This is a genomic window from Bradyrhizobium sp. SRL28 (assembly GCF_018596315.1).
In the GTDB taxonomy this organism is placed as follows: domain Bacteria; phylum Pseudomonadota; class Alphaproteobacteria; order Rhizobiales; family Xanthobacteraceae; genus Bradyrhizobium.
The window spans coordinates 396,361-453,606 of sequence record NZ_JAHEAG010000002.1 but is presented as its reverse complement, the minus strand read 5'-3'; the positions used below and the strand labels follow the sequence as shown (position 1 = coordinate 453,606).

Here is a 57,246-nt window from a genome sequence, read left to right as displayed (position 1 = left end):
CGTGACGGCGCGCGACCTCGCGGAACGCGCAACGCGCCTCGCCGAGGACCGGCAGCGAGATGGCTTCGATCAGTTCGTCGTCCGCGCGCGCGGTCAGCATCATGCCGGCAAAGAAGTCCCTTGCCGGCATGCGGCGCCGACGCGTGGCGCTGCGCAGATGCACCTCGCCGCCGAGCGCGACCAGCGCCAGCGGCATCTCGGCGCTGGGATCGGCATGCGCGAGCGAGCCGCAGATCGTACCGCGGCTGCGGGTTTGCGCGTGCCCAACCCATGGCAGCGCCAGCGCCACCAGCGGCAGCGCTTCGGCAAGACCCGGCCAGGCCAATAGTTCGGCCTGGCGCACGCCGGCTCCAATGACGACGGCGCCCGCCTTGCGTTCGATTTGACGCAGCTCCTTGATGTGCATGATGTCGATCAACAGCTTCGGTTTGGCGACGCGCATATTGATCATCGCCATCAGCGACTGGCCGCCGGCAAGCACGCGCGCATTGCCGCCCTCCTGCGTGAGTCCTGAAAGGACTTCGTCGGCGGTCTCGGCGCGGACATAGTCGAACGCAGCGGGCTTCATCGGCGCCCTCCAAACAGGCTTGCGAGTTTCGCGAGCCATGCGAACAGGGAGAAGCCGCCGGCCGCCCCACCACCGGCCTTGCGGGCCAGTGCCGCAAAGAACTGCCCGATGATTACCCGCGTAGCGCCGTCCAGCAGGCGGCCGCCGATGCTCGCAACCTTGCCGCCGATGGCGGCGTCATAGCTGTACGTCAGCTGCGTGCCGCCCCTGCCGTCGGGCGCGAGCATGATGCGTCCTTCCGCGCTGCCGAAGCCGAGCGCACCTTCAGCCGCTCCGCGCAATCTCACCGCGCGCGGCGGTTCAAGATCGAACAGCTCGACGTCAGCGCGATAACGCCCGGTGACGGGACCGATGCCGAGCGTCACGTCGGCGCGGAAATGCGTCTCCGAAATCTTGTCGACGCGCTGACAGCCTGGAATGACCGATTGCAGCGTGGCGGGATCGAGCAGCATCCTCCATACCCGTTCGGGCGCGCCCTTCAAGGAGGCCTGCCCTTCGCCGCGAAGCTGCCGGTCTCCCTGCCGGGCAGGCCTTGCTATGGGGTGTCCCGACGGCGGCGGCGGTTCGGCGCCGCGCACCAGCTCAGCGAGCCTTGCCGGCACCAGCGGCAGCGTGACATCGACGAGACCAAGCGCATCCGCGACCGCATTGGCGACGCAGACCGGCGTCGACATGCAATTGCCTTCGCCGACGCCCTTTGCACCGAGCGGAGTAAAGGGCGACGGCGTCTCCATGTGGATAATCTGCGGCTCCGGCACCTCGGTGGTGGTCGGCAGCAGATAGTCGGCCAACGTTCCCGTCAGAAAACTCCCGTCGTCGGCATAGGCATATTCCTCGTAGAGCGCGGCGCCGAGCGCCTGGGCGAAGCCGCCGCGGATCTGGCCGTTCACCATGCCGGGATGAAGAATTGTGCCGCAGTCGTGCATGGTTACGTAACGATCGATCCGCGTCTCAAGCGTGGTGCGATCGATCTCGACGCCGCAGAAATCGAAGATAAAGCCGTGGCACAGCGAGGAGTTGATGCGATCCTCATCGTCGGGCGGTGTCAGCTCCGGCGGCGTCCAGAACACGGTCTCGCGTATGGTCTGGCCGGCGTCGTCCGGCAGCGAACCGGGCGACCAATGGCTGAGCGCGGCAACGCGCGAGAATGCAATCCGATTTTCCGGATTGTGCCGGGACGCGACAAAGCCGCGCGTGAACACGATGTCCGCCGGCTCGACATTCAACTGACTGGCGGCGATGCGGGCGAGCCGCCCGGCCACGCGCTCGGCCGCGAGCTTGGCAGTGCCGGCGACGGCCGCGGCGAAGCGGCTCGCATAATTGCCTGACGCGATCGACCAGGCGTCCTTCGCGGTGTCGATCTCGGTGTTGACCCTGATGTCCTTCGGCTCGAGGCCGAAGACGTCGGCGACGACCTGCGACAGCACGGTGCGATGGCCCTGCCCCTGCGGCACCGAGGCGACGTGAACGGTCACGCTGCCGACCGGATCGAGGCCTATGGTCGCGGTGGCCTGCGCGCCGTTCTTCGGCCCTGTCTTGCGGCGCTCGGCCGCCGTCAGCACGGTCGTGATATAGCCCATGTTGGAGACGCTGGGCTCGACGACTGCAGCAAGGCCGATGCCGTAGAGACGCCCCTGCGCACGCGCTTCGTCGCGGCGCGCCTTGAGTTCGGCGAACTTTCCCCCTTCGATCGCCCTGGCGACCGCTTCCTGATAGTTGCCGGAATCCAGCAGCGCGCCGCTAGCCGTGCGATAGGGAAAGGCATTGGCCTCGATGAGGTTGCGCCTGATGACGTCGAGCGGTTCGACGCCGAGGCCTAACGCAATGCGCTGCACCAGCCGCTCCAGCGCGAAATAAACCTGCGGTCCGCCAAAACCGCGGTTGAGGCCGGTCGGCGTCTTGTTGGTGACGACGACGCGGTTGCGGATTTTTACGTGACGGATGTCGTAGGCCCCCGTCATGTTGCCGTGCATGCGGTAGAGGGTCGCCGGCTCGGGCGCGCGCAGATGCGCGCCGCAATCCTCGATTTGGTCCCAGTCGAGCGCGAGAATTTTGCCATCCGCCGCAACGGCCGCCGACAGGGTCGTCGCGCGGTTGGTCGCAGAGACGGACGCGGCGAGGTGCTCGAGCCGGTCCTCGATCCACTTGACCGGCCGCCCTGCAACGCGCGCCGCGGCAGCGATCAGCACGATATACGGAAAGACGCCCTGCTTGACGCCAAAACTGCCGCCTGAGTCAGGCGGCGTGCGAAGCCGCAGCCGGTTGCCTGGAACTTTCAGGGCGCGCGCGATCACGGTGTGGATGCTGAACGGCCCCTGGAAATTGGCCAGGATATCGAAGGCATCCTCGGCGGCATCGTGCGAGGCGATTACGCCGTAAGTCTCGATCGGCGTGCACGAGTTGCGCGGATATTTGACATCGATCGAGAAACGGTGCGGAGCGTCCGCGAAGGCCTGCTCGGGATCGCCGTAGCGGAATGTACGATCGCTTGCGAGATTTCCCGGAAAGCCATCGTGCAGCACGGGCGCCTCCCGCGCGAGCGTCCCGAGCGGATCGACGACAGCGGATCGCGGGCGATACTCGACGGAGATCAACTCGGCGGCATCCTCGGCGCGGGCGCGGTCGGTCGCCACGACCACCGCCACCGGCTCGCCGACATAACGCACACGGTCGGTCGCGATCGGCCAACACTCCACCGGCGCCTTCACGCCGACGACGAGGCTTGATGTGACGGCCTTGACCTGCTCGCCCGTGAGGACGACGGCAACGCCGGCCAAGCGTTTTGCGGCTTCGGTATCGATCGCCAGGATATCGGCATGGGCGTGCGGCGAGCGCAGGATCGCCGCGTGCAGGGTACCCGGCTGCACGCCAAGATCGTCGATGAAACGGCCGCGACCGCTTAGCAGCCCAGCATCCTCGACGCGTTCGATCGAACGCCCGACCCACGGCCGCTCATCGCCCTTCCCCTGATCGCACGATATTGCGGTTCGGACCGCGGCCTGCACCATGTCCCGGCATACCTCCCGACGCGTTCTTCGACGCGACGCGGACAGTTGTCAGGACGAGGGGAGCAAGCGCCATACCGCCCGCTCTCACGACTTACCAAATCGTCTCATTTGAAAGGCAGGTGCGCCGCAATATCAGCCCGCAAGACGAGAGACGTTGCGGAATTCGCGCGGGCCGACGCCGGCATGATCGCGGAAGAAGCGCGTGAAATGCGCCGGCTCCGAAAAACCGAAGCGCTCGCTGAGTTCCCCGAGCGGGGTATCCTCGCGCATCACCGCATCCAGCGCCCGCTCCATCCGCACGACATTGAGATAGAGTTTTGGCGAGACGCCGAGCGAGGTCTCGAACAGGCGGAAGAACTGCGCACGCGAGAGACCTGCACCCCTCACGAACTGATCGACGTTGGCGTAGGAATCCCTGGTCCGCATCGCATCCATCGCGCGCCGGATCCGCCAGTCGCAGCTCACCGCGCTCATGCCCCGGATCGAGTTTGGAAAGCTGCGCCAGGGCGTAAACCGCTCGATCACCGCGATCATGAGATCCGACAGCGTCTGCTCATGGGCGTGCAGAGCGTCCGGATGCGCCATCATATCGGCAGCAAGGTGCAACGCGAGCTGACGGATGCGCGGAGAAACCTCGCCCGATGGCTGCTCGAAGAAGCCGGGCGCACCGCTGGCGGCCCAGCCCGGCCGGAACTCCTTCAGCCATTCAGGCTCGATATAGAGCGCCAGGATCAGGGTTCGCGCCCGGTTGACATCATGCACATAAGCGTGCGGCTTCCAGCCGTCGACAAGCACGGCCGTCGTATCCGTGAGCGGATAGACCCGGTCGCCCACCAGGAATTGCGTGTCGGCGCCCTCGACCTTGAGCAGGACATGGCAGTGGTGGTGGGCGTGACGGACCAGCGAACGGTCCATGTCGAGCAGAGCCACCCTGCCGAAAGCACCATGAGCGATGCGCAGGGCCGTCGACATCAGTACCTCCCTTCTATTGATTGGCTCGCTGGCGCGCTAACATACACGAGATCGGCCGGCAATGTCATCGACACCGAAATGTTGCCATGCAGCAGCGATTTCTCTCATCACCGGGTCTCCGCAAGCGCTCGGATCGGCCTGCAAGGCCGCGGCCAGATCGACCCGCTCCTCGCCTTTCACGCGTATCCGCATGAGGTGCCGCTTGGATTCCAGCTTCTGCCGAACGTCATCGGCCTGATCAGGAACGGCTATGCGCGGGCGCTCGCGGTTGCAAGCAGCAAGCGCATGACAGCACCAAAAAGACCATGTTCGACAAGCTCCATGCAGCGATGCTGGAAGCAACCAACGATCCGAAGGTGCGCGCCGAGCCGCTCGTCCTTACCCCGCAAGGCCGAAAGTATTTTATGGCATCGGAGACTTCTAAATGGGCGACGATCATCAGGAAGATGGGCGTCGACCCGATGTGATCGCTGCATGAAAGTTGCGGAGGATTTGCCGAATGGTAATCTAGTCGGACTGATTTCTGAGTACCGCCTACCAGATGTCCACGTCGTTGCGCTTCTCAACCCGGATAGCACGACCGGACCAGACGCACGCAGGCATTTCAAGAATTTGCTACACCCCACCCCTTTCGGCATCGCGGCTCCGCTGCGTCAGCTGGAACAAGCAAGCGGTGGTGGGAAGACGGCCAGCGTTATCGATGAGATCAGTTAGTGACACTCAACGAGTTCAATCCGGCTCACTTTGGTTGTCGCTGGATTTTCTCTGATCTCCCGATGCACACATCGTGCACACGCCGCTTACTAACCAATTGAAACGACTACATTCTCGCTCCAATCCATCATGGGTGCAACGGAGAACAAATTATCCCATCGTTCCAATGAATTACGCTCTTTCCCTCCAGTTGATGAGCATGAAGGGACTCCTTCTCGCGAACATTTAAAGCGCTGTGCCCATATCTTTCGCCCAACCGGGTATCCCATTCAACTAGCATAAAAATCATGGCGGGGAAGAGAGAGCAAAGCCGATCACGCGTGCTGTAACGAGAAGGATCTAGCCCTATCTTCGGCGTGGATTGTCCAACACCTCAACAGGTGGTGATCGGCCGACTCAAATTGGACTAACCTTCATGGAGCCGGCCGACAAACTCGCGGACCGGAACATTGCGATCTCCCAAACCATCTTGCCGAAGACCGGTCGGTACCCTCAGCAGATCACACGGGAGCCGAGGACGGGGATCACTCGTCGCCATTTTTCGCGTACACCGGTCGGTCGGACCAGAAGGGTCCGACCAGGCGTCACAGCTGGTTGTTTGTGCAAGGCACGATGGCAGCGACTCCACCAAGCAGAATCAAGCGTCGAAGCATCACGTCGCACCGTTTCTCATGAAGACAACGCGGCGTCTTCATGGCGGCGTATCTGCCGACGCGTGCCGCTGATATGCCTGAAGAAATTTGTCTGAGAGCGCAGCCTTCGAGCTAGCTCGACCCTCGGCCGAACAAGGCGTTGAAGATGCGAAGCATGTGAGGATCGTTCTGCAGGGTGTGAGCGCCGATCCCGAGCCCTCCGAGCGCGTACACGCCGATCGCGATGCCGCCCACAGCCCAATAGCCCGTGGCGATTCCTCCTGCGCCCAGACCCAGCACCAGCGCAATTCCACCCACGCAAACGAGGCCGAACGGCCAGGCGGGGTCTCATCAGCGTCACCTGAAATTATATGTAGCTGTAGCTGCCGCTTGCGAAAGACGCCGCCAGACACCGTGATAGTGCGCCGGCAAGCTCCCCTGAGACGAGCGGGTGATGGACAAGTTCCGTTATTCCGGAATCCGCCAACAGGGGTGCACCCAAATCCGCGGTCGACGGCGCCGCCAGAATGATCGGTAGCGTCGGCACTGCATCATGCAACGCTGCCGCGAGATCCAGGGCGGCCCCTCCAGGCAGGTGACACACCAGTGCCACATCGAAACGCGCCCGCGCCGTGCGACAGGCCGCCACAGCATCGATGCTTTTTGTGAAGCCGACCGGCTCGTAGCCGAGTGCCGCCAGAATTTCCTCATGCCGCAACAAACGTCTGCGGTCCGTCTCGAGCACAAGCACGGTTTCGCCCGCACCGCGAAGCGCCAGCTCCGGCACGTGATGAACCGATACCGGTTCATTGAATCGAACGGATGGCAGCCAGACGTCGAAGCGCGTTCCGGTGCCGACAGCGCTTTGCACTTCGACCGCCCCGCCATGGTCCTCGACGATCTCACGGACCGTTGCCAGCCCAAGACCGTTGCCGTTGGGGCGCGTGGTGAAGAACGGCTCGAATATCCGTTCGATCGTTGCTTCATCCATGCCCGCCCCCGGATCGGAAACCGAAACAATCACAAATCGGCCGGGACCTACCTCGCCTCGCCCAACGCGCATGGGCTGTGCAATTTCTCGCGCTTCGATGCAAAGCTCGATCAGGCCGGGCTCATTCATCGCTTGCGCCGCGTTGTTGCAGAGATTCAAAATGACCTGCTGCAATTGCGCCGGTTCGGCCCAGACGGTCGTCGTTTGAGTTTTCTCGCTCACCACTACTTTGACGTGCGAAGGCAACGAGGCGGCAAGCAGTGCTCTCGTTTCCGCAATCAGTGCCCCGACGCGGAGCCGCTCACGCCTGCCCTCGCCGCGGCGGCCAAACGTCAAAATCTGGTCGACGAGCTCCCGCGCCCTTTCGCCGGCACGACGAATTTCCGCAAGGTTGGCAGCAGGCCCGCCGCCCAACCTGAGGCGCGCATCGGCGATTTCCGTATAGCCAAGTATGGCACCCACGATATTGTTGAAATTATGCGCGATGCCGCTTGCGAAGGTGCCGATCGTCTCCATCCGCCGCGCCTGCTGCAGCTTCACCTGCAGTCGCTCCTTCTCTTGTTCGAGCATCACCCGATTGATGGCGTTGGCGATGGCGTCAAACGCCATACGAAACAGCGGGAAGTTGGCCCATGGGGTGAGATCGCCGGCCCGCACAACATCGAAACCGAGGATCGCGGCCCTCTCTCCGTCCAAGGCCGGGATGCACAACCAAGCTCGAACCCCCGCGTCCGCAAGCAGGTTCATCGTACCGTGCCCGTGAGCCGGCCTGACCCTGGGAATGCAAATGATGCCGTTTCCGTCCCGACCAAAGCGCGACACCGACTTTAACGCGAGATCCGGCCAGCCCTGCGGGAACTCGACGCCCTCGCGAGCCCATCGACAACTCCTCGCCGTCCCTACGAAATACGCTCGATCCGCGCCGATACATTCGGCCAATTGCTGGAGCGCACTCTCGACGTGGCCAGCGATCTCATCGGGACGCGAATTGATAAAGCGCGTCGAGATACGGGCGGTCACATGCTCAAAAGCCGAGCGACGACGCAAGGCCATGGCCCGTGCGCGCAGTAGTACTCCGAAATACACCAGCCCGGCCAGCAGCAGCAACGACGTGGCGTACAACAGAAGGCGGTTTCTTCGGGCCAAGGCCCGCGCATCGAGCTGACGTTTCGTGATCAACGCCAGAACCGCATCCTGCTCGCGATTGTTGCCCTCCGCGATCAACGATTTCAGGATGGCATCGACTCCGGGAAGAACGTCATACAGCATCCGCCCGTGTCCAAGAATCGCGCGGATCGAATCGGCTTCACCGGGTGAACTTTGCAGGCGCGACAGCCCTTCCAACTTCGCCTCGACCCCGTGTGCCGCTGCCGCAGACGTATCGAGTGTGAGGTGCAGCATCGCCGCCGCCAGTGCTGAAGCAGCTACTACAACCGCCTTGTCATCTGAAGCAGCTAGCCGGGCGCCGAACAGGCCAAAATAGGCAAAAGAGTTCTGCAGTAACGCGTTCTTGGTTTTGAACTGCTCGATCAGCTCCTGATGCCGGCGCACGCGCGCAGCCAGAACGTCGACGGCGGCACTTTCCTCCGGATCCGAAGCTGTGGCTTCGCGCAATCGGGCCAACGCATCATCATAGGCGTCCGCCAACCGCACAAGTCCGTCGTAATTTCGCGACAGGCCTGCACGCGCGGTCAGCACTTCCCGGCTGATCCCGCGCTCAAACCTGGTGAAATCGCCAAGCGCTTTTAGCTCGCGATCGAACCGGGCCGAATTCATGTTCAACCCACTCCACAATAGCCAGGTCAGCAGCGCGAGCAGACACAATGCGCCAACTGCCGCGAGGGCACCCTTCATGGCGAGGCTCCAACTGGCGCACCGCGATAGTTACCAGTCAGGCTATGAAGAAAGGCGACGATCGCCGTCACCTGCGGATCTGTTAGCAGCGTGTTCAATTGGGCCCTGGCCATTTTGCGTACCGCATCATCGAGAGTTGGTGCGCTACCGTCGTGAAAATAGGGTGGCGTCGTCGCGACGTTGCGCAAACTCGGTACGCGCAGAATTGCAGGATCTGGCGACGCCAAAGGATGGAATATGCCGTGGCGCTCGAACAGATTGCCGCCAATATTTACGCCCTGATGGCACGAGACGCAGCCGAGAGATTTGAACAGGCCGTACCCCTCCAGTTCGCCGGTCGAGAGCGCGGTAGCGTCTCCGGCAAGCCAACGATCGAAGCGGCTTCCTGGCGTCACCAGTGTTCGCTGAAAACTTGCGATGGCATCGATGACACTGTTGGGGTCCGGGCGGCGGCCATAGGCAGCGACGAACCTGTTGCGCATTTCCGGATCGGCGCCGAGTTTTTCGGCGACTTCGGAAGCGCTGCTGGCCATGATCTTTGGGTTTCCCAACGAAGCTTTGACGTCCGACTCGGCGGTACGGAATTTCCCTTCCCAACCGAACCGGAAACTGAGCGCCGCATTGAAGACGGTAAGCGTGTTGAATGGCAGCTCCGAACCGTCGAGGCCGGTGTCGCGTCGTCTCGGGCTCGCGCCGTTTGTGCTGAGATCGTGGCATGACGTGCAGCTGCGCGAGTTATCATGCGACAGACGGGGATCATCGAACAATTGTTCCCCGAGCTTGACCTTCAGCGGATCGATCGTGGGCGGGCTCGATATCGCGGTGATGGGCTCGTCGTTGCCGTTCGATGCAATCGCCGGTCCGAGCGGCTGCGCCTGCGCCGACGAAAGCTGCAAGTAACCCAAGACAAGGATAAAGACCGCAACTGTTCGCCGCCAACTTACGCTGCGAACAATTCCGGTCTCACCAAGTCTGGGCAATTGCCGCAAAGGCGTTACGCGCAACATTTGCCCAATATGTAGGCGGAAGCGAAATATTCGGCCCTTTTCAAGAATTCTTGATCGAGGCGGAGCTGTTTCGCTGGAACCGGCGCCGCCCTCGGATCCAGCCTTGCGGCACAAGGGTGGCCATACCAAGCTTCAATCTGCTGGAGAAAATAGACCGACCTGCGGCATGACAGAAGCCGATTCCGGCGATGGCGAGATAAACCGCATCAGCAATCATGACAGTACCTCACGAGGTGCTCGATGTCGGATCGGCTGGTAATACCCATATCTCGCAACGTCCGGTTATCGAATTGCGCCAACTCCGCGACGGCCCGCTTGATCTCCCGTTCCCGGCGCCAATGAGCCCAGAGCGCAGCGGCGGTGTCATAAATTAACGCCAGCAAATTCCGGTGCCGTGGCGCCCGCGGATCGAGCTCCGAACCACCGCCAAGTCGGATGTTCTTCGACAGCAGATCGGTTTCATGCTCGTGCCCGGTCGCGGTTAGCTCGCGACTTCCGGGATGCCGCAGCGAATCTTTTCTCGCCACGAGGATGGCCTGAACCGGAAAGTCCGCGGTCGGATACAGCGCCACGCCATATGCGCCGAAGCCTTCCGTGAAAGAGGCCAACACCGACCACCAAAGCGAGGTTGGCGCGTTGCCGGCTCTTGCGATCGTCGATATCGCCGCCGAGCTGGATTCCGGCACGTCAGGCCTCGCAGCCGGGGTTTGACGGGCTATGCCTAAATCATCCGACAGGACAGCGCAGACAGCTGTGCCCCTCTGCTGATCATGCAATCCAACGAAGCGGTTCACATTTCGAGACGCGTGCTTCTTCAACATGAAATTCTCCCACTACATGTTTGCAGGAGAACCTTGAAGGCCGGCTGTTACATCGCGATCACCGCTACGAGAGAAACGGTTACAGCTGCAGTCCGGTACCGCCTTCGTTCCGCCACGGCGTGCAGCGTTGCCGCTCCGAAAAGCACACGGGGTTGGAACGGTTCTAGAACGGCTCCACCGGCAATGCGAACACGTAGCCTACTCCACGCTCGGTCTGAATAATGCGTGGTGCGCTCGGATCAGTCTCCAGCTTGCGCCGCAGTCGCAGGACTTGAACGTCGATGCTCCGGTCGAAGATATCTTCGTGAACGCGCGTTGCCTGGAGCAGGTGTTCGCGGGTCAGCGGTCGCTGTGGCGCTTCGAGGAACGCCAGCAGTAAGGCATATTCACCCTTGCTAAGCGCGACCGGGCTGCTATCGGCATCCAGCAACTTTCGACCACGGCGTTCGAGCGTCCAGCCGTTGAAACGATACCCGCCGCGTTCGGGGTCGCGGGCGCGAGCGGCCCTTCCCATTTCCTGCCGCCGCAACACCGCGCGGACGCGGGCCAGCAGTTCCCTGAGGCTGAACGGCTTGATGATGTAATCGTCCGCACCGAGCTCCAGGCCGACGATGCGGTCGATTTCATCTGGACGGTGACCGGTGGTGATGATGACCGGGACATCGGAATAGGAGCGAATTTCTCTCAGGAGATCGAGCCCGTCGTCCTGACCCAGCCTCAGATCCAGAATGATCAGGCTGGGCTCCGCGCCTTCGAGATGACGCTTCAATTCGTCCTTGCTGGATGCTGCCCTGGTCGGGACGTCGTGATCCTCCAAATATCTGATCACCATCTGCCGTAGCGTGGAATCATCGTCGACGACGATTATGTGGCCGGCTTCTGTTGACATGAATCGATCCCGCAAACTCTTGGTCGCTAACCGGGTCGTGATGTCTGGATTGGAGCGAAATGCGTCTACCATTGTCAGTAGCTCTTTGATTAATTGAAACAGGATTCCGAAAGGAAAACGACGTTCTTGACAGATGCGCTAGAGGCACTGGCCAAGACGCCACGGGACCCTGAGATCTAGATTTTTCTTGCGCGGCTACTAGCAAACTCTCGGAGTTGTGATGAAGCGTGATACTATCCGTGACCGTCATGGTGCGAACCATTTGACCGCGATCGCACGGCAGACGTGAATAAAATGACGGAAACCAAGCAATCGGAGTCGTACTGCCACGGACGGGTTCGTATCGTCTCCATGTGACTATGGATGCTGGGTTACCGAGCCGCTTCAGCGTCGGGCGCTCGGGTTACAATTGTAATCACGCTCCCAGGCATAGGCCCCAACGTGCCAGCGCCTCGGCGCAACCATCATGCACTGCAGCCGTAACAAATTCGCATCGGTCGGAAGCCACGGTGTAACAGCAATCCCCGCATTCTTGTCCTGCTTCAGCCAATCGGTCGGGGGTATCCGGACAAACCGGAAGTCCTCCTCCGGCTATCAGAGGACAGGATCCCATGAAAATTCTCATCGCATCGACTCCCGCGACGGGTCATCTCAATCCACTGCTTGCGATCGCGCGCATCTTGATCGCTGAACGCCACGAGATCACCTGCCTGACCGGGACCGCACAGCGCGGCCGGGTCGAAAGCAGCGGAGCGCAATTCCGCCCGCTACCTCCGGAAGCGGATTTCGACCCGAATGATGTCTTTGCGCGGGCTCCGGCACTCAAGACCATTCCGCCCGGACCGGAATGGATACGCGTCGCCATTGAGCGCCTGTTCGTCGACAGTATCCAACCCCAACACGATGGCCTGCAAGACGCTCTCCTGGACTTCCCGGCCGACGTCATCATCGGCGACGATATGTTTTTCGGCATACTGCCGATGCTGCTCGGCTCGCGTGCGAAGCGGCCTCCCGTCGTTCTTTGCGGCACATCGTTTCTGCACTGGCGTCGCCAGGACGGCGCTCCGCATTTCGTCGGCCTGCCACCCGCAACAACCGAGGCGGAGCGCGTCGAATGCGCCACCATCGCAAGACAATTCGACAGGATTGTTGATCAGCCAGTCGCCCGCCGCTTGAATCCGATTCCGAGGAAGCTGGGTGTTGGACCGCTGTCGATCCCCATCTTCGACTCCGTGGTCGAACTTGCGGATGCTTATATGCAACTGACGATCCCGAGCTTCGAGTTTCCACGCGACGTTATCCCGCAATCCGTGCATTTCGTCGGCACGCCTCCCCTGCTTCCGAACCACGCTCCACTGCCGCCGTGGTCACATGAATTGGACGGCTCGCGCAAGGTCGTGTTGGTCACGCAAGGAACGGTCGCAAATCACAATTTCGGCCTCTTGATTGCTCCGACCCTCGCGGCACTTGCAAACGAGCCCGACGTACTCGTCGTCGTCACGGCCGGTGGTCGTCCGGTCGAGGCGATACCCGGCTCAATTCCCTCCAACGCACGGCTCGCGAGCTATTTGCCGTTCGAGTGGTTGTTGCCGAAGGTCGACGTGTTCGTCACCAACGGCGGCTACGGCAGCGTCAACCAGGCCATGAGCTTTGGAATCCCACTCGTTACGGCCGGACTGACGGAAGACAAGGCCGGTGTCAATGCGCGCGTCGCATGGTCCGGCGTCGGTATCGATCTCGCAATTAACGAGCCAACGCCGGAGGCCCTGCGCGGAGCCATCCGGACCGTGCTCGACCAACCCGGCCATCGCCTGCGCGCATCGCAAATGGCCGCCGAGTACGCCGAGATCGACACACGATCGGAGATCCTTGGGATCATCAGCCACGTCGTCGTCAATGAGGAGACCAGAATTGTCGTGCACCGCCGCGGTACAATGGTTGCTACTCGAGGTCGGCGCGCCGCCCGTTAACGCCCCTTGTCAACAGTGGCGGAGGGGAGACATCTCTTCCCTCCACCCGATCGTCAAGGACTCAAAACCAGCCGGCCGGCCACTCCATGAAAATTCAGATGAAATTTCAGCCGGCATCCTTCACGCCGATGCTCGGCAGAGAGACACCCAATGGGGCAGCATTGGATAACACTTCGGACCTTGTCGCCGGCTAGGGAAACGGCGGGCCGCGTTACGGTTGTAACCAAGTTTCCCTCGATTGATACAGATTCGTAACACAACCCCCGGATCTTGCGGCTGGGCAGCGCGGAGGTTTGCATGGAACAGTTCAATTCGGCATGGCGCCTACCCGACGTGCGTATCACGGTTCGGGGCAGATTGAGCGGTTGGCACACCACCAACATCAATGCTCTGTCCATAGAGATCAAGGCAGCATTATTGCCACCACGTGCGAACGCCAGGATTGGGGCACGATGACAGGTGACTCTCCTATCACGGCTACTTGTGCTGGTGGCTGTCGCGCTGCTGCCTGCGATCGGAATCCAGGCGTACAACGAATTCGACCTGCGCCGCACACGCCAGATCGAAGTGCAAGGTCATGCTCGCAACCTGGCTGAACTCGCCGCGGCAGAGCAGCGGCAGACCGTTCAGGGGATTCATCAGGCCCTGATTGCGCTGTCAGAGCTTCCAGCGATAAAGGCGAAGGACGCCGAAGGATGCAATGCTTACCTCGCCAAGATCAAGCAACGATATCCGGGGTTCATCAGCTTTCTCGTGGTCGACATAAACGGCAGTTCGTTCTGCAACGCGACCGACTATCATAAGCCCTCGACTGCGGCCGGGAGACCCTATCTCGCCGATGTTCTGAGAACCGGAAAGTTTACAGTCGGAGCGTTCGCGATTGGTCGACAGACCGGCCGTAACGTCCTTCATTTCGCGTTGCCATTCTTCGGCGATGATGCCCGCCCCGGCGGCGTGGTTATAGCCGCTCTCAGCCTGGATTGGCTCGCCGACTCCCTCGCTCGGCGGAATGTTGCGCCCGGGGCTGCGCTCGCGATTGTGGACCGGAACGGCACATACCTCGCCCACTATCCTGACAACGCTCGCTTTGTCGGCCGAAAGATGGCCGGCGACAATGGTCCAAGCCGCAGCGATCGGACCACAGCCGACATCGTCGACCTCGATGGCGTGGAGCGGATCGTCGGCTATTCGGCCCTGCGAGATGATTCCGGAGGGCTTCTCATCAGCTTTGGCCTGGACAAGGCCCGGGCATTCAATGAGATCCAACGCGGCACGCAGCGCGGCATCCTTCAGATCATACTGAGCACCGCGCTGGTTCTGGTCCTGACATCATTGGGCGCCCAGCGCTTTATCCATCGTCCGCTTGGGCAACTTGTCGACGCCGCCAATCAATGGCGGTTCGGTGAATTCGACCGACGTGTGGACATCCGCGGAACATCCGAAATCGCACGGGTTGCCGATGCGTTCAACACCATGGCCAATGCGCTGGAACACCGTGAGCACGAATTGTCCGAGGCAAAGGAGAAAGCCGAGGAGGCCGCAGCCCGGATCACGATGATCTTTGAAAGCACCACCGACAGCGTGCTCATCATCGATCGGGACTGGCGCGTCAGCTACCTCAACGGGCCGGCCAGATTGCGGCTGGCCCAGGACCGCGACATCATCGGCATGCCCCTTACGGAAGCCTTTGCAGCCGCCGCCGATATGGAAGTCCTGAAACAAATTCGTGAGGCAACGTCAGAACAGCGTCCGACCTTCCTCGAAATGCTCTGTCCACGCACCAAGGCCTGGTACGCGATCAATGCGTTCCCTTCGAGCCAGGGTCTCGCGGTATTCCTCCGGGATATCACCGAACACAAGCATGCCCTGGAGGCGCGCCGTCTGATGGAAGAGCAACTCCATCAGAGCCAAAAGATGGAGTCCGTCGGACAGCTTACCGGCGGCGTCGCGCACGACTTCAATAATCTGCTTATGGTGATTTCCGCGAACCTCGAACTGATCGAAGGTACAGCAGACACCAACGAGGTCCGGCACTGCGCGGCGGCCGCGCGACGCGCCGCTGATCGGGGAGCAAAGTTGACGGCGCAACTTCTCGCCTTTTCCCGGCGGCAGGCATTGAAGCCGAAATTGGTCAATGCAAACCAACTCATTTTCGAATTCGAGGGACTTATCCACCAGGCTGTCGGCGACGGATGCGAAGTCAAGCTGCAGACAGACGAGGAATTGTGGCTGTGCCATGTCGATCCTTCGCTGCTGGAGACGGCCCTCCTTAACCTCGCCCTGAATGCTCGGGACGCCATGGCGGATAGAGGCATTCTCCAGATCGAGACCCAGAACATCGTGGAGGAGGAAAGCGTGGCCGGGTGCTCACCAGGATCGTACGTTCGGCTCTCTGTCGCCGACAACGGCCGCGGGATGCCTCCCGAAGTGCGAGACCGGGTGTTTGAACCCTTCTTCACGACCAAGGAGGTTGGCAAGGGTACCGGACTCGGCCTCAGCATGGTCTATGGCTTTGTCCGACAGTCCGGAGGGCATATTGCCGTCGAGAGCGCACCAGGAGCGGGCACCACGGTCGCTCTGTACCTACCTGCCACTACACGGGAACCCGATGCCGCGCCGGACACCATCGAGACTCAGGCCTTACCGACAGGCTCCGAGAGAGTCCTTGTGGTCGACGATAACGAGGACCTCCTGAACGTCACGTCGGCAATGCTGTCCACCTTCGGGTATCAGGTTTCTTGCGCCCACAATGGCACAGAGGCGCTTCGAACGCTCCAGAGTGACCAACCATTTGAACTTCTGTTCAGCGATATCGTGATGCCAAACGGAATGAATGGCATCGAGCTTGCTCGCGAGGCGAAGCGGCTGCGCAAAGACATCAAAATCCTGCTCACCTCGGGCTACGCCGAGGGAGTGCTGCAACGAAATAAGGCCGTTGGCGAGTTTTCCATTATCGACAAACCCTTCAGCCTGGCAGACCTGGCGCGACGCGTTCGGTCAACCCTGCGCGAGGCGTGATCTTCGATAACGCCACTAACGGATTGGCGGCCTCAGTATCTTGATAGTCCACGCGCCCGGTCCCGCTCCTTTCAATGTGAACCCGCAATAATGCCTCGTATTGAAACTAGTCGAAGCGAGCATGCGGGTTGACTTCTCATTTTCCAGATCTACTTGGGACATGAAATGCTGATGGTTGATTGCTGGACCGTACCTGGCCGGAGAGTTGCGTTGGCATGAAGTTCGTCGAGTATCCAATTGGCATCCGTGCGAACGCCTCGGCGCATGAGGGTGCACTGAGATGTTTTCGTTCGCCCTTGCTTTCCGATATCGTCGAGGCAATCTGGGACTGCGACATTCCGGACGGAGATTTCGCAAAGGCGCTGACAATCAAATGCGCCCCTGGCACTTCTCTCCAGTTAATCGGTCAATATCGAACGCCGGCGAAAATACATCAACGCACGACGCTTCTACCGACGAAGTGTGCGACCCATATTCAGTCTCATGCCGTTACTCTGCGCCCCACGGGAGCATTTGGCGTCGTCATTGTTTGTCTTAGATCTGATGCGGCGAGCCGCATAGTCCGAGCTCCGCTTAGGGAGTTCGCAAACGCCAATTTCCATCTTGGAGACCTATTCAGCGCTTGCGAAGTGGCAATGTGTGACGACATGCTTGCAGCCGCGCAGACAAGCGAAGAGCGGATTTCTGGCGTTCAATCCTTTTTGCTTCGACATCTTCGTCCTCACGCCGATAGCCTCGTCAACCGCGCGGCGCTGCATCTCAGGAACGACCCAAACATGCAGGTGCACTCCCTCGCTGCACAACTGGGCTCTAGTCCACGTCATCTTTCGCGTGCCTTCAATGCTGCTTTTGGCATCGGTCCGAAGCGATTTGCGCGCCTGGCACGCTTTCAAAAAATCCTCGCGGAACGACGGACCGGCCGGTCGTGGGCGCAGGTCGCCCAAGCCTGTGGCTTGACCGATCAAGCTCACCTCGTCAGCGAATTCCAAGACATCGTTGGCGAGTCGCCGAAAGATTTCTTCACCCACGAACTTCGCACCGGCGCAGTAGGGATGGAAGAAGCCAACCTCATAATCCAGCGCGCCCACCCAACGGATCGTTCGGTCACGAAAAGCTGAACCGGACGTCCGAAAACGCCAAGACGAATTGCGCAGAGATGGCCAAATTGATGCCCAGGTTTTTGGTCGATTTCAGCAAGGGCGGCATGATGAAGCCAACAGAGAAAGTTGCCATAGTAACCGGGGCGTCTCAGGGAATTGGCGCCGGAATAGTCCGGCAACTTCTCGCCAAGGGCTACCGTGTGGTCGCGTGTTCACGGAAAATAGCGACCACCGGTCAGCCGAACCTGGTTGAAGTTGCCGGCGATATCTCACAGCCAGAAATAGCTTCGTTGGTCATTCAAACAGCGAAAGAGCGTTTTGGTCGCGTGGACACCCTGATTAACAACGCGGGTGCTTTCCTTCCCAAGTCCTTCACGGAGTACACCGAGAGTGAATTTACGACGCTCCTACAAGTAAATCTCGGAGGCTTCTTTCACGTCTCGCAGAGGGCGATAGCTGAGATGCTTCGTCGAGAGAGTGGACACGTCGTCAACATAACCTCCAGCCTCCTGGCCGAGCAGCCATTGAAGGGCCTGCCAGCGGCTTTGACGGCGATCACCAAGGGTGGGGTCAATGCAGTGACCCGGTCACTCGCCATCGAATATGCGGACAAGGGTATCCGGGTGAATGCGGTGGCTCCCGGTGCGATCCGCACTCCCATGCATGCGAGTGATACGCATACTTTCCTTGCAACGCTACATCCCATGGGTCGCATTGGGGAAGTTCAGGAGATCGTCGACGCGGTTCTCTATCTCGAAGATGCAGCCTTTGTCACCGGAGAGATTTTGCACGTCGATGGCGGCGCCAACGCAGGGCGCTGGTGACCGCATCAAAGCCTCAATGAGCCAAACCAGCGCGAGAAAAAAATGAACGCCTATAATCGATCCATCACCGAGCTGTTCGGAATCGAAGTGCCGATCATTCAGGCGCCTATGCTGGGCGTTGTTACGGCTTCGATGGTTGTCGGAGTTGCAGAAGCGGGCGGACTGGGCTCGCTGCCTCTCACCAATCTGAGCCGGCAAGCGGCTCGGGTGATGTTTTCCGAGATACGACAGCGGACCTCGAAACCGGTCAACGTAAACTTTCTTTGCCATGAATCGCCTGAGAGAAATCCAGCTTCGGAGGACGCCTGGATTGGGTCCTTGATGCCATACTATGCCGAGCTCGGCCTTGCCTCCGACCAAAGCCTGCTCGGCACCCTTGTTCCGACGTTTGGTACTGCCCATTGCGATCTCCTGGACGAGATCAGGCCGGAGGTCGTCAGCTTTCACTTTGGCCTTCCGCTCAAGCATCTTCTCGAGCGTGTGCGTAGGACCGGCGCGAAGATCGTATCGTCGGCGACCACCGTCGAAGAGGCGGAGTGGCTGGAGGAAGCCGGTTGCGATGCCATCATTGCTCAGGGACTTGAGGCAGGCGGACATCGCGGAACGTTCCTTCACGACAAAGTCGACGCGCAGGTCGGCACGATGGCACTGGTGCCGCAGATTGTCGATGCCGTGAAAGTCCCGGTCATAGCAGCCGGAGGCATTGCCGATCAAAGGGGAGTTGCTGCTGCATTCGCACTGGGAGCGTCGGCGGTACAGGTCGGTACAGCATTTCTATTCTGTGAGGAGGCAAATGTTTCTCCCTTGTATCGACAGGCGGTGAGAGCTGCGCGACCAGAGCAAACGCTGGTCACAAACGTCTTTACCGGGCGACCGGCCCGCGTGCGCGAAACTCGGATCGTTCGAGAGCTTGGTCCGATGGCAAAGAATCTACCCGCCTTTCCCCTCGCCGCGGCTCCGCTTGCTCCGCTCCGCGCCGCATCTGAACCCCACGGGTGCACAGACTTCATACCGTTGTGGTGCGGTCAGGCCGCATGCCTGAGTCCGGAGCTGTCAGCCGCAGAGCTGACAAGATGGCTGTCGAGACCGCCAGCGGCCTTATAGGCGTCGAAAGCTCATGAATCGCCGATCCACCACGTAGAGCGAAACCATGTCCTACAACTTTCTGGTGGCATCTTGGGGAGGCCCTGGCCATCTCGGTCCGACTCTGACGGCAGCGCGGCAATTGCGCGCTAGGGGGCATGGTGTTCGCTTTATCGCGCGTGCCGACGCGCGTGAGCCGGTGGAGGCGTCGGGCTTCGGCTTTGCCACCTGGCAGCGTGAGCAGCGTTTCTCGCCCATTGCCCAAAGCAGCGCCCCTCTTGAGAACGCATATAATAACCTCCTTTTTGGTCCGGCCGCCGCGCGGGGCGCAGACACGCTGGATGAAATCAAGCGCGCCCCAACTGACGCTCTGTTGAGCGATACCGCTCTCTTCGGCTCCGTATTGGCTGCGGAAGCCGCGTCCATTCCTTGTGCACTGTTTTCCCCCACGATCAGCTTGCGACCATTGCCGGGCATACCGCCGATCGGCAGCGGTTTGGGGATGCCTCGTACGCCTGCAGAGCGTGTCCGGGTCGAGGCTGCAAATAGCCGGTTCGTCGCTCTCATGAATAAATGGCTGCCGATGCTGAACGAGGCGCGTGCGCGCCTGCAGATTGCCCCTTGTAACCATGTGCTGGAGCTGTTCGATCGACCCGCACGGCTCTTAATAGCAATGAGCAAAGCATTTGATTTTCCCGCCGACTTCCTTCCCAGCAACGTTCGGTATATTGGACCCTTGTTGGATGCCTCAGATTGGTCCGAGCCGTGGATTTTTTCCTGGTCCCACGGGCCCGATCGTCCTCGCGCGCTGGTTTCTTTCAGCACAACAAATCAAGACCAAGCCGATGTTCTGCAACGTACTGCCAACGCAATCGGACGTATCAAGATGGATGCGGTTGCAACGCTCGGACCCGCTCTGAGAGACCACAGCCTGCACGCGCCCGCGAACGTAACCTGGCTACCCAGCGCTCCCCATGATGCGGTCATGAAGGAGGTCTCGCTAGTCGTTACCCATGGGGGCCACGGCACGGTGAGCCGTGCACTCCTGCACGGCCTTCCGCTTTTGGTGATGCCGATGGGACGCGATCAGGGCGACATCGCCGCGCGAGTGGAAGCCTGCGGCGTAGGGTTGATTTTGGCGCCAACCGCCGCCGAAACGGAAATCGGCGCGGCGATCAGCCGTCTGATCGAGGAGCCGCAATTCCGCGCCGCGGCCCGCCGATTGGGATACATTATTACCGCCGAGGTCAACGAGACCCGTCTCGTTAGCGAGCTGGAACACGTCGTCCATACTCTGGCGTATTAGGTGCCGGGAACCGTAGCTCGACAGGGCTGGCGCTTGCGCGAAAGGTTCTCGCCCCGGCAAGCAATAACTCTCTAGATTTGCACAATGGGTGACGCATCACGGCAGTTTGCAATAATCGAATCCATCGAGATCGCGCCAGGTGAAACACCGAAATGGCCTACGTACGTTGTCCCTGGATTTTCTTTGATCTCCCGGTGCACACATCGTGCACACGCGGCCCTCTAACCGACTGAAATTCTTGAACTCTCGTTCCAATCCATCATGGGCAGGTTTGAGCTAGCTTGGAGAAGCGTCATCGAACGAGGTCATATGATTGGTAGCGCAGGTCTAAGCTCGAGAAGTCGACGATGGGTGAAAATCCGGGACACGCCTCACCGACGCAGGTGTCAAGAACTTGCATCGAGAAGCTGAGGCCAAACAACGGCGTCACGCCGGGCGATCAAGGTTCTGGGTCGCCTATGTAGCCACGACACGGCCGTGATCGTGGGATCAAGGCGCGTCTTCACGGCGATGACGACAGATTGGCGGTGACGGTGATCAGCGCCGGAATTGCCGCTGCGATGACCACATCGAAGCTATTGGTCCGTGTCACCACGCAATAGAGGATCACGCTGAGCGAGGGATTCTGCATTGTGCCCGCTCAGAAAGGCCAGAGAAGCCCCAGGGATGCATATGTTGGCGAAGGTGTTGCTTGATGAGCTAGTCGCGCGTCAAGCGCAGCATAATCGCCTACCCCTAACCGCCGTAAACACCATCGTTACCAAAAGCAGTGATAGGGCCTTGACCGCGAGTTGTCATTCAGGGGTCTCTCCTAAAGAGACCTGGTTGCCGTGCCCACATCTATCCGCAACAACTGCCGTGCAGGTGGCACGCTTCGCTTTGCCTACCCCACCCTACGGACTGCTGCATCAGGCCGCATTTGACGCCTTGGTGTTGACACCCCTTCGAAGCGCGACCGTATTTAGCTTCGTGTTGGCCGCCTTTTCCTCGTTTAGGTTGGTCGTCAGGAAGCGGACCACTTCGTCGTGACCGAGCTTCTCGGCCCATGCGATCAGCGTACCGTACCGGCAGATCTCGTAATGCTCGACGGCTTGCGCGCCGGCGACGATTGCCGCATCGAGCACCGCCTTGTCGTCCACTTCGCCGGCCACCTCGTCGGTTTCCTTGATCAGACCATCGATGGCCGGGCATTGGGTGCCGCTCGGCTGCTTCCCGAGCTTCGAGAACACCTTGTCCAGCCGCTCGATCTGCTTGTTGGTCTCCTCCAGATGCGCCTTGAGGCCCGCGATGAGATCGCGATTGGTGGCCTTCTCGATCAGCTTCGGCAAGGCCTTCGTGATCTGCTGTTCGGCATAATAAATATCCTGCAGGCCGTGCAGGAAGAGGTCGTCCATTGTCTTGATCTCTTTTGTAAATAAACCCATGGCATCCTCCTGAATTGAATGCCGTTGAACGTCTCGCGTGCGCTAATTGTTCCTAAGCAGCCCGCGCTCCCTCACGAGCCTTGGTCGCCAGTGCTTAGGTCGCAGTACCAGACGCCGGGCGGGGTCGGGCTCGCCAAGTCCAGAGATCGCTTAGGAACCAGTCACCCGATCGGCCGTTTGACTCTCAACCTCGTTCTCGACCGGATGGATTCCGATGGATCGTTTCGTCGATCGGCGCAGCACGTCACTTTGGATGGACATTGCGGTAGCCCCGCGCGCCACACCGTATCAGGGCGACCGGGAATGCGATGTCGTCATTGTCGGCGCGGGTATTGCCGGGATTTCCACGGCGTATGAACTTGCCATCGAAGGCTCGCATGTCATCGTGCTTGATCGCGGGAAGATCGCGGGCGGCATCACGGCGCGCACCAGCGCGCATTTGGCACCGCTCTGCGATGACCTCACGTCGGCGATGATAGGCCTGCGCGGCGAGGAGATATCCCGCCGGTTCTACCAGAGCCAGGCGGCAGCGGTGGATCGGATCGAGGAAATCCAGAAGCTAGAAGCCATCGACTGCGATTTTCGCCGCCTCGACGGGTACCTGTTTCAAGCGCTCAACACCGACTCGAAAATCATCGAGGACGAACTGGATGCGGTCCGCAAGGTCGGCGCACCCGTCCATCGGCTGGTCGGCGTCCCCCTCGCCCACTGCGAGCAGCAGCACGTGCTGCGCTATCCGCGCCAGGCCACGTTTCATCCTCTCAAATATCTCAAGGGTCTCGTCGCTGCCATCGAGGCAAAGGGCGGCAGCTTCCACTGCGACACGGTCGTCGAACGCTTTGAAGAGCGCGACGACGGCAAGGTCGTTGTCACGGCCGGTGGCGGAACGATAATTGCCCGGGCCGCCGTCGTCGCCACCAACGCGCCGATCGTCGATCGATTTGCCTTGCACACCAAGATGGCTCCCTATCGGACCTACGCGATGGCCTTTTCGATTCCGAAAGGAGCTATCCCGGACGCCCTGTACTGGGACACGCTCGACCCATACCATTATGTACGGCTACAGCCGGGCGATGGCCGAACCGACTTTCTCATCGTCGGCGGCGGCGACCACAAGAGCGGCGAAGCCGATGATGCCGAGGTGCGCTTTCAGGCCCTCGAAGCCTGGACGCGCAATCTCATTCCAGCGGCGAAAGACGTCACCCATCGGTGGTCGGGACAGGTGCTCGATACCATCGATTACGCCGGCTTCATCGGCAGGAATCCGGGAAGCAATAATATCTACGTGCATACCGGCGATTCCGGCCAGGGCATGACCCACGGCGTGGCGGGCGCCATGATCAATTCGGCGCTGATCCTGGGGCGAGACGCCAAATGGGCCGAAGTGTATGAGCCCTCGCGCAAGACGCCCGGCGGTATCAGCAACTTCCTGAAAGAGAATATGACCGCGGTGAAGAACTTCGCCGAGTATCTCGCGCCGGGCGAGTTAAGTGATGTCAGCGACCTGAAAGCCGGGCACGGCGCCATCATCCGGCAGGGCATCAGCAAGATCGCAGCCTACCGCGATCCTTCCGGCAAGCTATATGCACGCTCTGCCGCTTGCACGCATGTGGGCTGCCACCTGCACTGGAATTCCTTTGAGACGTGCTGGGATTGCCCCTGTCACGGATCTCACTTCGCAGTCGACGGAACACCGCTCAATGCCCCCGCCATCGGCCCTCTCGCCGAGGCGGATATCGAGACGCGCCCCGGGGAATACGCCGGCGCGGATCAAGACGGCGGGCGGCAGACTTCACTCCATTCGGAAACGTGAACCGCCTTAATCAGATTACGGCACACACCATCAGCGACTTCGACGCACTCCGTGCTCTCCTGGAGAACCGCCATGCTGCATTATCCCCGTCCCCCCTTCCCGAGCCAGCACCAGCCTATGCCCGGCAAGACTGCCGCGATGAACCCGGCGCCCGATCACGGCGAAACATCCTACAAGGGCAGCGGTCGCCTCAACGGCAAGAAGGCCATCATCACCGGTGGCGATAGCGGGATCGGCCGCGCGGTTGCCATCGCCTATGCGAGGGAGGGCGCTGACGTTCTGATCTCCTATCTTGACGAGCACGACGACGCCCGGGAGACCGAGCGGCTGGTGAAAGAAGCCGGCAGAAAGGCCGTTCTGCTGCCCGGCGACATCCAGGAGCCGGGCCAATGCCGCGCGGTCATTGCCAAGGCCGTATCGGAATTGGGCGGGATCGATATCCTCGTCAACAACGCCGCCCATCAGGCCAGCTTCAAATCAATCGACGAGATCAGCGACGAGGAATGGGAACTGACGTTCAAGGTGAACATCCACGCGATGTTCTATCTTACCAAGGCTGCGGTCGGACACATGAAGCCGGGTAGCTGCATTATCAACACGGCCTCGATCAACTCGGATGTGCCCAACCCGACGCTGCTGGCCTATGCAACGACCAAGGGCGCGATTCATAATTTCACGGCGGGTCTGGCGCAGATGCTGGCCGAAAAGGGCATTCGCGCCAACGCGGTCGCCCCGGGACCGATCTGGACACCGCTCATTCCCTCGACCTTGCCAGATGACTCTGTAAAGAATTTCGGCAAACAGGTCCCGATGAAGCGCCCCGGCCAGCCCGTCGAGCTGGCCACGGCGTACGTCATGCTGGCCGATCCGCTATCGAGCTACGTATCCGGCGCGACCATCGCCGTTACCGGCGGCAAGCCCTTCCTGTAGACGCACGAAAAGTAGAACGCAGCGACGTCAGCGAATGGCTATCGTCACCGGGGCTGCAGCCTCCAAAGGCGTTGGGAAGCTTGCTGGCCGATCAGAATAAGTAAGGCACGCCGTCCAACATGCAGGAACATCTTGCGGCACTCGAACGTCTGCGGAAGGACGCAGCCGCCGTCGCCCCGGGACCTCGCTGCGGACAACGCCAAGCAAGACTTCCTCGACCGATTGCACCGCCACTTGGATCAGCTTGCGGACGAAATTGAGCAAGCCAGAACACTCCAAAGACGGTGTAAGGCCGCCTCAGTTGGCGGCTCGGCGCACGACGGTCCCGGTGACGATGCTCGCATGAAACTATGCGGCGCGGGTTTTGCTTTTTCCCGATCGGGCGATTTTTGCCTTTTTAGCGGATTTCGTCGCAACCAATCCCATGTCGATGGGCGCTGCGGCGGCAGCGTTGCTGCCTGAGCCTTCAACCGACGTCGTGAGAATTTCGCGTTGAGCATTGAGCCAATACATGTCTGCTTGGCCCTCGGGTTGACCATCGGCGATCCAGAGGTGGTAGGCGCGTTCGCGAATTGCGTCTTCCAGATTTGGCATGGGAGTTCCTTTCATGATGCGCCCAGCCCCGGCAGGCAAAGTCTTGCTCCCGTAAGGTTAACGAAATCTTACCTGCCCAGGTGCTCGGATCGTTGTAAGGCCCGCCGGGACAAGGCCGCCTTCGACGGCGCACTAACCGACGCCATAGGGCTTGTTGAGAAAGTAGTCGCGGTTGCCCAGCGCCTTCTCTGCGTACTGGTCGATCGCGACCGTGATGGCTTGGACGTGCTGGAAGCAATGGCCTTCACGTGTCGCCCGCTGGCGCAGTTCAGCGAGCGCATCGAGCCACGGCGAGCTATCCGCCTTGTCGTACCATTTCAATTGTTCGCGCATCACCAACTCCGGCCCGCCAAGCACGCGCCCCTTCGTGTGCCCGCCCTCTTCCCTCTTGAGCCGGTCCCGCTCGTCACAAAGGCCTTCGATCTTCACGAGCATTCTACCGAGCAAAAGCTCAGCCGATGCTGTCCCAATCCCGGCGCGTTGAAGCTGCAGGATCTCCTTACGCTGTCTTCGACTTCAACGTTGCAAGCCGCGGCTTAATGAACCCCGGCATCTCAATACGCTTTGGCAATAACTCAACTCACAAAAAAGCCCGCCTGGAGGGCAAGCGGGCATCTTTGCGCAGTTCTCAAGAATCTCGAACAATCAGGGGACGTGGTCCTTCCTGACACCAACCAATGCTGCGCTTTAGCCGATGCCTACTACGCTATCGGGGGATAATGTTGCGATCATTGGAACTCCGGGCACGCCCAGACGTCGAATCCTTGCTTCCGGCCCATGCCCCCAAAGCCCCTGGCTGGAAGAAAACCTGCCTCCAGGTTGGCGGCCCCAGCCTGAAAACCTGGGGCCGCTTTGGCTTGCTGGATCGTGGAAGGCGTCCATGCACTTCAGCCGCGTTGCTCCCGCGACGGAGGAGCTAGAGATTTGGAGCGCGATCGAACTCGGCTACTCATTTGTAATCAGCAATGAGAGTCGCAGTGGTCCAGGACTCCACGGGAAGCCTGGCTTTGTAGCCTCTTGGCGCCCCATCAATTTCAACAGGTCCGCCGTTAAGGTAAGCGGATCACCCTTCAAGACGTTTGCTGAGGCCGAGAATGCCTGTGAGGCCATGCTTGCGCATCTGAGCAAATAGCTTCGCCGCGCGCAGTATCGCGCCGAGCTGTTCGCTTGAGGCCGCGTTTTCCTTTTGCCAGCTTGGAACAAACCAACGATCTGGTTCTTCTGTGGAGTAGAGCCGCCTGGAAGAGTGCCGATGCCCCATTACTATTTGGACTTGCGCGACGAGGACGATCTAGCAGTTGATGACGAGGGGCTGGAACTGCAAGACGTCGCAGCCGCACAGCAGGAAGCCACACAATCTCTGGCGGAAATGGCTGGGGATGCGGTCCGCGGTCCCAGCTATGAAGGTAATCGAAACCACCGGATGGCAATTGAGGTCAGAGACGACACCGGTCCGGTGCTTCAAGTAAATTTCACATTCGAAATCAATAGGCTGAAGTAGATCCAAATCCCTTCAGGCCTGGAGCCGCCGCGCCGAGCCGTACGCTTGAACGGAGAGATGGGCCTTCTTAGGCTGAGGTGTAGCACCCGTCCGGCGGTTAACTGCCACAGGACCGTAAGGTTTTCGGACACTCCTACGTCAGATTAGGACACCAATAAAATACAACGCCGCCTTAGCGGAGTATGACGCTTGGCGGCGTTGGTATTGCCATGGTCGGGCGCAATCCCGGCAGCCCAAGCGTAGCAAGTGCTGTGCCACAGTCGTATGATGGCAGCGTGTGCCGGGTTCCTGTTCTTCCCGCCGCTTGGCGCGAAGCCGATTACGAAACCACCGACCTCGAAAAGGTAATTCAAGACCTGTTGACCGGCCAATATGGTAATCAGATCCGCGCCGTCGCCTTCACGCACCGGGCGCTGGTTGGAAGATGTTTTCGAGGCCGTCGCTAGCGAATTGCGCCGTCGCTGCGGTCTGCAGGAGCGCGTGAGTCGAAAGGCACGAGGGACCCGATCGGCGTCAATTGACTCTTCGGCTGCTCTGACTCGGGCTCGCATTTTGCTCGCGGTTGCCTATTTATCCCGCATATGCCTGCGGAATATTCGGCGGGTTTGATCGCGTGAACCTTGACCGGTTGGAACTTCACGAGATCGACACACTAGTAGGGCCGGTAAACTAGGCGCTCGATCGCAGCACGCGCCCGTTGTCGTCGCCGCAGCCGGCTTGGCGAGGCTCCCTGAGCGCGTGCTCCCATGATCCGACCGCCCCCGTGCGACTAGGTCAGCCTGGTCGCATCATCGGCGCGCCAGTATCACGCCAATAAGGAATGCAATCGCCAGCGACTGGATGGGCGCCGCGCGCGTAGCCGCGCTGACTTGGTCGAGCCATGTCGGTGCGGAGCGACTTCCTCGGCGAGGTCTCGGGACATGCTACGGATTGCATCTGTGGCGTGATCGATCCGTTGTTCAGCGCTCTCGGCCGTTGCGATAGTATCGTCGTTTGTCATGAAGGTTGAACGCGTCGATGCTGGGCCTGGTTCCTCGACCGATTGTCAAAGCGGTCGCGGCTGGCTTTGGCTTCCATGTCGGGTGATGGGCCAGACGTCCTTGCGTGCGGTTGATCCGCAATTTCAGTCGGCGCGTTCACCGCGGACCCACCCGTACAGGGTCACCATCAAAGGTCGTACGAACCGGCGCAGCTCAATCTCCAATCACGATCCCGTCACGCTGCCCTTGATAGCCTTTTCCTCGCTATCCTGATTTTGCGCCTTGGATCGGCGCACAGGATGGGACGGCCCTGGCGCACGCCAGCCCCGCGCCGGGGCCGTCTAATCTCCGGGTGCGTTTTGATAGCTACCCTGCAGCTAAACCGGGCCTCAAACGCGAAAGACTCCTCAGCGCGTCCCTGGACGGCTCCAGGCACCGAGCAAGACAGCGTCACAGCGTGTCAGCAGTGCGCGTTGGCGAGGATTGGTCCTCATTGCGCAACTCCTGTTCGGCCAACTGCCAGAATTCAGCTTCCCGATCTTCGGGTCGGCCTGCTTGCTCCCAGAGTTTATACGCCCGCGCCCCGATCTCTTGCTTGCTCGGTTCGGGCATTATGATTGCTCCAGGTTGGAGCACAGCCCCGCCTGCATGGGTGTTGGGACTCACCGGCAGGACCGTGCCAGGCCAGCCTCAGGCTGGCCTGTGGATTCAAGTCCACATGAAGCCCGCTAGTTCCTCAGGAAGACTAGCCCACAAGACAGAGGCCATGCGGGCGTTACACCGCATGACCTTTGCCGGGACTGTCCCGCTCCTCGCGAAGATTCCGTCGCCGCTAAGATAATCGCGGACTGGGCAGAGCGTTCCCATCAACCAAAGAACCACGCGAACGACGAACGATTCGTTGCGCCGCGCGCGCCGCTTCGATTTGTGTTCACAACGGAACAGACGGGGAGCCTGCGGCTGGGCTTTAATCATTGAGGTCGGCGGATGATCCGGCCTGAAAGTGCGGCGCCTCGGGAGTGATGCTTAGGCGCGTTGAAAAGCTAGTGCCATGCCCGGCCGGTCAGGAGCCCCTTAAATGGCAGCATTAGAAGCTCCACGGCAACCCGAGCCGTCAAGACAGGCGCCGCCGCCCCGCTCACCTGAACCGTCGAGGCAACCAGAGCCGGCTAGGCAACCCGCCCCGGCAAGGCAACATGAGCCAGGCTCGCAGAGTGGACGCGATCCCTCCGCAATGTTTTTCTGATACTCCAACAATTCTTGGAACGTAGCGTGGGCGTCCTTGTTGGCCTTGACAGCTCAAACGAGGCGCAAAATGAAGCACGTTCTATCTGCCATCGCGATTTCTTTCCTACTGACAACCGCCGTCAGTGCAGAAGAAGCAACGCCACAGCCCGTCAAAGCTGACAGCCCGACCGAAGACTGTTCGAAGCAAGTCTGGCCTAACTTTTCTCCGTCGTGCCTCCGCAACTCCGATCGAGCAGTCAATGTACGTTTGGTGACAATGCACCGTCGCTAACGCTGAACCAAGATCATGCGCTTGCCACGTGCGCGAGCATCCTCTCGAGCTGTGGCGGCCGCGGTATCGGTCGCGCGGCGGTAAGCCGTGCGTTATAGAATGAATATAACAACAATGACGAGCGCAAGGGGAAGCGTCGCCCCAACAACCAATGCAAAAATATTGAATGCAGCTTCTCTTCTCATGATGCACCCCATTGTATTGCGGCACGGGAGCTTCCCTAGCGTCGAAACTTTATGCGCGTGGTGCTTTTTTGTTTCCGCGCGCATTGCCGCACGCCCTTTTGTCGCGCCTTAGAAAGCTCTGCCTGCGAGCGGCCGCCTGAGCTGGTTTCGTCGGCCGCGATATCTGCTCGGGCGGAGGCGAAGCCACATCAGGCCGAAGCCATCCGGGCCGAGCCGGCTCCTCCCATTGCGGCGCGAGTTCGGATGATTTCGACACCGGTGACGCGTTCGCCGGCGAGGATGCGAGCCTCGAGCTTCTCTCGGTGCTCGGCGGATGTTGACGTCGAGGCCAGCTACACCAAGGTGCGCCAGCCTCCGTTCCGGAAGATCTCCTCCCGCGAACCATACAGCCTCGCCACACGTATGACCTCGGCCACGTAAAGGGAATCATGGAGATCGAATTGTTTGCGAACGGCCACGCCGAGTTTCCCGTTGCTCGGTATCGTGTCCCGTAGCTCTGCCAGCCGCGTGGCGTAGCCATGGCTGCAATGGTCTCCTGACCGGCGATGCAGGACTGCTCATGGTTGAATTGCCGAAATTCAGATCAAGACAATGGATCAACTGATGGATGCTTGGGAGGAGCAAATCAAATTGCCGAACCCGATGACCGCTTCGCCATCGGCGATGTTGTCCAAGCTAAAATCTTTGCCAGGCCTTGCCTCAATGGCCAGTGGGCCAAGTGCGGAAGATTTCCAAAAGGCGGCGACGAACCCTTTACAACTCTGGATGCTACTCGCGGAACAGTGGCAGCGAACATGGGCAGATACGATGGGCCTGTGGGGCAAGCGCCATTGAGCCGAGAAAGCCGAGTGCAGATCACTCGCTGCGCGTAACTTTAACCTCGTTCTCCAGCGCCGCCCGGTTCGCTTCCGCCGTCCTGCCGGCCGCGCCGAGCGCGGCCAACATCGCCGACAGACCGCCGGTGATCACGTGAAACGCTTTGCTGGGGCCGGCGATCACATAGGCTGCGCAGGCACCGTCTCTGAACGCCATTTCAATATCGAAAAGATTTGCATCTGCGTTCGCCGCGAGCACGCGCTCGATCACCACAGTGATCTGGCCGACATCGCGCGAGCGATTGGCGAGCAAGAGGGAGTGACGCTGGTCAGCGGTGAGCGGCATGATGACAGATTGTTCGGAGGCGCTGCCCTGGCCACGCGCTCGGGCAATTCGCCAGCCTATGTCCTTCTTTCAATGGTGATTGGACGGTGTCGGGAAGGCCTTGGACTCGGCGGAGGTGCCGGCTGACGGCTCGGCCAGAAACTCCGTCACCAAATGACGGGCATAATCAAGGACCGTCAAAGCCTCGGCGGTATTATCGGGTAGCTGCGAGACAATCATGATCGCGTGACGGCGCAGATCGTTGTGTTCTTGCGAATTTGGCATTCCCAAACTCCTTCCCACACCGGTCCCCAAAGCTCCCATCATCGGCCGCCGCCGCCTTGGCGGATTGACGCCGAAATGCGGGGAAGATTGGGCGGCCCGCGGGCCGGAATGTGCACAGGTGACGTCGCCGGGCGGGCTGTGCTGTGCCTTTAGTTGGGAGCAATCCCTCCTGGCGCGGCGCGTTTTCTGCCGCCGTCACGCCGGCTGCGCCGACCGCCGCCAGCGCGATTTACTATCGCGAAACGTCGCGCAGTCGCGCCTTATATTTCGAATTGGATTTTCAAATGTAGCGCCGATCGCGTAACGAGAGCGCCAGCGCGGTTGCCCCGAATGCAGCGCGACGCGAGCATCTCCTTGAACGATGGCACGACTTGGGAAGGTGACCGCATCACGGCCGAAAAGCAGGCCCGCTACCGCTATGGCAATGACCGCTCCACCTGAGCCGCCCTATTTGCCTTACTATAAGGGCCGCCCGTATGGAATGTTCCTGCGCGAAGAGCGGCCGCCGAGACGTTGCGCAACATTTTTCTTGAAAGAATTGGCGGTGGCAGCCAACAAACCGAGCTCTGACAATGCGCGAAGGCGCCTTGAAGAACACAAACGACGAAGCGTCGCCGCGACCAGTTCCGCAGCAATTCCTCCGAAAAAGCGGAACCGCCAGCACTCCACGCAGTTGGTTCGTTGGGCAGCTATTGAGGAATTGAATGATGAAAATCGCTCTGACTATTGCAGCAGCCAGTCTTACGCTGGCGGCGAGTGTTGCAAGTGCTGAAGAAGCTCGCATCGGTGTTGGTGTCGGACCGGTTGGTGCTGGTGTAACAGTTGGGCAAAGTCCGAGCTACGAGCGCCGAACCACGGTCATCAGGGAACGTGAGCCCCGTGATGAAACGGTGGTGATCCGGAAGGAACGTCGGGAGCCTCGGGAAAAGGTGATCATCCACGAGCGCGATTAACGCGTCGAGTTGCGTGTGAACAACGCCTCGCCCCAGACCGGGCGGGGCTTTTTGTTGCACAATCTCTAGCCAACCGTGATGTCCTGCCGCCGCTTCCACCGCACTCCGCCATAGGCGCGCGGATCCATATCTTCGTGACCAAGCAGATGAAACCGCCGGTTGGAGGCCACACTCGGACGGAGTTGCGGCCTGTCGCTTATCGGTGAGGGGTTTCACTTACTCCGAGGATCCCCCTACCCGACGGCAGTTTCGATTGGTCCTGAGGCCTCACAAGAGTAACAATGCAGGGCCGAGCATCGAAGCGAGACGCGGCTCAACTTTCGCAGGGCATCGATCCCGCTTACACGGTCGAGGACAAGATGAAACTGTCGATCGAGGCCGAACTCGTCTACAATTTCGCCAATCACACTCAGATCATCGCTAGCCTGGAAGCTTCGCGAACAAGCGACCAAATCATTCTGTCAGAGTCGCTCGACATTCAGCCCCCGGCACAAGCTCTTTCCGACACCACCCCCTACGGCGATCGACGGATACGCGCTTCACTCTCGGGCGAGGTTGCCATTAGGTACCGAGCGGTAGTCGAGAACAATCTTCGCCAATTGCTTCCTCCGTCCGGATGTCAGCACGTGTGGTCCGACCTGCCAGGCGAGGTACTCCCGTTTCTGCTGCCCAGCCGCTTTTGCCCGTCCGACAAGTTCATGCGGTTCGCACAGCGCGAGTTCGGAAGCGCGGGCGACGGGGTCGCGCGGATCATGGCCATACTTGAGTGGCTTTACCGCAACGTCGATTACGTGGTCGGCGTGAGTAACGCCGAGACTACTGCAGAGCGGACATTCGTGGACCGGGCGGGAGTTTGTCGTGATTTTACCCACCTGGGGATCACGCTGGCGAGAGCGTTAGGCATTCCTGCTCGAGCGGTAAGCGCTTACGCTCTGCAACTGGACCCGCCGGACTTTCATGCCATCTTCGAAGTCTACCTGGAGAACGGCTGGTGGCTCATCGACCCAACCCAGTTGGCTCCAATCGAAGGCATTGTACGCATCGGAAGCGGCCGCGACGCCTCCGATATCGCGTTTCTCACCTCCGATAAGCAATGCCAGATGGTCACCCAGACCATTCGGGTTTCCAACGCCCCGTAGACGTTGGCACCGGAACTCTTCCTTGCAGACGGGCTGGTCTTAGTGGCCCCTTTCCAACCAGGGCCGGAATGGAAAGAGGGGAGGATTGGTAACCCTGGACGCCCGGCGGGCGTGAAAGAGGAACGGAGCCGTCTTCAGCGGATTAAGGATTCCTCAGTTCCACCCATGAGGTCACAAATGGCGAAGTCTACCAAGTCAAACCGCGCATCTGGTGAGACCGCAACGATCCACGACCAGAAGCTCGACCGCGGTGAAGGCGGCGAGCTTCATCAAACAGCGTCGGGTAAAGCAGCCGTTCTAACCACAGCGCAGGGAGGACCGGTCTCCGACGATCAAAATTCTCTGAAGATAGGCCCCCGAGGGCCGACCTTGCTCGAGGATTTTCATTTCCGGGAGAAGATCTTCCATTTCGACCACGAACGTATTCCGGAGAGGGTCGTGCATGCGCGCGGCTATGCGGCGCACGGCTTTTTCGAAAACTACAAATCGCTGTCGAAGTACACCAGAGCTGATCTTTTCCAGCGTGCCGGAGAACGAACGCCTGCGTTCGTCCGCTTCTCGACCGTCGCCGGCAGCAAGGGTTCCGTCGATCTGGCGCGGGATGTCCGAGGCTTTGCTGTAAAGCTCTACACCCAGGAGGGCAACTGGGACATTGTTGGCAACAACATCCCTGTTTTCTTTATCCAGGACGCGATCAAGTTTCCGGACATGGTCCACGCGGTGAAGGAAGAGCCGGACTGCGCCTTTCCACAGGCCCAGTCGGCCCATGACAATTTCTGGGACTTTATCAGCCTCACCCCCGAAAGCATGCACATGATCATGTGGGTGATGTCCGACCGGGCAATCCCCCGCTCGTTTCGGTTCATGGAAGGTTTCGGCGTCCATACCTTTCGGCTCATAAACGCGAAGAACGAATCCACTTTCGTGAAATTCCACTGGAAACCTAAGCTGGGCCTGCAATCGGTCGTTTGGAACGAAGCCGTCAAGATCAACGGCGCCGATCCCGACTTTCATCGGCGGGATCTTTGGACGGCAATCAAGAGCGGCAACTTTCCGGAATGGGAATTGCAGCTGCAGTTGTTCGATCAGGAATTTGCCGACTCCTTCGACTTTGACGTACTCGATCCGACGAAGATCATTCCGGAAGAAACCTTGCCCCCGATTCCGGTGGGTCGGCTGGTCCTCGATCGCATGCCCGATAATTTCTTCGCGGAAACTGAGCAGGTCGCCTTCATGACTCAGAACGTTCCGCCGGGTATCGACTTCTCCAACGACCCGCTGCTGCAAGGACGCAACTTCTCCTATCTCGACACGCAGCTAAAGCGTCTGGGAAGCCCCAACTTCACCCACATTCCGATCAACGCCCCCAAATGCCCCTTCGCTCACTTTCAGCAGGACGGCCATATGGCCATGCGAAATCCGGTGGGGCGCGTCAACTATCAGCCGAATTCGTTCGGCGAAGGACCGAGAGAGTCGCCTCAGCGCGGTTTCACGCCATTCGCTGAGGTCGAACAAGGCCCCAAGCGCAGGCTGCGCGCCGAGAGTTTCGCGGACCACTACAGCCAAGCGCGACAGTTTTTCATCAGTCAAACCATGGGCGAGCAGGCACACATCGCCGCCGCTCTGACGTTCGAACTCAGCAAGGTCAAAACGCCAGCAATCAGGGAGCGCATGGTCTCGCATCTCCTGAATATTGATGAGACGTTGGCAAACAAGGTCGCCGGCAAACTGGGCCTGCAAGAGATGCCAAAACCGGCGGACGCCGCCATGCCGACCCGGCAGGACCTCGTCCCCTCCTCCGCTCTGAGCATCGTTGAGAACGGCCCTGAGCGCTTCGAGGGTCGAAAACTGGGTATCCTCGTTACCGAAGGATCGGATGTCGACCTGCTCAAGGCACTCAAAGGCGCCCTTGATAAGGCCGCGGCCACCTTTGAGATCGTCGCTCCAACGGTAGCCGGCGTGAAGGCGAGCGACGGGAGCTGGATCGACGCCGATCAAATGATCGATGGAGGCCCGTCCGTTCTCTACGACGCAGTTGCCATTCTGCCGGCGGCGGCCGCGATGGGTGACCTACTGCTGGAGTCAGCGGCACGGGACTTCGTTGCCGACGCCTTCGCCCATTGCAAGTTCATCGGATACGTCGAATCGGCGTTGCCGCTCTTCGAGAAATCAGGCGTTGCAGCTGAAGACTTCGATGAGGGCTGCATCCCCCTGGGGAGCGCGAAGGATGCAAAGTCGTTTGTCGATGGCCTTGGAAAGCTACGCGTCTGGGGACGTGAGCCAAATGTAAAAATGCCGTAGAAGATTGGACTCCAGAGATCTGTCGTAGCGTGCCCTTTCAAGCGCGATTCACGAGGAACCTTTATCACGCCCGCCTATTGTTGCGGCATGGCATGCTTGCTCGCAGCATCAGATCTTCCCAGTCTTGCGCTTCAGAGCGACGCAAACGCGTGACGTCAATTTTCAAACAAGGATAATACAAATGGCCAAGAAGCCGATGCTGCTGAGAGACCTCTTCCACGAAACACTCAAGGACATCTATTTCGCCGAGAACAAAATTCTCAAGACGCTTCCGAAGATGGCCAAGGCAGCTCACTCGAAAGACTTGCAGAGAGCCTTCAGCAAGCATCTTCGGGAAACGGAAGGCCAAGTTAAGCGGCTCAATCAGATCTTCAAAATTATCGGCAAGCCAGCACGTGGAAAAACGTGCACCGCCATCAACGGCATCGCTGAAGAAGGCGCCGAGATCATGAAGGACTTCAAGGGAATGCCTGCACTCGATGCCGGTCTTCTCGCTGCTGCCCAAGCCGTCGAACACTATGAAATGTCTCGTTATGGCACTCTAAGGACTTGGGCCGAAGAACTCGGAATGCCGGATGCGGCTAAATTGCTTCAGGCGACATTGGACGAAGAGAAAGCAACGGATTTGGCCCTTACCAAGATTGCCAAATCCGTCGTCAACGTCGAAGCAGAGCAGGAGCTAGTCTCGTAAAACACGCAACCGGGGGCAGTGCTGTTGGTCTAGTGAGGTGTCGCTAGACAAAAGGGCCCGTCGCCCTTTGGCACAGACATTACTGATGATTGGATGCTGGGGATTTGAGTGGCCCAGTTTGCGACTAAATGCGCCGCCGGGCACGAATTTTGAACCGGCGGCGTTTTTTTGAGACAGCGATCGGATCTCCGAAGAAGCACGCCAGTGAACCGGACGGGCCGACTGGGACGGACGACTGCGATCAACCTACCCTGAGGTTTTCGGCAGATTCTTTTCCGCGGTTGGCCACGACTTCATAACTCACCTTCGCGCCTTCATTTAGATTACTTAGACCTGCTCTCTCGACGGCCGAGATATGGACAAATACGTCTTTGCCGCCATTGTCGGGCTGAATAAAACCATAACCCTTGGCCGGGTTGAACCACTTCACTGTACCTGTCGCCACGTCCATCCTCCCCATTGATTCTAAAAGCCCTCCATATTGATGACAGAAATCGCGTGAAGAAAGGGGCCCCCCGGATTACACCGGCGGGTCCTACTACCATCGAATCAGCGGATTTTTGCATCAGAGAAGCTACTGTCGTAGCTTCTCCCGGCCCGCGTCGAGCGCATCCCGGCCAGCTTGTTGAACGCGGTCGACATATTCAGCACCGGCGTCCGCAAACTCGGCCTTGAGCGTATCGGAAGCCTCTCGGACGCTTTGCGACACCGCCCCGGCACGCTCCTTTAGGTCCGCCTTCAGGCCGTCGCTCAGGCCACCGACCCACTCGTCCTCGAGACTCGACTTAGCTAACGCTCCGGCCACTGTCGCGCCGATCGCAAGGCCTACGGCGCCGAGAACCAGCGGTTGCCTTTCCAGGAGGTCGGACAGCGAGGACTGCGCCTGCATAAAGGTCTCTTTCCTCGGCAACGCCCGGCCCACCCGGTCAAACATTTCCCGGGCGCCGGCCAAGCCTTCGTCGAACCGCTCGCTCATCGTTTCCGCCGCGCCTGACATCGCATCGGAAGCGGCCGTTCTGGCGTTTTGGACCGCTTCATTGACGCCGTGCGAGGCTTCGTCCTGCATTCGGGAGGCGTTTTTCCGCATGGAACCGTAAGCATCCTCCCAGCCGGAGGCGGCCGACCTCTGTGCACGTGCGCCGAGATCGGCGAGCGGCTCGGCCGCTGTGGCGACCGAACTGGCAGCGTTCTTCAGCCTGTTACTGCCGATAAGCAGCCACAGCGCGCCACCTCCGATCAGGGCTGCGGCGAGCGGGTTCTCCCGGGCAGCCGCGGTCAGACCATCTATAAAATTCCCTTGTGAACCGCTCATCGCACCATTCCCTTCACGGTGTCCTTGTCCTTTTCGAGCTGACGCAACGTTTCTCGCGGCGCCAGATGGCGTGCGTCGAGCCGGTTCATGCCGACCGCAAACAGGATGCCTGCGAGCACCGCGGCAACGATCGCGGAGATCAGATAGGAGACCGGCTGCGACCATCCGCCGGCGATCAAGGCCGCGGAAAGCGCGAACAGCGCCATGACGATGGCGGGAATGACCAGCACTGCCCCGGCCGCAATGAGGCCGACCGCGCCGCCGATTTGCTGAACCTTCGCGCCGAATTCGGCTTTGGCGAGATCAACCTCGTTCTGAAAGAGTTTTGCGAATTGCGACAGCGCATCGCCGAGAAGCTGCGAGATCGCCCGAAGATCGGTCTTGGTGGTCATGACGCCTCACCTTTGTAGGATCCCGAGCTGTAGGATGACGGGTTGTAGGAGGACGGGCTGTAGGAGGATGGCGTGTCCGATGATGAAGAGCGTTGACCCGAAGAGCCTTGGCCCGAAGAACTCTGGCTTCCCGACGCCTTCAGGAAGCGGACAGCGGCGAAACCGGCCAGCACCGACAGACCCAGAAAGGCCGCAGGCTGCCGCTTGGCAAAATCCGTCGCGCCATCGACGAGATCGCGGAAGCTTCCGTTGCGGATTTTTTCCGCCGCGTCGTCGACATATTCGGCCGCCGAATTGATGCCGCGGGCTGCGAACGGCACGTCATTTTCGAATGCGCGTGCAGCATCCCTGATATTGCCGGCGAAGCGGCCGACGAAATCGGCGCCCGAGCGCTGTTGCTCGCGAGCCTGATCCTGGAAACGATCCGCAGCTCCGGCCGCAGCCTCCTTGGCGGCATCGGCCGCCTCCTTGAATTTGTCGCGGGCGGTGTCCGTCGACGCCCTCAGTACGTCGCCGGCGCGCTGTTTGATTTCAGCGCCGGCATCCGCCACCTGGTCCTTCAGGTTCTGGGACGAGCCGGTATTCTGGCTCTGGGAAAAATTCTTATTGCGGGTATTGAGATCCATATCGCTCATGGCGGCCTCTATTTAGCTGTCGGGTTTCGGGAAGGATCGAAGGCCGTCGTCACGACGTCCTCGGCCACCTCTTTGAGTCGTTCGGTCACGTCCTCGGTAATGCGGCTGGCGTGCCCGCCGAGGTCGGCCTCGGAAACGCGTTTGGCCGCGGCGTCCGCCGCCGACAGCACCGTGTCCTTGGCCGCCTCAAATCCGGATTGAGCCGCGGTGCCGGCGGCCCGTTTGACCCGGTCGCTGGTACTGCCGATGACGCTTGCTTCAGCCCTGGTGCTCGGAAGGGAAGCAGCAAGGATCGCACCGATCGCCACACCGAGGCCACCGATCAATACAGCGTTGTCCCGGATCAACTTGCTTGCAGTCGCGGGAGCTGCCGACGCCGCGTTCGTCGCAGTCGAGCGAACACGCTCCATCTGCTCTTTGGCCATCTCCGAAGCCGCATCCACGCCGGCCCGGACCCTGTTACTGACGGCATCAGCGGTCTGCGCTGCGCGATCCCGTAGATCGCTCGCCACTCCGCTTGCGGCATCTGCCATTCCGCCCGCAGTTTCCTGCGCTTCATTGGCCATACCAGCGGCTTGACGCTCGGCATGGGACATCGCTTTATGCATGCCATCGCCAAAGGATTGCGCGCGTTCCACGTTGTCGTCGATGACCTCCCTCGCCTTCTCAATTCCCGGTGCTGCCGCTTCCGCCGCGCGATCGCGAATGGTCTTTGAACTCAGGGCAAGGCCGGCGCCGATCATCAAGAGCGGCAGTGGGAAGCCGCGGGCCAGACGCAGCGCGGGCACGGCGATCGCGGCGCCGGCGGCGATTGCCTGCATCGGATTATCCATGGCTTGTTGCTTCAGCGCATCCAGCCAGCCGTGGGTTTTGTGACTGATGAAGCCGCTTACCTCAGCCTTGATGTTCTCCGGAGAGACCTTGTAGCGGATGTCCTCTGCGGTATCGGCGATCTGTTCTCTCAATCGGTCGACGGTTGCCGCAAGCTGCGCGCGGCTTTGCTCGGAGTCCCGTCGTAGCTCCTCCACGGATCGTGTCATGTCCTAACCGCCTGTGCGTTCGTGTTGTTTTGAGAACGAACTCAGGCACTATTGAATGGTTCCTAATGCTCCCTCGCGCGCTGCGGGATTGCGCGCGTCATCGAGCGCCTTCGTCAGTTCGGCGCCGAACAGGAGGGTCTGCGCGGAGTAGTAGACCCAGAACATCAGGACGATCAGCGCACCCGCGGCGCCATAGGTCGAGCTCGGAGCTGCCTGACCGAGGTACCAAACGACTTGTCTGGAACTCAGCGCCAACGGGCCGCGGTCCGCTATTGCCGTTCGTACCGGGGCCTGGCCCGGCCTTGATGGCGCGCTCGATCTGCTCTTTATGCCGGTTGTTCCGGATTTCATTAAAGGGTTGGTTTTTTATGCCGTCCCGCTGCGGCCTGTGTGCTTCCATCTATCGAGCCACCGGTGGTGGTTCTGCGCGGTGCGGGGCCACCAGCTTGAGAGCTGCCGCAGGCCACCGTGAACCCGCCGATCACCTGCGGGCGATCTCGCCAGCCATCTCCAGCCGGAAATGCGCCAAGACCGGGCGGCGCCCAGCAGCGGCCTTGCTCAGCTTGCTTGGCAGCCGCGCCATAACCCAGGCGGAAGTCCAGGTTGCGGCCCCAGCAGGAATCATCGACCGTCGTTTGCTTCGACAATGAATGGACACCCAAGATGCAGACGGCATCCGCCTACCTCCAGACCCTCAATCCCGAACAGCGGCAAGCGGTCGAGCACGGGTCTGCGGGCGGATGTGCAGCGTCGCCGCTACTGGTGATCGCTGGAGCGGGATCTGGAAAGACCAATACCCTCGCCCATCGGGTTGCCCATCTGATCGTCCAGGGCGCCGACCCGCGCCGAATCCTGCTGATGACGTTTTCGCGGCGTGCTGCCTCAGAGATGACCAGGCGGGTCGAGCGGATCGCGCGCAAGGTGATGGGCGACAACGCCGGCGTCATGACGGACGCGCTGACCTGGGCTGGAACTTACCACGGCATCGGCGCCCGGCTGCTGCGCGAGTACGCCGAACAGATCGGCTTGGACTCCGCCTTCACGATACACGACCGCGAAGACTCCGCCGACCTAATGAACTTGGTCCGGCATGAGGCAGGCTTCTCGAAGACAGAAAGCCGCTTCCCGACGAAAGGCACCTGCCTTTCCATCTATTCACGCTGCGTCAACGCCGAGATGCAGATCGAGCAGGTAATCGGCACATCGTATCCGTGGTGCTCCGGGTGGGCGGCGGAACTCAAGGATCTGTTCGCGGCCTATGTGGAAGCCAAGCAGAAGCAAAACGTGCTCGATTACGACGACCTCCTGCTCTATTGGGCGCAGATGGTCGCGGATCCCACCCTCGCGGACGACATCGGTGGCCGCTTCGATCACGTCCTCGTCGACGAGTATCAGGACACAAATCGCCTACAGTCGTCGATCCTGTTGGCGCTTAAGCCCGGAGGCCGAGGCCTGACGGTCGTCGGCGACGACGCTCAATCGATCTATTCGTTCCGTGCCGCGACCGTGCGGAACATCCTCGACTTTCCCGATCAGTTCTCGCCGCCCGCGCATATCATTACGCTCGACCGTAACTATCGCTCGACGCAAACGGTTCTGGCCGCGGCGAATGGCGTTATCGGGCTTGCCAAGGAACGCTTTACCAAGAACCTCTGGACCGAGCGCACCTCGACAGCGAAGCCGCAACTCGTCACCGTCCGCGACGAGGCCGATCAGGCACGTTTTATTGTCGAGCGCATCTTAGAGCATCGCGAATCCGGCACGCTCCTGAAAGAGCAGGCCGTTCTGTTCCGCACTTCAAGCCACAGCGGTCCGCTCGAAATCGAACTTACCCGCCGAAACATCCCGTTCGTAAAATTCGGTGGGCTGAAATTTCTCGACGCTTCTCATATCAAGGACATGCTGGCGTTGCTGCGGTTTGTCGAAAATCCGCGCGATCGCGTCGCGGGCTTCCGGCTGCTGCATTTGCTGCCCGGCATCGGATCCGCAACCGCGCAGCGCGTGCTCGACCGTATGGCGGAGGCCGCCGACCCCATCGCGGTGCTCGCGAGCATACCGACGCCGCCGCGCTCCGGCGACGACTGGAACGGCTTTGTCGAGACCTTGGGCAACCTCCAATATTCGGAATGGCCCGTCGACCTGGAGCGTGCCCGCCTATGGTACGAACCGCATCTCAACCGCATTCATGAGGATGCCGAGACCCGGCTGGCTGACTTGATCCAGCTGGAGCAAATCGCCTGCGGGTATTCTTCGCGCGAACGCTTCCTCACCGAGCTCACGTTGGATCCACCCGACGCGACCAGCGACCAGGCTGGCGTGCCTCTACTCGACGAGGATTACCTGATCCTGTCGACAATCCACTCCGCAAAGGGCCAAGAGTGGAAATCGGTCTATCTACTCAATGTCGTTGACGGCTGCATGCCTTCTGACCTCGGTGCCGGCACCTCGGCCGAGATCGAGGAGGAACGTCGCCTGCTCTATGTCGCCATGACCCGGGCAAAGGACGACCTTCATCTGATCGTGCCGCAGCGCTTCTTTGTGCACGGCCAGCACGCGCAGGGCGACCGCCATCTCTATGCCTCCAGGACGCGCTTCATTCCCGAAAAACTGCTCGGACTATTTGAGCGCACGGCTTGGCCAGTTTTACCTGCCGGTACCGCGGCACGCACCCACGGCCAGGGACCCAAGGTGGATATTGGGGCCCGCATGCGCGGAATGTGGCGATAGACGGGAGACACTGAGAGACAACCGTGTGCAATCCCTATTCGATCACCACCAAAATTGGCGGTGATTGGTGACGTGAATGAACGACGACGGCAAGCAGCAATCGCTGCGCCTCGGCGTCTGAACGAGCTGGCCCGCAGCAACCCCGTGCAAATTCGATAGACGTCGAAATGGCCCGCAAGGCGGCGTGCCTCCGGCCCACGTCCTCAATGAAATGGCCGATCGCGAAACTCCTGCGTTATCTGCAGCGCAGGCGGCAAACCGCGCGCCATGCGGCATAGCGTGCGAAAATGAGAATAGCTGCAGCAAGTAAACGAAGCGCGGGACTTTTGCTCTACCGCCGTACAGCTGGCAGGTTCTGCTCGGTCATCCAGGAGGCCCGTTCTGGCGCAACAAAGACCTGGGATCGTGGTCGATAGCCAAAGGCCTGATTGGCGAAGGCCAGTCGCCCCTCGCTGCCGCAAAGCGCGAGTTCGCGGAAGAGACCGGATACAGACCGCTCGGAAAGTTCCTTCCGCTCGGTGCGTCGAAGCAGCCAGGAGGCAAGATCGTCCATGTCTGAGCGGTGGAAGACGACTGCGACGCGGCTTTACTCAAGAGCAACGTGTTCGAGATGGAGTGGCCGTTGAAGTCCGGACGGAAGCAGCCATTTCCCGAACTCGACCGTGCCGGATGGTTTGGAATTGCCGAGGCGCGCACGAAGATTTTGAAGGGGCAAGCTGTTTTTATGGACCGCCTGGAGGCAATGCTCGCCTACAGCTGAACCGGTTTCGGGAGTTGATCGTTTGATGTTTAGGCCGCCCTGAGACGAAACAAATTTAAGGAGTATGCCATGGACCTGTCCATCAACTGGAATTCCATCTTCGTGCCGGCAATCGGTCTTGCAGAGATCTTTGTCCGTGGAAGCCTCATGTATCTCGGGCTGTTCATGATTCTGCGCTTTATGGCGCGGCGTCAAGCGGGACATTTCGGGCCGGCCGACCTTCTCGTCATCGTGCTGATCGCGGACGCCGCGCAGAACGGCCTTGGAAAGGATTATAGCTCGGTCACGGAAGGACTCGCGCTCGTTCTTACGATCGTTGCGTGGGAGTATTCTCTGGATTGGGTCGCTTGGCGCTTCCCGGCGACGCGGCCCTATCTGACCCCTCCGAGCCTGACGCTCATTCGTGACGGCAAGATAATCCCGCAAAATCTGCGCAAGGAAATGATTACCGAAGATGAACTGAAGTCGCAGTTGCGCGAGCAGTCGGTCGTGAACTTCGGAGATATCAAGTTGGCAACACTTGAGGGCGATGGACGGCTGAGTGTCCTGAAACGGAGAAATTTGTGACGCTTTTCGGCAGCGTCGATACCCGGCTCATGCCTTTAAGACCCTGATAAGATACGTTTGCAGCATCTGCAGCCGACTCGGAAATCTTAATCTCATGGCCCGCTCTCATGGCCAGAGAAGCCGCCGCGACTGCCGCCTCAAACGCAACCCCCTTGTTGCGTAAACGTTTTCCGACTTTCCATCACGATGGATACGCCATTCTTTTCCGTGGTCGCTGATTTCATATGCTGCGATATCTATGCTGGCCTTCCGTTAGAGGATCAATTCCTGTTCTTCGTTTCGCTCCCACACCTTGATGCGAGTCGCGCGGACCTTAAGAAGAACCAGGCCGGGCGTGTCGATGCCCTTGTCGAACCACTTGTCGAGATCGGGCGTCCAGTGCTGCGCAAAGGCCGCCTTGTCGCGGATAAGTTCCGCGCTGCCCTCGACCGCAATATAGACGGCTCCGGTAAATAGACCGCCTTCCGTAGAGTAGCCGAGCGCCACTTTCGAATTGCGCTCGATGTCTGAAACGCATTGCGCACCGTCGTAGGAGAAGAAATACGAGGTGCCGTCATATTCGACGTCTCCGTTATTGCTCATTGGGCGGCTTACGATCTCTTCGCCCTGTCCATGCGTTGATAGGATGGCGACGTCGATGCCGCTCATCTTTTCAGAAACCGCCGTGAGCGCCAGTTTTTCTGCAGTCATTTCCATGCTTCCTAACGCTTGCGTTTTGCCGACTTCTTCCGGGACTTTTTCGTTTTCTTTCTTCTGCCAGATGCCGCACGCATGTTGTCGACAAGGCTCGGATATTTCCGGTCTGCCTTTTTAGCCGAACGTTTCGCGGCAGCTTTTTTGGCGGGCGACAGTTTCTTAGATTTTTTCCCCTTGGCCTTGCGGGGATTGGCTTTCTTCCAGGGCGGTTTACGAGCCATCTGTCCTTTGTGCCGAGATATGAGTGACGATGCTATTCGTCCCACCTAGCCGGGCACAATGCCGGGTGCTTCAGGCGGGCTTTCATCTGCTTTTCGCTCAAGAAGCTCTTTTTCCGCGAGATACCAGAACGTATCCATTTGGCCATCAGGTTCGCCCGCGTCGTGCCACAACTCGAAAGCACGCACGCGAACTTCGTGCTCTGTCGGATGACTCATACTCAAATTCCTTTAGAAGCTATCGGCTTATAAATGCGCCATTTGCTAACCGGTTCCTAAGCGGCACTTTCGTCGGGATTAGCACGGCGCTGAGCCATCCTCGGCTCGGACCAGTGTATCGTGCCGGAGGAACATGTCCCTTGCTCGCGCGATCTTACCGGACACCCTAAAGGGGCGTCCGGAGAGAGCGCAAATGTTTTCGGGCAATATTTTCGATGTTGAGGGCTTCTCATCAACATCCTGGGTGTATGGCGCTGGCTGCCGAGGGCCGAGAAAGAGGCAGGAGCTTCTGGAAGCCATGCGCTCAAAAGTCTCAGACGGGATCATGCCGCGCGCGCAAGAAAAAGATAAGAAACCTCTCCTCACCCGCGAAGAATGGCGAGCGAGACGCGCGCTGTGCCGGGAGAAGCAGTGCGGCGACAACGTCAAGCGTGCCGCCAAAATGCATGCCGCCCGGCTGAAAACTGAAACGGATGGCGCAAAGTCCCTCCCCGCACTTAGGCGGGCAGTTTTCGTGGGATGCTCGGGCTGGCGTTACTGGAAATGGCGCGATTCTTTTTATGAAGGCGTGCCGCAGAACGACACGGCTCAACGACATCGTCGGCCAGCTCGATTCCGCGCGCCGCAACGTTGTGGAATTCAGGCACGCGAGCTGGTGGAACGAAGAAGTTTACAGCGCTTTCCGCAAGGCCGGCATCATCTTCTGCTCCTGCAGCGGACCCCGCCTGCCCGATGCACTCATCAGAACAGCCGATGAAATCTACGTTCGCCTGCACGGCCCTAAGCGCTGGTACCGGCACGACTATTCAAAGGAAGAGCTGGCAATCTGGGCAGACAGGATCAAGGCCAGTGGGGCAACGCGCGTCTGGGTTTATTTCAATAACGACAATGACGCGCATGCTCCCAAAAACGCGACGACCCTACGCCGGATGCTGCCCCGCTCTTTGCCGGGCGTGAAGCCGGCCGTTGGAACTTAGCCGATCTCACAAACGTTCTCAGAAGCTTAAGGAGGTCGTCCGATGACCAGCAAATCAATCTGGACGGATACCGACGCTGCACCAGAGGCGGAGGTGCTGGATGGCGTCCATGAATGCGATGTCGCCGTCATCGGCTCGGGCATTGCCGGCATCTCTACTGCCTACGAGCCCTGCACGCGCGGCAAATCCGTAATCGTCATCGACCGCGGCCGCATCTGCGGAGGCATGAGTCGCACACGTCAGCTCATCTTGCTTTGCTGTGCACGACTATCTCATCGGCGAAATGATCAAGATCAAGGGCAAAGAGACGACAAGGCTTTTTCTGCGAAAGTCAGGCTGCTGCAGTCGACTGCATCGAGGAAATTCAGAAGAAAGAAAAGATCGAGTGCGACTTCAGGCGGCTTGACGGCTATCTCTTCCAGGGCCGGGACATGTCTGCGGATATGATCGACCAGGAGATGGACGCGGTCCGCGAGGTCGGAGGTATGATCAAGCCTGTTCTGAATTCTTCTCGCATTCGGTTCCGGCGAGGAGGCAAGGCGTCCCGGCTGTGGGGCAGCCGGTGCGGCGGACGCTGCGGTTCCGCTGTTTCGCGCCAACCCATTGCGCTTGTCCCGCCTTGGTTCATACTGACGCGTGACCAACAGGACCACCCGCCATGTCGAATGCCGCCTTGGCCTCCCTGGACCAGACGATCACGATCGCGGACCTCACCCGCGATCCCTATCCGATCTACAAGCGCCTGAGGCGCGAAGCGCCCGTGTTGCGCGTCAAGTCTGTGGGCCGCACGTTCCTCACCAAGGCCGCCGACACTAAATACGTGAAGGACAACGCGGCGTTGTTCAGTTCCAACGATCCGAACACGCCCATGAAACGCGCCTTCCTCGCGCATACGCTGATGCGCAAGGACCACGACGAGCATCGGACCGAACGCATGGCGATGATGCCGGCCTTGATGCCGAAGACGATCGAATCCGTCTGGGCGCCGCTGTATGCGAAACTGGCGGCGGTGTATCTCGACCGGCTGCCGCGCGGTGAGGTTGTCGATCTCTTTCCCGCTCTCGCGGGACCGCTTGCCGCGCGGATGCTGGCGCATGCGATGGGCATCCCGGATGCGAGCGATGAGGATATGCAACGATGGTCGCAGACGCTGATCGACGGTGCCGGCAATTTCGGCTGGACACCGGGACCTTTCCAAGCGACCGACATCGCCAATGCGGAAATGGACAAATGTATCCGCGCCAACGCCGAACGCGTGCGGGCCGAGCCGGACTCCTCAGCGCTTTCCTTCATGCTGAACGCGAAGACTCCTATTCCTGAAAGCCAGATGATCGCCAATGTAAAAATCGCCATCGGCGGCGGCATCAACGAACCGCGCGACGCCCTGCTGACAATCCTCTACGGTTTGCTCACCAATCCCGATCAGCTCGACGGCGTTCGCGCAGGCGGCAAATGGCGCGCCGCCTTCGAGGAAGGAGTGCGGTGGGTGGCGCCGATCCAGGCGAGTTCACGGCTTGTTATGGAGGACACGGAGATTCGCGGCTGCTTCATCCCGAAGGGCGACACCGTGATGACTATCCAGGCCTCCGCCAACCGAGACGAGGACATCTTAGAAGATGGCGAGACCTACAACGCGCTTCGCGATCCCAATCCTCACCAGGCCTTTGGCAACGGCCCACATCATTGCGCGGGCGCGCACCTGTCGCGGCGAACTGTCGGCGACATCCTGATGCCGATGCTGTTCGAACGCTTTCCCAACATGACCTTGCCTGATCCTGCGAGCGTGCGCTGGCACGGATTCGGTTTCCGCGGCCCGCTCAATCTGCCGGTTCAACTGCAATAGGGTCGGCACGACGTGACCGTGCCGCCCTCGATCCGGCAGCACGGCTGCCTGCCCGACGAGCATATAAATTGCCTCTTGATAAATTTTCCCCGCGCAGAGCTCCAATAGGATGGTGTAGTAATCCAAAATAAGCCGCACTCTGGCGGACTAGATATGACTCGCCACCAGATACCTCAAACGCTGCCAATCTTGCGCTCAAGTGCCCGCTTATCCGCGTTGCCAAGCCAGAATGCGGCTCAAAAGCACTTCGCCTGCACCCGCAACGATTTCTAACCTTTTACGTTGTTACAGGTAGAGGCAGCGGATGTTCAATCCTTTCATGTTACTCGCGGTCGAAGCAAACAGAGTAATTGCGCTTCGGATGATGAAGCTGATGCGCGGCGGTAGAAACGCCCGGCGCGAAGCTAATCTAATGGTCACCGAAAAGATCAAAGCGGCTTTCGAAGCTACTACAAGTCTAGTGGCCGGTGCTTCCGGGGATGAAATAGTTCATCGATACCGACAGCATGTAGCGAAAAATGCGAAGCGGCTTTCGGGTCGGAGCCGAAACCGTTTGATCAAGCGAACACGACGCCGACGGAAGTAGCCGGTGATAGAGGTGCAGGCCCCTTTTTAATCTTTCTAAAAGAAGCGCAGCCTCAGTCGAAGTTCCATAGCTTGCGGTTGGAACGCTAACCTGCGCGGCCTGAATTGCGGGGTGCCCGGTTGAATCGTGCCCTAAGGTCATGAAGACTTAAAGCAAGTGTCTGCTTGTGGCCTCCGCCGCGCCGGCGGTTTGCATACCTCCGGAGCGTCATGCGAGCGCACCTGATTTGCGAGCGTCAGCCGTAGGTGCCGGCTCTGCCGAACGGCCCGCGACAGCTCGCGTAAGCTCGGCGCCGAATAGGAAGATCTGCGCGCAGTAATACGCCCAGAGCAGAATGAGGATAAGCGCGCCGGCTGCCCCATATCCCGAACTAGCGGCCGTCGTTCCGAGATACCAGCCAATGAGGGATTTACCGATCGTAAACAAGACCGCGGTGATGAGAGCGCCGACCCCTACCTCGCGCCAGCTGATTGGCGTGTCCGGCAGGACCTTGTAAATCGCAGCGAAGAGGAGTGTGAAGAGCCCCAAGGATATGAGCGTATTGAGTGCCGCGAGAAGCAGCGGCGCGAACGATGTTCGGCCCCCTAGATAGGTGCCGAGCGCCGAAAGCGCTGCGCTCGCAGCCAACGAAACCATGAGCAAAAAGCCGAGCGCGGCAACCAGCCCGAGACTGGCTGCACGGGCCCGCAACATCAAAAGGACAGGCTGGTCTGGAGTTTTGACCTGCCAGGCTTGGTTTAAACCGGCCTGCATTTCGCTGAACACGCCCGACGCAGTGACCAAAACCATTATCGCTCCGAGCATCGACGCCGTCGCGCCCGATGTCTTATCGCTCGAACGCGCAAGCATAGTCTCGATGAGTTCGCCGCCCTGTTGGCCGAACAAGGCACTCAGCTGCTGCACCAGGCCACCGCGCACGGCATCCTGACCAAATACAATGCCGGCAACGGCGACGACGATGAGAAGGACGGGCGCGAGCGATGTCACGACGTAGAAGGCTATAGCGGCACCCCGACTCAAGGCGCCGTGCGCGATGTATCCCTCGACGGCGCTTTTCAGAATGTTCCACACCGCAAGCCACCTTCTAAGATCTTCAACCGCGACCGTTAAATTGTAACCCTATGCCAATGCTCTTGGGGTGACCGAGTTCCTGTTGGACGACGCCCGTGGCGGGCGTCGCTACTAAACCGCTCGCCCCGTTGCGCAGCAAGCACCAGAAGAACGCGCAGCTGTTCTAGGCCTACGAACGGTTGTGAAAATCCAAAACGAGCGGCCTGTCATCCCCAGTAAAGATACGGTGCCGAAAGAGCGACCGGGCGTTGACGGCCCTTGTGGTTCCAAGTCCACCACTCATCCAACCAATCAGATTAAACTGATCGGTACAGGGAGGAGCCGCATGTTTGATTTCAGAATTTTACGCTCAGTAGCGGCCACCGCAACGCGTTCAGTTCAGCCTGCTCACGCTAGTTGTCTGTGGATTTTATTTGATCTCTCGGTGCACACATCGTGCACACGGCGCCTTCTAACCAATTGGAAAACTTGAACTCTCGCTCCAATCCATCATCGGGGCGACGGAGAATTTCCATTCCATCTCAATTGCTTACCCGCAACGCCGGTTCAATGCAACATGATGCTTTTGATAGCCTTGCCCGTCTGATCCAACTAAAATATTGAAAACAACCCCATGCAAAGTAGCACCCCAGTTGGGATCGTCGCCTATCTCTCTTTTTTCCACCTGCGTCGATCCACGGAAACCCTCTAAGTCATTGGCGCATGCGACGCCTAATCCCAGCAGCCATGTCCTCACGGCTTGCTTCGTGATCGTAGGTCGCAGCCAGCCCCATCAGGAGCTTTGAGGATACAAAGGGATGCGAAACCTGGAGCGTCTCGCCCCATTTGCGATACTTCTCTGCCAAATCGCGCTCCTGATCGCCGCCTTCGCCGCGCCAATGAACACCGCGTGAATTATACACGCCGGTATGAGCGCCATGGATCATCTCTTCGGATTAGACATCCTCCATGACATCTCGGACTGGCTCGCATGGCCACACACCGTCCTTGCCGATGGGGGCGGCGGACAAGAGTCGGCCGATGGAGGTATCGCCGACCTTGGCGCGCCCCAGATCTGCACAGAGGCGGCGAACAGTCGCAACACACTTCGCCAGGTATTCTGCTTTCAGCTCGCCAAGCTCATCGTGCCCGGGAATCCGGTGCAGTGCATCCAAAAGTTTATAGCTGCGTTCGGCCATCGATTTCACATGGTCGGCGAAACCTGCAATTTGGGGGGATCGGTAGCCCCGTCGTTGCGCTTGTAAGTCCACGCGATCGCTTGAGCGAATTGTTCGGGGTTTGCCAGCTTGACGGTGCCGGTCGGCGGATCGTGACGCTAGTCGAACTGGCCTGCGCGACTCACCGGGCGACCCCAATGCCGACGAACTGCCGGTGGTGCAAGGGTGCGGCAGTTCGGCTATGATGCAGCGGTCGAGTGCGCATTTCATCGGAGACTTCACTCGGTGCGACTGAGGTCATGAATGACCGGTCGAAGGCCGCTTGAGGTTATCTCCAAAGTAGCCAGTGTGACGGGCAGCTTGAAACGACGTGGCCCTGCACTTCCAGGATTCAGATACAGCACATCATCAATCGTTTGGATCCGCGGTCGATGCGAGTGGCCGGAAACGACCACGTCAATTCCGCAAACTGCTGGATCAATCCGCAGTTCCTGAAGGTCGTGCAAGACATAGAACGATCGCTCTCCGAGCTGTACCGCCTGAGTGTCAGGATAATGTTTCGCCCAGTCGGCGGTATCGATGTTCCCTCTGATCGCAGTGACAGGCGCAATCCGACGGAGTCTGACAAGAACATCCGCACGACCAATATCGCCAGCGTGGATGATATGCGCCACCCCCGCAAGCCCTTCCTCAGCCTCGGGCCGCAGGAGCCCGTGGGTGTCCGAGACGATTCCAATTCGCAGCACTGCAGCATCCATCGATGCGCGCCGAACGGGCATGGTTGAACTTACGCCGTATCAAGAACGAGAAGTGCGTTTGCTCGATTCAGGGCTGCCCCGGTTAACACGTGGAACGCACGCTGCCCTCTAACCACTTGAAAGACGTAAACTCTCGCCGCACTCCATCATAAGGAAGTTTGAGCTAGATCCAACCAGCAACGTCTCAATCCATCAAACAAGATTCCGGCAGACTGCCGCAATGGAAGCGCAGCCGCGCTCGATGACCGTGTCGTCAGTCGAGATCGAGATACGAAAATATCCCGGTAGGCCATAAGCTGAGCCGTGGACGGCCGCGACGCCACCGGCGTCCAGCAAGTGCAAGACGAAGGCGCGATCATCTTCCAGGACTGCCCCCTCCGGCGTCTTGCGTCCGACAAAAGAAGAGCAATTCGGGAAAAGATAGAACCCTCCGTCCGGCTTCAAGCAGTTGAGGCCCGGGATCGCATTCAGCATCCCGAGCGCGAGATCTCTGCGGCGAGCATAGACCGCGACGCTCGCCGCAATGAAATCCTGCGGCCCGGAGATCGCGGCGAGCGCAGCAAATTGACTCACCGCTGCGGGACAGGAAGAGCTCTGAGACTGCAGCATGTTGATGGCGTCGATAATGGACTTCGATCCGGCCCCGTAACCGATGCGCCAACCCGTCATGGCATAGGTTTTCGAGACGCCATTGACGATGAAGGCCCGGTCGGCAAGATCGGGCACGGCCTGCACCAGGCTCGGCGCAGCCTCCCGCTTGAACCAGACCTCATCATAGATCTCGTCGGTCAACACGCCGACATGGGGACGACGGCGCAGCACTTCGGCAAGCGCCCTCAGCTCGGCAGCGTCGTAGGCGATACCGGTCGGGTTTCCGGGCGTGTTCAACACCAGCCAGCGGGTCCTTGGTGTAATCGCGGCCTCGAGTTGGGCGGGAGTGAGCTTGAAGGATTGTTGCTGCTGGCAAGTGACGATGACCGGAGTACCGTCATTGGCAAGCACCATGTCGGGATAGGACACCCAATAGGGTGCGGGGATGATGACCTCGCTGCCCGGATCAAGCGTTGCCATCAACGCCAGAAAGATTACCTGCTTGCCGCCGCCACCGACCGTGATCCTGTCCGGGGTGTAGGACACACCGGTGCGCTGCGTCATCTTGGCTGCGATTGCCTCGCGCAGCGGAGCGATGCCATTGGCAGGCGTGTACTTGGTTTCCCCGCGCGCGATCGCGTCGACCGCAGCCTGTTTAATGTGGGCCGGTGTGTCGAAATCAGGTTCGCCTATCGTCAAATCGAGGATGGCACGCCCCTGGGCCTTCAAGTCGCGGACGCGCTGGGCCGCTGCCGTCGTCGGGGAGACCTTGATGCGCTGCACGCGTTCGGAGAGCGCCATCATGACAGCAAGCTCCGGGTCGGATGACGTTCGCTCTTGCGACCGGCGAGTTCATGCATCGCCTCGATCTTGTCGCGCAGGAACGGGTCGATATGGCAGTAAAGGAGCTGGGCCCCGCAACGCGACCAATGCTCGATATCCTCCTCGATCACCAGGGTGCCGGCAATCTTGCCGGCAGCGCGGATGCGCGCCAGCGTCGACTCGACGAGGTCGAGCACCTCACGCGGACGCGGCTGACCGCGCGGCACGGAGGGCAGAAAGCCCATCGACTGCGAGAGATCGCCCGGTCCAACGAAGAAGACGTCGATGCCTTCGACTGCAAGAATCTCGTCGAGATTGCCGACGGCCTCGACCGTCTCGACCATGCAAATCAGTAGCTTCTTCTCGAAATCGGCGGGACATGCGTGCCGTACGGTAGCGACCACGGCACGGGCCTGTTCAGCCGTGTTGACGAGTGGCACCATCAACCCGTCGACACCGGCGTTGAGATACCGGGTCAGAAGCGAGCGTTGATGCGAATCCGGACGCAGGATCGCCCCGCCACCGCCGGAGCGCGCCGCCCGCGCCATCTCGCGCGCCTCATCGAAGCTTGCCGTGCCGTGCTCGCAATCGATGAAGATCGCATCCGCCTTCAACTCGGTGAGGCGCCCCGCCAATCCCGAGGAGACATGGTTGGGATTTATCATCAGAAGATGCTCGCCCGCCGCAAGGCGCTGACGCAGTTTTGCTCCGATCATCGTTTCTCTCCGGTTGCTGTTTCTTCTTCGGGTTATCAGGACTTGGTCGGACCAGCGCCCTCAGGCGCGCCGAACCAGCGGGCCAGTTCGATATCGGCGGACTGGTCACGCATTCTCGTCGGGACGATCACCAGTTCCTCGATCACCGTGCGGGCCGGCAGCGTGCAGGCCAGAAGCACGGCCTGCGCCACGTCCTCGGGTTGCATCAGGGCGGCGCGTTCTTCCGGTGTCGGCGGACGCGGACGGTCGTCGAGAATCGGTGTGTTGACCTCGCCAGGCGTGATCGTCGTGGCGCGGATCATCTGGTTGCGGAAGGTTGCGTGCAGATAGCCCATCAGGTTGCGTACGCCGGCCTTGGCCGCGCCATAGGCCGCACCGCCCAGCATATTCGGCCGCAGCGCCGCGCCCGATGAGACGGTGACGATGGTGCCGCCGCCCTTGTCGATCATTGGCTGCAGCACCGCGCGCGACAGCAGATAGACGGCAGTCAGATTGGCATCGACCGTTGCTTGCCAGTCCTGCGGCGTGATGAAGGCGAGGTTGCGTGGCCCTACCGCACTGCCGGCATTGTTGACGAGGATGTCGACGGTACCGAGCTCCGCACGCACCCAGCCGATCAGGGCTTCGACAGCTTCAGCCTGCGTGATATCGGCGGCGCGGGCAAAAGCGCGACCGCCAGCGGCGGTGATCGCATCAGCCGCGTCCTGCAGGAGCGCGAGCCTGCGGCCGACAAGGACCACAGAGGCGCCCTCCCCCGCCAACTGGCGCGCGATCTCGCGTCCGATGCCGGTTCCGGCGCCGGTCACGATCGCGACGCGCCCGTTCAGTCTTGCCATGATCGTCTCCTCGTCAAGCTCGGCAGCATCATTTGGCCGTGTAGCCGTAATCGGCTTTCGCGCATTCGCTGGTCACCAGACCGAGGCGGAGATCTTCGGTGATCAATTCGCGCGAGCGGTTGGCGGGGTCGCCCCAGCCGCCGCCGCCGGGCAACTCCACGGTCAGCTTCGCGCCGGGCTCGAGTGGGATGTGGCCCTTGGCGAAGACAGGCTCGCCGTTCTTGAGTACATGGCCGGCCCGGCCATCCTTGCCGCCGACGACGCCGAAGCAGGGGTTCTTTACATGCTCGCTGGCGAGATAGATGTTCATCTGCCCTGATGAAATGTTGCGGAAAACCAGGCGCTGTCCGAGCCCGCCCCGGAACTGCCCGGGCCCGCCGGAGTCGGGAATCAGCTCCTTGCATTCGAGCAGCGCGGGGACGGAGAGTTCGTACATTTCCGTCGGCGTGATGCGGCAATTGGACGGGAAACTCAGCGTGTCGACGCCGTCGGCCGTGGAGCGTCCGCCCTGCCCGCCATGCAGGTTCTGCGTTGCGCCGTATTGCTCGCCCAGCTCGTTCTGGCCCTGGCAGTTGACGCCCCAGATCGGCGCGCCGCCGCTGTCGCCCTGAACCTTGTCCGGCACGACGCCTTCGAGCGCGCGGAAAATCAGGCTCGGGATGACATGGCCAATGAGATTGCGCAGATTACCGGCGGCCGTGTTGCGCGGGTTGAGGATTGAGCCATCCGGCGCCTCGTCGGTAATCGGCAGCATGCAGCCTTCATTGTTCGGCGTCTCGGGATCGAGCAGACATTTCAGAGCGTAGACCGTGTGGGCATAACGGTAATGCTTCCGCACATTGATGGCATGGAGCACCTGCGCGGAGGTGCCGGCATAATCGACATGGATCGCTCCGGGCTCGACCTTGACGTTGCATTTCAGCGTGACCTCGCTGTCATAGCCGTCGAGCGTGACCTCGGAGCTGTATTCGCCGGTGGGCCAGCGCGAGATCGCCTGACGCATATGGGCTTCCGATCGGCTGTGGATGGCGGTACCCAGATCCTCGACGTCGTCGAGCCCGTATTCTTCCAGAAAGCGCACCAGTTCGCGGGCCATCACGTCATTGGCCGAAACCATGCTTTCGATGTCGCCCAGCACCTCGCGCGGCAGGCGCACGCTGGCACCGATGATGTCGAACACCTCCTGCGTCGGCTTGCCAGCCTTGTAGAGCTTCAGGATTGGAAGGCGCACGCCCTCCTCGAAGATGTCGGTGGAATCAGGCGAATATGGCCGGCCGCCGATGTCGGGCATATGGGCGATGCTGCCTGAATAACCGATCAGCTTTCCCTTGTGGAAGATCGGCGTGATCATCACCATGTCGGGCAAATGGCCGGTGCCGATCAGCGGATCATTGGTCAGAAGCACGTCGCCCGGCTCCAGCGTTTCCGGCGGAAAAGCCGGCAGGAAATAATGCTGGGCAGCCATCGGCAGCGAGGTGATGAAGACCGGGATCGCCCAGGTGCATTGCGCCAGCGCCCGGCCTTTGGCGTCCATCAGCACGGTGACGTAGTCGTGGTTCTCGCGCACGACGGGCGAGAAGGCGGTGCGTCCCAGCGCCCGGTCGGCCTGGTCGGCGATAAAGATCAGCCGGTTCCAAAGAACCTGCAGGGTGATGGGATCGTTGAAATCGATCTGTTGGCGAGCCATGATCCTGCTCCTCACTTGATGTGCATGATGAGATTGCCGCGGGCATCGACATGGGCCGTTCCGCGCGGGCCGACGACGATGGTCGATTCCACCTGCTCGACGATGGCCGGCCCCTTGATTTCGACGCCCTGCGGCAGCGCGTAGTAATCGTAGACCGGGGTGGAGACGAAGCGCTGTGTCTCGTCGAAATAGACCGGCCGATGAGTCTTCAGTGCTTCCGGCTCCGAGCCTCTGGCGGTCTTGGTCGCGGTTTTCGCAGGCGCGCCCTTGGGCCCGCTGGCGCGCAACCGCCAGGTGATGGCCTCGACCGGCGAGTTCGCGACGGTGCGGCCGAACAGCGCGACATAGTTCGCCTCAAACCGGGCGAACAGCTCATCGACGAAGGCATCCGCGCCGAAGTCGAGCGGCGGCAGCGTCACGCTGATTTCATGACCCTGGCCGACATAGCGCAGATCAGCCGTACGCGCATAGGAAATGCCGTCGGCATCCACCTCTGCCTGCAGCACGACATCGCGGCCGTCCTTTTCGAGCCTTGCGAAGACATCGCGCACCGCGGCGGCGTCCCAACGGTCGAGCCGCATCGGCAGGCTTGCGGAGACGTCCACCGCGACCGGCGCAATCAGCAAACCCACGGCAGAGGTTACGCCCGCGCCAGCCGGGCAGACGACCTTCTTCGCATTGAGCTTGCAGGCCACGCCATAGGCATGAACCGGGCCTGCTCCGCCGAACGCAATGACCGGCAGGGTACTGGGATCGACGCCATAGTCTGCCGCGTGCATGGTCGCCGCTTCCGCCATGGTGCCGTTGACGAGATCGTGGATGCCCCAAGCGCATCGTTCGGACGTCACGCCGAGAGACTCCGCCAGTTCGGCAATCGCGGCGCGAGCCTTGCCTGCGTCGAGCTTGAATTCGCCACCGAGAAAAGAGTCGGCGCCGATATAGCCGAGCAGCACATCGGCATCGGTGACAGTCGGCTTGGTACCGCCGCTTCCGTAGCAGGCCGGGCCGGGAACAGCGCCCGCGCTGTGCGGTCCGACCTGAAGCAAGCCGAGGCGGTTACGGGACGCGATGGAGCCGCCGCCGGCGCCGATCTCGATCATCTGGATCGACTGGATCTTGAGCGGGAACCCGCTGCCGCGGTGGAACCGTTCGTGACGGGCGATCTCGAGTTCACCGCCGATCATCGGCTCGCCATTCGGCACCAGGCAGAGCTTGGCCGTGGTGCCGCCCATGTCAAAGGACATGACGCTCGCCTCATCGACCTGGCGTGCATATTCCGCCGCCGCGACCGCCCCGGCGGCAGGTCCCGACTCGATGAGCCGCACCGGCGTGCGCGATGCGGTAGCGCTCGGCACAACCCCGCCGCTGGACGTCATCCAAAGCATACGGGAGACGATCCCGTCCTTGCGCAGATCGGTTTCAAG

Annotated in this window: 53 protein-coding genes and 1 pseudogene (2 of these 54 cut by a window edge); 22 read left to right on the top strand and 32 right to left on the bottom strand. The window is 60.2% G+C overall.

The window, feature by feature from the left end:
- The 3 genes from KIP88_RS06525 to KIP88_RS06515 all read right to left on the bottom strand — a co-directional run.
- Positions 1-568, bottom strand: partial view of a xanthine dehydrogenase family protein subunit M gene (locus KIP88_RS06525; RefSeq protein ID WP_214487029.1) — the 5' portion only. It extends 248 nt beyond the left edge of the window; the window shows 568 of its 816 coding nt (coding positions 1-568); it begins with the start codon at positions 566-568; its stop codon lies beyond the left edge, outside the window.
- Complete coding sequence (locus KIP88_RS06520; RefSeq protein ID WP_214487028.1) at positions 565-3,576, bottom strand: molybdopterin cofactor-binding domain-containing protein; 3,012 nt, start codon at positions 3,574-3,576, stop codon at positions 565-567. The genes KIP88_RS06525 and KIP88_RS06520 overlap by 4 nt, the downstream gene beginning before the upstream one ends.
- 132 nt (positions 3,577-3,708) lie before the next feature.
- Positions 3,709-4,548: an AraC family transcriptional regulator gene (locus KIP88_RS06515; RefSeq protein ID WP_214487027.1), complete on the bottom strand. Its 840-nt coding sequence runs from the start codon at positions 4,546-4,548 to the stop codon at positions 3,709-3,711.
- Between the two features lie 305 nt (positions 4,549-4,853).
- On the opposite strand from KIP88_RS06515, the gene KIP88_RS46355 reads away from it, so the two are divergent.
- On the top strand, positions 4,854-5,015 hold the full coding sequence (locus tag KIP88_RS46355) for a hypothetical protein (RefSeq protein ID WP_249790555.1): 162 nt from the start codon (positions 4,854-4,856) through the stop codon (positions 5,013-5,015).
- Positions 5,016-5,022: 7 nt separating this feature from the next.
- On the top strand, positions 5,023-5,262 hold the full coding sequence (locus KIP88_RS06505) for a hypothetical protein (RefSeq protein ID WP_214487026.1): 240 nt from the start codon (positions 5,023-5,025) through the stop codon (positions 5,260-5,262).
- 764 nt (positions 5,263-6,026) lie between these two features.
- Here the strand turns inward: KIP88_RS06505 and KIP88_RS06500 are convergent.
- The 5 genes from KIP88_RS06500 to KIP88_RS06480 form a co-directional block, all read right to left on the bottom strand.
- On the bottom strand, positions 6,027-6,194 hold the full coding sequence (locus KIP88_RS06500) for a hypothetical protein (RefSeq protein ID WP_214487025.1): 168 nt from the start codon (positions 6,192-6,194) through the stop codon (positions 6,027-6,029).
- Positions 6,195-6,261: 67 nt separating this feature from the next.
- Complete coding sequence (locus KIP88_RS06495; protein ID WP_214487024.1) at positions 6,262-8,739, bottom strand: two-component system VirA-like sensor kinase; 2,478 nt, start codon at positions 8,737-8,739, stop codon at positions 6,262-6,264.
- Positions 8,736-9,860 carry a cytochrome-c peroxidase gene (locus tag KIP88_RS06490; protein ID WP_249790554.1) on the bottom strand — a complete coding sequence of 375 codons (1,125 nt, stop codon included), beginning with the start codon at positions 9,858-9,860 and terminating at the stop codon, positions 8,736-8,738. Before KIP88_RS06490 ends, KIP88_RS06495 begins: the two co-directional genes overlap by 4 nt.
- A gap of 92 nt (positions 9,861-9,952) precedes the next feature.
- Positions 9,953-10,567, bottom strand: coding sequence for a DUF1127 domain-containing protein (locus KIP88_RS06485; protein ID WP_214487023.1), 615 nt, complete (start codon positions 10,565-10,567; stop codon positions 9,953-9,955).
- A 163-nt stretch (positions 10,568-10,730) separates the two neighbouring features.
- Positions 10,731-11,456, bottom strand: a complete 726-nt coding sequence (locus KIP88_RS06480; protein WP_214487022.1) for a response regulator — start codon at positions 11,454-11,456, stop codon at positions 10,731-10,733.
- A gap of 611 nt (positions 11,457-12,067) precedes the next feature.
- Between KIP88_RS06480 and KIP88_RS06475 the strand changes: the two genes are divergently transcribed.
- The 6 genes from KIP88_RS06475 to KIP88_RS06450 all read left to right on the top strand — a co-directional run bounded on the left by KIP88_RS06475 (position 12,068) and on the right by KIP88_RS06450 (position 20,757).
- Positions 12,068-13,426: a glycosyltransferase gene (locus tag KIP88_RS06475; protein ID WP_214487021.1), complete on the top strand. Its 1,359-nt coding sequence runs from the start codon at positions 12,068-12,070 to the stop codon at positions 13,424-13,426.
- 489 nt (positions 13,427-13,915) lie between these two features.
- Positions 13,916-16,444 (top strand): ATP-binding protein, encoded by a 2,529-nt coding sequence (locus KIP88_RS06470; RefSeq protein ID WP_308163270.1) that lies wholly within the window; start codon positions 13,916-13,918, stop codon positions 16,442-16,444.
- A gap of 215 nt (positions 16,445-16,659) precedes the next feature.
- Positions 16,660-17,562 (top strand): AraC family transcriptional regulator, encoded by a 903-nt coding sequence (locus KIP88_RS06465; protein WP_214487019.1) that lies wholly within the window; start codon positions 16,660-16,662, stop codon positions 17,560-17,562.
- Between the two features lie 89 nt (positions 17,563-17,651).
- Positions 17,652-18,368 (top strand): SDR family NAD(P)-dependent oxidoreductase, encoded by a 717-nt coding sequence (locus KIP88_RS06460; protein ID WP_214487301.1) that lies wholly within the window; start codon positions 17,652-17,654, stop codon positions 18,366-18,368.
- A 42-nt stretch (positions 18,369-18,410) separates the two neighbouring features.
- The gene (locus KIP88_RS06455; protein ID WP_214487018.1) at positions 18,411-19,472 is read left to right on the top strand and encodes a nitronate monooxygenase family protein; all 1,062 of its coding nucleotides are present in this window, start codon (positions 18,411-18,413) and stop codon (positions 19,470-19,472) included.
- A 46-nt stretch (positions 19,473-19,518) separates the two neighbouring features.
- Positions 19,519-20,757 (top strand): glycosyltransferase, encoded by a 1,239-nt coding sequence (locus KIP88_RS06450; RefSeq protein WP_214487017.1) that lies wholly within the window; start codon positions 19,519-19,521, stop codon positions 20,755-20,757.
- 502 nt (positions 20,758-21,259) lie between these two features.
- Here KIP88_RS06450 and KIP88_RS47830 read toward each other — a convergent pair.
- Positions 21,260-21,388 carry a hypothetical protein gene (locus KIP88_RS47830; RefSeq protein WP_283848490.1) on the bottom strand — a complete coding sequence of 43 codons (129 nt, stop codon included), beginning with the start codon at positions 21,386-21,388 and terminating at the stop codon, positions 21,260-21,262.
- Positions 21,389-21,665: 277 nt separating this feature from the next.
- On the bottom strand, positions 21,666-22,181 hold the full coding sequence (locus KIP88_RS06445; RefSeq protein WP_214487016.1) for a ferritin-like domain-containing protein: 516 nt from the start codon (positions 22,179-22,181) through the stop codon (positions 21,666-21,668).
- Positions 22,182-22,395: 214 nt separating this feature from the next.
- On the opposite strand from KIP88_RS06445, the gene KIP88_RS06440 reads away from it, so the two are divergent.
- Positions 22,396-23,994: an FAD-dependent oxidoreductase gene (locus KIP88_RS06440; RefSeq protein ID WP_214487015.1), complete on the top strand. Its 1,599-nt coding sequence runs from the start codon at positions 22,396-22,398 to the stop codon at positions 23,992-23,994.
- Between the two features lie 72 nt (positions 23,995-24,066).
- Positions 24,067-24,924 (top strand): SDR family oxidoreductase, encoded by an 858-nt coding sequence (locus KIP88_RS06435; RefSeq protein ID WP_214487014.1) that lies wholly within the window; start codon positions 24,067-24,069, stop codon positions 24,922-24,924.
- A 348-nt stretch (positions 24,925-25,272) separates the two neighbouring features.
- On the opposite strand, the gene KIP88_RS06430 is transcribed toward KIP88_RS06435, so the two are convergent.
- Both KIP88_RS06430 and KIP88_RS06425 read right to left on the bottom strand, forming a co-directional pair.
- On the bottom strand, positions 25,273-25,518 hold the full coding sequence (locus KIP88_RS06430) for a DUF2934 domain-containing protein (protein ID WP_214487013.1): 246 nt from the start codon (positions 25,516-25,518) through the stop codon (positions 25,273-25,275).
- Between the two features lie 132 nt (positions 25,519-25,650).
- Positions 25,651-25,947, bottom strand: a complete 297-nt coding sequence (locus KIP88_RS06425) for a hypothetical protein (RefSeq protein WP_308163269.1) — start codon at positions 25,945-25,947, stop codon at positions 25,651-25,653.
- 823 nt (positions 25,948-26,770) lie between these two features.
- Between KIP88_RS06425 and KIP88_RS06415 the strand changes: the two genes are divergently transcribed.
- The gene (locus tag KIP88_RS06415) at positions 26,771-27,019 is read left to right on the top strand and encodes a hypothetical protein (protein ID WP_214487012.1); all 249 of its coding nucleotides are present in this window, start codon (positions 26,771-26,773) and stop codon (positions 27,017-27,019) included.
- A 1,430-nt stretch (positions 27,020-28,449) separates the two neighbouring features.
- Here the strand turns inward: KIP88_RS06415 and KIP88_RS06410 are convergent.
- Entirely contained in the window at positions 28,450-28,611 is a 162-nt protein-coding gene (locus KIP88_RS06410) for a DUF2934 domain-containing protein (protein ID WP_214487011.1), read from the bottom strand.
- Between the two features lie 1,683 nt (positions 28,612-30,294).
- Here KIP88_RS06410 and KIP88_RS06405 point away from each other — a divergent pair.
- Positions 30,295-30,537: a hypothetical protein gene (locus tag KIP88_RS06405; protein WP_214487010.1), complete on the top strand. Its 243-nt coding sequence runs from the start codon at positions 30,295-30,297 to the stop codon at positions 30,535-30,537.
- 21 nt (positions 30,538-30,558) lie between these two features.
- Here the strand turns inward: KIP88_RS06405 and KIP88_RS06400 are convergent, their stop codons facing one another.
- Together KIP88_RS06400 and KIP88_RS06395 are read right to left on the bottom strand one after the other, a co-directional pair.
- Positions 30,559-30,864: a hypothetical protein gene (locus tag KIP88_RS06400; RefSeq protein ID WP_214487009.1), complete on the bottom strand. Its 306-nt coding sequence runs from the start codon at positions 30,862-30,864 to the stop codon at positions 30,559-30,561.
- A 69-nt stretch (positions 30,865-30,933) separates the two neighbouring features.
- Positions 30,934-31,128 carry a hypothetical protein gene (locus tag KIP88_RS06395; protein WP_214487008.1) on the bottom strand — a complete coding sequence of 65 codons (195 nt, stop codon included), beginning with the start codon at positions 31,126-31,128 and terminating at the stop codon, positions 30,934-30,936.
- Positions 31,129-31,835: 707 nt separating this feature from the next.
- On the opposite strand from KIP88_RS06395, the gene KIP88_RS06390 reads away from it, so the two are divergent.
- The 4 genes from KIP88_RS06390 (at position 31,836) to KIP88_RS06375 (ending at position 36,212) form a co-directional block, all read left to right on the top strand.
- On the top strand, positions 31,836-32,081 hold the full coding sequence (locus KIP88_RS06390) for a hypothetical protein (protein ID WP_214487007.1): 246 nt from the start codon (positions 31,836-31,838) through the stop codon (positions 32,079-32,081).
- A gap of 281 nt (positions 32,082-32,362) precedes the next feature.
- On the top strand, positions 32,363-33,220 hold the full coding sequence (locus KIP88_RS06385; RefSeq protein ID WP_214487006.1) for a transglutaminase family protein: 858 nt from the start codon (positions 32,363-32,365) through the stop codon (positions 33,218-33,220).
- A gap of 177 nt (positions 33,221-33,397) precedes the next feature.
- Entirely contained in the window at positions 33,398-35,521 is a 2,124-nt protein-coding gene (locus KIP88_RS06380; protein ID WP_214487005.1) for a catalase, read from the top strand.
- Between the two features lie 181 nt (positions 35,522-35,702).
- Positions 35,703-36,212, top strand: a complete 510-nt coding sequence (locus KIP88_RS06375) for a ferritin-like domain-containing protein (RefSeq protein WP_214487004.1) — start codon at positions 35,703-35,705, stop codon at positions 36,210-36,212.
- Between the two features lie 241 nt (positions 36,213-36,453).
- Here the strand turns inward: KIP88_RS06375 and KIP88_RS06370 are convergent, their stop codons facing one another.
- From KIP88_RS06370 to KIP88_RS06345, 6 genes are all read right to left on the bottom strand, one after another.
- The gene (locus KIP88_RS06370) at positions 36,454-36,657 is read right to left on the bottom strand and encodes a cold-shock protein (RefSeq protein ID WP_214487003.1); all 204 of its coding nucleotides are present in this window, start codon (positions 36,655-36,657) and stop codon (positions 36,454-36,456) included.
- Between the two features lie 129 nt (positions 36,658-36,786).
- Positions 36,787-37,524, bottom strand: a complete 738-nt coding sequence (locus KIP88_RS06365; RefSeq protein WP_214487002.1) for a hypothetical protein — start codon at positions 37,522-37,524, stop codon at positions 36,787-36,789.
- Entirely contained in the window at positions 37,521-37,916 is a 396-nt protein-coding gene (locus tag KIP88_RS06360) for a phage holin family protein (protein WP_214487001.1), read from the bottom strand. Before KIP88_RS06360 ends, KIP88_RS06365 begins: the two co-directional genes overlap by 4 nt.
- Positions 37,913-38,551: a hypothetical protein gene (locus tag KIP88_RS06355; protein WP_214487000.1), complete on the bottom strand. Its 639-nt coding sequence runs from the start codon at positions 38,549-38,551 to the stop codon at positions 37,913-37,915. Before KIP88_RS06355 ends, KIP88_RS06360 begins: the two co-directional genes overlap by 4 nt.
- Before the next feature lie 8 nt (positions 38,552-38,559).
- Positions 38,560-39,591, bottom strand: coding sequence for a DUF3618 domain-containing protein (locus KIP88_RS06350; RefSeq protein ID WP_214486999.1), 1,032 nt, complete (start codon positions 39,589-39,591; stop codon positions 38,560-38,562).
- A 48-nt stretch (positions 39,592-39,639) separates the two neighbouring features.
- Complete coding sequence (locus KIP88_RS06345; protein ID WP_249790551.1) at positions 39,640-39,846, bottom strand: YhjD/YihY/BrkB family envelope integrity protein; 207 nt, start codon at positions 39,844-39,846, stop codon at positions 39,640-39,642.
- A 408-nt stretch (positions 39,847-40,254) separates the two neighbouring features.
- Here KIP88_RS06345 and KIP88_RS06340 point away from each other — a divergent pair, with 408 nt between their 5' ends.
- From KIP88_RS06340 to KIP88_RS06330, 3 genes and pseudogenes are all read left to right on the top strand, one after another.
- Complete coding sequence (locus KIP88_RS06340; protein WP_214486998.1) at positions 40,255-42,318, top strand: ATP-dependent helicase; 2,064 nt, start codon at positions 40,255-40,257, stop codon at positions 42,316-42,318.
- A 287-nt stretch (positions 42,319-42,605) separates the two neighbouring features.
- Positions 42,606-43,078 (top strand): annotated as a pseudogene (locus KIP88_RS06335) (NUDIX domain-containing protein).
- 69 nt (positions 43,079-43,147) lie between these two features.
- Positions 43,148-43,645 carry a DUF421 domain-containing protein gene (locus KIP88_RS06330; protein WP_214486997.1) on the top strand — a complete coding sequence of 166 codons (498 nt, stop codon included), beginning with the start codon at positions 43,148-43,150 and terminating at the stop codon, positions 43,643-43,645.
- A 252-nt stretch (positions 43,646-43,897) separates the two neighbouring features.
- Here KIP88_RS06330 and KIP88_RS06325 read toward each other — a convergent pair whose 3' ends face one another.
- Genes KIP88_RS06325 through KIP88_RS06315 form a run of 3 tightly spaced genes read right to left on the bottom strand, consistent with a single transcriptional unit; the run spans position 43,898 to position 44,778 of the window.
- The gene (locus tag KIP88_RS06325) at positions 43,898-44,335 is read right to left on the bottom strand and encodes a pyridoxamine 5'-phosphate oxidase family protein (RefSeq protein ID WP_214486996.1); all 438 of its coding nucleotides are present in this window, start codon (positions 44,333-44,335) and stop codon (positions 43,898-43,900) included.
- An 11-nt stretch (positions 44,336-44,346) separates the two neighbouring features.
- Entirely contained in the window at positions 44,347-44,562 is a 216-nt protein-coding gene (locus tag KIP88_RS06320) for a hypothetical protein (protein WP_214486995.1), read from the bottom strand.
- Positions 44,563-44,607: 45 nt separating this feature from the next.
- On the bottom strand, positions 44,608-44,778 hold the full coding sequence (locus KIP88_RS06315; RefSeq protein ID WP_214486994.1) for a DUF2934 domain-containing protein: 171 nt from the start codon (positions 44,776-44,778) through the stop codon (positions 44,608-44,610).
- Between the two features lie 560 nt (positions 44,779-45,338).
- Between KIP88_RS06315 and KIP88_RS06310 the strand changes: the two genes are divergently transcribed.
- The 3 genes from KIP88_RS06310 to KIP88_RS06300 all read left to right on the top strand — a co-directional run bounded on the left by KIP88_RS06310 (position 45,339) and on the right by KIP88_RS06300 (position 47,598).
- Positions 45,339-45,755: a DUF72 domain-containing protein gene (locus KIP88_RS06310; RefSeq protein ID WP_249790550.1), complete on the top strand. Its 417-nt coding sequence runs from the start codon at positions 45,339-45,341 to the stop codon at positions 45,753-45,755.
- Between the two features lie 42 nt (positions 45,756-45,797).
- Positions 45,798-46,202: an FAD-dependent oxidoreductase gene (locus KIP88_RS46345; protein ID WP_249790549.1), complete on the top strand. Its 405-nt coding sequence runs from the start codon at positions 45,798-45,800 to the stop codon at positions 46,200-46,202.
- A 211-nt stretch (positions 46,203-46,413) separates the two neighbouring features.
- The gene (locus tag KIP88_RS06300; RefSeq protein WP_214486993.1) at positions 46,414-47,598 is read left to right on the top strand and encodes a cytochrome P450; all 1,185 of its coding nucleotides are present in this window, start codon (positions 46,414-46,416) and stop codon (positions 47,596-47,598) included.
- Between the two features lie 793 nt (positions 47,599-48,391).
- Here KIP88_RS06300 and KIP88_RS06295 read toward each other — a convergent pair.
- From KIP88_RS06295 to KIP88_RS06260, 8 genes are all read right to left on the bottom strand, one after another.
- Positions 48,392-49,255 carry a YihY/virulence factor BrkB family protein gene (locus KIP88_RS06295; protein ID WP_214486992.1) on the bottom strand — a complete coding sequence of 288 codons (864 nt, stop codon included), beginning with the start codon at positions 49,253-49,255 and terminating at the stop codon, positions 48,392-48,394.
- A gap of 935 nt (positions 49,256-50,190) precedes the next feature.
- Entirely contained in the window at positions 50,191-50,433 is a 243-nt protein-coding gene (locus KIP88_RS06290; RefSeq protein ID WP_214486991.1) for a hypothetical protein, read from the bottom strand.
- Positions 50,434-50,690: 257 nt separating this feature from the next.
- Positions 50,691-51,170 carry a metallophosphoesterase family protein gene (locus KIP88_RS06285; protein WP_214486990.1) on the bottom strand — a complete coding sequence of 160 codons (480 nt, stop codon included), beginning with the start codon at positions 51,168-51,170 and terminating at the stop codon, positions 50,691-50,693.
- A 192-nt stretch (positions 51,171-51,362) separates the two neighbouring features.
- Positions 51,363-52,565 carry an aspartate transaminase gene (locus tag KIP88_RS06280; RefSeq protein WP_214486989.1) on the bottom strand — a complete coding sequence of 401 codons (1,203 nt, stop codon included), beginning with the start codon at positions 52,563-52,565 and terminating at the stop codon, positions 51,363-51,365.
- Positions 52,562-53,299, bottom strand: a complete 738-nt coding sequence (locus KIP88_RS06275; protein ID WP_214486988.1) for an HpcH/HpaI aldolase/citrate lyase family protein — start codon at positions 53,297-53,299, stop codon at positions 52,562-52,564. The genes KIP88_RS06280 and KIP88_RS06275 overlap by 4 nt, the downstream gene beginning before the upstream one ends.
- Before the next feature lie 35 nt (positions 53,300-53,334).
- Positions 53,335-54,135, bottom strand: coding sequence for an SDR family oxidoreductase (locus KIP88_RS06270; RefSeq protein ID WP_214486987.1), 801 nt, complete (start codon positions 54,133-54,135; stop codon positions 53,335-53,337).
- Between the two features lie 28 nt (positions 54,136-54,163).
- A complete protein-coding gene (locus KIP88_RS06265; protein ID WP_214486986.1) occupies positions 54,164-55,822 on the bottom strand; it encodes a hydantoinase B/oxoprolinase family protein in 1,659 nt (552 codons plus the stop codon).
- 11 nt (positions 55,823-55,833) lie between these two features.
- Positions 55,834-57,246: the 3' portion of a hydantoinase/oxoprolinase family protein gene (locus KIP88_RS06260; RefSeq protein ID WP_214486985.1), read on the bottom strand. It continues 666 nt past the right edge of the window; 1,413 of the gene's 2,079 nt are visible here — the last part of the coding sequence; the start codon falls outside the window, past its right edge; the stop codon is at positions 55,834-55,836.

Coding starts and splice junctions, on each gene's coding strand:
- KIP88_RS06520 (WP_214487028.1), bottom strand. CDS start 3,576: ATGGTGCAGGCCGCGGTCCGAACCGCAATATCGTGCGATCAGGGGAAG.
- KIP88_RS06515 (WP_214487027.1), bottom strand. CDS start 4,548: ATGTCGACGGCCCTGCGCATCGCTCATGGTGCTTTCGGCAGGGTGGCT.
- KIP88_RS46355 (WP_249790555.1), top strand. CDS start 4,854: ATGTTCGACAAGCTCCATGCAGCGATGCTGGAAGCAACCAACGATCCG.
- KIP88_RS06505 (WP_214487026.1), top strand. CDS start 5,023: ATGAAAGTTGCGGAGGATTTGCCGAATGGTAATCTAGTCGGACTGATT.
- KIP88_RS06495 (WP_214487024.1), bottom strand. CDS start 8,739: ATGAAGGGTGCCCTCGCGGCAGTTGGCGCATTGTGTCTGCTCGCGCTG.
- KIP88_RS06485 (WP_214487023.1), bottom strand. CDS start 10,567: ATGTTGAAGAAGCACGCGTCTCGAAATGTGAACCGCTTCGTTGGATTG.
- KIP88_RS06480 (WP_214487022.1), bottom strand. CDS start 11,456: ATGTCAACAGAAGCCGGCCACATAATCGTCGTCGACGATGATTCCACG.
- KIP88_RS06475 (WP_214487021.1), top strand. CDS start 12,068: ATGAAAATTCTCATCGCATCGACTCCCGCGACGGGTCATCTCAATCCA.
- KIP88_RS06465 (WP_214487019.1), top strand. CDS start 16,660: ATGAAGTTCGTCGAGTATCCAATTGGCATCCGTGCGAACGCCTCGGCG.
- KIP88_RS06460 (WP_214487301.1), top strand. CDS start 17,652: ATGAAGCCAACAGAGAAAGTTGCCATAGTAACCGGGGCGTCTCAGGGA.
- KIP88_RS06455 (WP_214487018.1), top strand. CDS start 18,411: ATGAACGCCTATAATCGATCCATCACCGAGCTGTTCGGAATCGAAGTG.
- KIP88_RS06450 (WP_214487017.1), top strand. CDS start 19,519: ATGTCCTACAACTTTCTGGTGGCATCTTGGGGAGGCCCTGGCCATCTC.
- KIP88_RS47830 (WP_283848490.1), bottom strand. CDS start 21,388: ATGCAGAATCCCTCGCTCAGCGTGATCCTCTATTGCGTGGTGACACGG.
- KIP88_RS06445 (WP_214487016.1), bottom strand. CDS start 22,181: ATGGGTTTATTTACAAAAGAGATCAAGACAATGGACGACCTCTTCCTG.
- KIP88_RS06440 (WP_214487015.1), top strand. CDS start 22,396: ATGGATCGTTTCGTCGATCGGCGCAGCACGTCACTTTGGATGGACATT.
- KIP88_RS06435 (WP_214487014.1), top strand. CDS start 24,067: ATGCTGCATTATCCCCGTCCCCCCTTCCCGAGCCAGCACCAGCCTATG.
- KIP88_RS06430 (WP_214487013.1), bottom strand. CDS start 25,518: ATGCCAAATCTGGAAGACGCAATTCGCGAACGCGCCTACCACCTCTGG.
- KIP88_RS06415 (WP_214487012.1), top strand. CDS start 26,771: ATGCCCCATTACTATTTGGACTTGCGCGACGAGGACGATCTAGCAGTT.
- KIP88_RS06410 (WP_214487011.1), bottom strand. CDS start 28,611: ATGCCCGAACCGAGCAAGCAAGAGATCGGGGCGCGGGCGTATAAACTC.
- KIP88_RS06405 (WP_214487010.1), top strand. CDS start 30,295: ATGGATCAACTGATGGATGCTTGGGAGGAGCAAATCAAATTGCCGAAC.
- KIP88_RS06400 (WP_214487009.1), bottom strand. CDS start 30,864: ATGCCGCTCACCGCTGACCAGCGTCACTCCCTCTTGCTCGCCAATCGC.
- KIP88_RS06395 (WP_214487008.1), bottom strand. CDS start 31,128: ATGCCAAATTCGCAAGAACACAACGATCTGCGCCGTCACGCGATCATG.
- KIP88_RS06390 (WP_214487007.1), top strand. CDS start 31,836: ATGAAAATCGCTCTGACTATTGCAGCAGCCAGTCTTACGCTGGCGGCG.
- KIP88_RS06385 (WP_214487006.1), top strand. CDS start 32,363: ATGCAGGGCCGAGCATCGAAGCGAGACGCGGCTCAACTTTCGCAGGGC.
- KIP88_RS06380 (WP_214487005.1), top strand. CDS start 33,398: ATGGCGAAGTCTACCAAGTCAAACCGCGCATCTGGTGAGACCGCAACG.
- KIP88_RS06375 (WP_214487004.1), top strand. CDS start 35,703: ATGGCCAAGAAGCCGATGCTGCTGAGAGACCTCTTCCACGAAACACTC.
- KIP88_RS06365 (WP_214487002.1), bottom strand. CDS start 37,524: ATGAGCGGTTCACAAGGGAATTTTATAGATGGTCTGACCGCGGCTGCC.
- KIP88_RS06360 (WP_214487001.1), bottom strand. CDS start 37,916: ATGACCACCAAGACCGATCTTCGGGCGATCTCGCAGCTTCTCGGCGAT.
- KIP88_RS06355 (WP_214487000.1), bottom strand. CDS start 38,551: ATGAGCGATATGGATCTCAATACCCGCAATAAGAATTTTTCCCAGAGC.
- KIP88_RS06350 (WP_214486999.1), bottom strand. CDS start 39,591: ATGACACGATCCGTGGAGGAGCTACGACGGGACTCCGAGCAAAGCCGC.
- KIP88_RS06340 (WP_214486998.1), top strand. CDS start 40,255: ATGCAGACGGCATCCGCCTACCTCCAGACCCTCAATCCCGAACAGCGG.
- KIP88_RS06330 (WP_214486997.1), top strand. CDS start 43,148: ATGGACCTGTCCATCAACTGGAATTCCATCTTCGTGCCGGCAATCGGT.
- KIP88_RS06325 (WP_214486996.1), bottom strand. CDS start 44,335: ATGACTGCAGAAAAACTGGCGCTCACGGCGGTTTCTGAAAAGATGAGC.
- KIP88_RS06320 (WP_214486995.1), bottom strand. CDS start 44,562: ATGGCTCGTAAACCGCCCTGGAAGAAAGCCAATCCCCGCAAGGCCAAG.
- KIP88_RS06315 (WP_214486994.1), bottom strand. CDS start 44,778: ATGAGTCATCCGACAGAGCACGAAGTTCGCGTGCGTGCTTTCGAGTTG.
- KIP88_RS06310 (WP_249790550.1), top strand. CDS start 45,339: ATGAAGGCGTGCCGCAGAACGACACGGCTCAACGACATCGTCGGCCAG.
- KIP88_RS46345 (WP_249790549.1), top strand. CDS start 45,798: ATGACCAGCAAATCAATCTGGACGGATACCGACGCTGCACCAGAGGCG.
- KIP88_RS06300 (WP_214486993.1), top strand. CDS start 46,414: ATGTCGAATGCCGCCTTGGCCTCCCTGGACCAGACGATCACGATCGCG.
- KIP88_RS06290 (WP_214486991.1), bottom strand. CDS start 50,433: ATGGCCGAACGCAGCTATAAACTTTTGGATGCACTGCACCGGATTCCC.
- KIP88_RS06285 (WP_214486990.1), bottom strand. CDS start 51,170: ATGGATGCTGCAGTGCTGCGAATTGGAATCGTCTCGGACACCCACGGG.
- KIP88_RS06280 (WP_214486989.1), bottom strand. CDS start 52,565: ATGATGGCGCTCTCCGAACGCGTGCAGCGCATCAAGGTCTCCCCGACG.
- KIP88_RS06275 (WP_214486988.1), bottom strand. CDS start 53,299: ATGATCGGAGCAAAACTGCGTCAGCGCCTTGCGGCGGGCGAGCATCTT.
- KIP88_RS06270 (WP_214486987.1), bottom strand. CDS start 54,135: ATGGCAAGACTGAACGGGCGCGTCGCGATCGTGACCGGCGCCGGAACC.
- KIP88_RS06265 (WP_214486986.1), bottom strand. CDS start 55,822: ATGGCTCGCCAACAGATCGATTTCAACGATCCCATCACCCTGCAGGTT.